The 56,296-nt window shown below is 67.5% G+C and carries 57 protein-coding genes and 1 pseudogene (2 of these 58 only partly in view); 21 read left to right on the top strand and 37 right to left on the bottom strand.

The genetic code is table 11. The features are described 5' to 3' along the window. Together NFL01S_RS05685 and NFL01S_RS05680 are read left to right on the top strand one after the other, a co-directional pair. Positions 1–368 carry the 3' end of an acyl-CoA dehydrogenase family protein gene (locus tag NFL01S_RS05685; RefSeq protein ID WP_062972093.1) on the top strand. 802 nt of this gene lie to the left of the window's left edge, so the window shows 368 of its 1,170 coding nt (coding positions 803–1,170); its start codon lies off the left edge, out of view; it ends in the stop codon at positions 366–368. Between the two features lie 49 nt (positions 369–417). Further along, positions 418–1,227 (top strand): enoyl-CoA hydratase/isomerase family protein, encoded by an 810-nt coding sequence (locus tag NFL01S_RS05680; protein ID WP_062972090.1) that lies wholly within the window; start codon positions 418–420, stop codon positions 1,225–1,227. A gap of 6 nt (positions 1,228–1,233) precedes the next feature. On the opposite strand, the gene NFL01S_RS05675 is transcribed toward NFL01S_RS05680, so the two are convergent. After that, a complete protein-coding gene (locus tag NFL01S_RS05675; protein WP_062972088.1) occupies positions 1,234–1,509 on the bottom strand; it encodes a DUF4190 domain-containing protein in 276 nt (91 codons plus the stop codon). Between the two features lie 232 nt (positions 1,510–1,741). Between NFL01S_RS05675 and NFL01S_RS37545 the strand changes: the two are divergent. Then, a pseudogene (locus tag NFL01S_RS37545) lies at positions 1,742–1,828 on the top strand (rhodanese-like domain-containing protein); the annotation flags it as partial. A 126-nt stretch (positions 1,829–1,954) separates the two neighbouring features. On the opposite strand, the gene rlmB reads toward NFL01S_RS37545, so the two are convergent. From rlmB to carD, 5 genes are all read right to left on the bottom strand, one after another. After that, complete coding sequence (rlmB, locus tag NFL01S_RS05670) at positions 1,955–2,926, bottom strand: 23S rRNA (guanosine(2251)-2'-O)-methyltransferase RlmB (protein WP_033244512.1); 972 nt, start codon at positions 2,924–2,926, stop codon at positions 1,955–1,957. Then, positions 2,926–4,332, bottom strand: a complete 1,407-nt coding sequence (cysS, locus tag NFL01S_RS05665) for a cysteine--tRNA ligase (protein ID WP_062972086.1) — start codon at positions 4,330–4,332, stop codon at positions 2,926–2,928. The genes rlmB and cysS overlap by 1 nt, the downstream gene beginning before the upstream one ends. 270 nt (positions 4,333–4,602) lie before the next feature. Next, a complete protein-coding gene (ispF, locus tag NFL01S_RS05660) occupies positions 4,603–5,106 on the bottom strand; it encodes a 2-C-methyl-D-erythritol 2,4-cyclodiphosphate synthase (RefSeq protein ID WP_062972084.1) in 504 nt (167 codons plus the stop codon). Further along, a complete protein-coding gene (gene ispD, locus NFL01S_RS05655) occupies positions 5,103–5,813 on the bottom strand; it encodes a 2-C-methyl-D-erythritol 4-phosphate cytidylyltransferase (protein ID WP_062972082.1) in 711 nt (236 codons plus the stop codon). Before ispD ends, ispF begins: the two co-directional genes overlap by 4 nt. A 2-nt stretch (positions 5,814–5,815) precedes the next feature. Next, entirely contained in the window at positions 5,816–6,304 is a 489-nt protein-coding gene (carD, locus tag NFL01S_RS05650; RefSeq protein ID WP_011206964.1) for an RNA polymerase-binding transcription factor CarD, read from the bottom strand. Between the two features lie 464 nt (positions 6,305–6,768). Between carD and NFL01S_RS05645 the strand changes: the two genes are divergently transcribed. Then, a complete protein-coding gene (locus NFL01S_RS05645; protein WP_307614738.1) occupies positions 6,769–7,428 on the top strand; it encodes a copper chaperone PCu(A)C domain-containing protein in 660 nt (219 codons plus the stop codon). Between the two features lie 203 nt (positions 7,429–7,631). After that, positions 7,632–9,008: a DNA repair protein RadA gene (gene radA / locus NFL01S_RS05640; protein WP_062972080.1), complete on the top strand. Its 1,377-nt coding sequence runs from the start codon at positions 7,632–7,634 to the stop codon at positions 9,006–9,008. A 32-nt stretch (positions 9,009–9,040) separates the two neighbouring features. Here the strand turns inward: radA and NFL01S_RS05635 are convergent, their stop codons facing one another. Together NFL01S_RS05635 and NFL01S_RS05630 are read right to left on the bottom strand one after the other, a co-directional pair. After that, a complete protein-coding gene (locus tag NFL01S_RS05635) occupies positions 9,041–9,715 on the bottom strand; it encodes a hypothetical protein (RefSeq protein WP_062972078.1) in 675 nt (224 codons plus the stop codon). Positions 9,716–9,836: 121 nt separating this feature from the next. Beyond that, complete coding sequence (locus NFL01S_RS05630) at positions 9,837–10,460, bottom strand: carbonic anhydrase (protein ID WP_062972481.1); 624 nt, start codon at positions 10,458–10,460, stop codon at positions 9,837–9,839. Positions 10,461–10,630: 170 nt separating this feature from the next. On the opposite strand from NFL01S_RS05630, the gene NFL01S_RS05625 reads away from it, so the two are divergent. After that, a complete protein-coding gene (locus NFL01S_RS05625) occupies positions 10,631–11,503 on the top strand; it encodes an HhH-GPD family protein (RefSeq protein ID WP_280507289.1) in 873 nt (290 codons plus the stop codon). 93 nt (positions 11,504–11,596) lie between these two features. Here the strand turns inward: NFL01S_RS05625 and NFL01S_RS05620 are convergent, their stop codons facing one another. After that, a complete protein-coding gene (locus NFL01S_RS05620; protein WP_062972075.1) occupies positions 11,597–12,361 on the bottom strand; it encodes an alpha/beta fold hydrolase in 765 nt (254 codons plus the stop codon). Between the two features lie 406 nt (positions 12,362–12,767). On the opposite strand from NFL01S_RS05620, the gene mhuD reads away from it, so the two are divergent. After that, positions 12,768–13,079 carry a mycobilin-forming heme oxygenase MhuD gene (gene mhuD, locus NFL01S_RS05615; RefSeq protein ID WP_062972073.1) on the top strand — a complete coding sequence of 104 codons (312 nt, stop codon included), beginning with the start codon at positions 12,768–12,770 and terminating at the stop codon, positions 13,077–13,079. Positions 13,080–13,233: 154 nt separating this feature from the next. Further along, complete coding sequence (locus NFL01S_RS05610) at positions 13,234–13,701, top strand: hypothetical protein (protein WP_062972071.1); 468 nt, start codon at positions 13,234–13,236, stop codon at positions 13,699–13,701. Positions 13,702–13,764: 63 nt separating this feature from the next. On the opposite strand, the gene NFL01S_RS05605 is transcribed toward NFL01S_RS05610, so the two are convergent. Together NFL01S_RS05605 and NFL01S_RS05600 are read right to left on the bottom strand one after the other, a co-directional pair. After that, entirely contained in the window at positions 13,765–14,208 is a 444-nt protein-coding gene (locus NFL01S_RS05605) for an OsmC family peroxiredoxin (RefSeq protein ID WP_062972069.1), read from the bottom strand. A gap of 55 nt (positions 14,209–14,263) precedes the next feature. After that, on the bottom strand, positions 14,264–14,719 hold the full coding sequence (locus NFL01S_RS05600; protein WP_062972067.1) for an SRPBCC family protein: 456 nt from the start codon (positions 14,717–14,719) through the stop codon (positions 14,264–14,266). Positions 14,720–14,905: 186 nt separating this feature from the next. Between NFL01S_RS05600 and NFL01S_RS05595 the strand changes: the two genes are divergently transcribed. Then, on the top strand, positions 14,906–16,027 hold the full coding sequence (locus NFL01S_RS05595; RefSeq protein WP_062972065.1) for a sensor histidine kinase: 1,122 nt from the start codon (positions 14,906–14,908) through the stop codon (positions 16,025–16,027). Between the two features lie 102 nt (positions 16,028–16,129). Here the strand turns inward: NFL01S_RS05595 and NFL01S_RS05590 are convergent, their stop codons facing one another. The 18 genes from NFL01S_RS05590 to ftsH form a co-directional block, all read right to left on the bottom strand. Beyond that, complete coding sequence (locus tag NFL01S_RS05590) at positions 16,130–16,798, bottom strand: vWA domain-containing protein (protein ID WP_245670531.1); 669 nt, start codon at positions 16,796–16,798, stop codon at positions 16,130–16,132. Between the two features lie 146 nt (positions 16,799–16,944). Beyond that, the gene (locus tag NFL01S_RS05585) at positions 16,945–19,500 is read right to left on the bottom strand and encodes an ATP-dependent Clp protease ATP-binding subunit (RefSeq protein WP_062972063.1); all 2,556 of its coding nucleotides are present in this window, start codon (positions 19,498–19,500) and stop codon (positions 16,945–16,947) included. Positions 19,501–19,779: 279 nt separating this feature from the next. After that, a complete protein-coding gene (locus NFL01S_RS05580) occupies positions 19,780–20,403 on the bottom strand; it encodes an FHA domain-containing protein (protein ID WP_371851774.1) in 624 nt (207 codons plus the stop codon). Between the two features lie 248 nt (positions 20,404–20,651). Next, the gene (locus NFL01S_RS05575; protein ID WP_033243970.1) at positions 20,652–21,014 is read right to left on the bottom strand and encodes a histone-like nucleoid-structuring protein Lsr2; all 363 of its coding nucleotides are present in this window, start codon (positions 21,012–21,014) and stop codon (positions 20,652–20,654) included. Positions 21,015–21,132: 118 nt separating this feature from the next. Beyond that, positions 21,133–22,599 carry a lysine--tRNA ligase gene (lysS, locus tag NFL01S_RS05570; RefSeq protein WP_062972475.1) on the bottom strand — a complete coding sequence of 489 codons (1,467 nt, stop codon included), beginning with the start codon at positions 22,597–22,599 and terminating at the stop codon, positions 21,133–21,135. A gap of 295 nt (positions 22,600–22,894) precedes the next feature. Next, on the bottom strand, positions 22,895–23,317 hold the full coding sequence (locus NFL01S_RS05565) for a rhodanese-like domain-containing protein (protein WP_062972473.1): 423 nt from the start codon (positions 23,315–23,317) through the stop codon (positions 22,895–22,897). An 8-nt stretch (positions 23,318–23,325) separates the two neighbouring features. Further along, positions 23,326–23,952, bottom strand: coding sequence for a cysteine dioxygenase (locus NFL01S_RS05560; protein WP_084492425.1), 627 nt, complete (start codon positions 23,950–23,952; stop codon positions 23,326–23,328). Between the two features lie 208 nt (positions 23,953–24,160). Then, positions 24,161–24,952, bottom strand: coding sequence for a type III pantothenate kinase (locus NFL01S_RS05555; RefSeq protein WP_062972059.1), 792 nt, complete (start codon positions 24,950–24,952; stop codon positions 24,161–24,163). A gap of 17 nt (positions 24,953–24,969) precedes the next feature. Beyond that, positions 24,970–25,389, bottom strand: coding sequence for an aspartate 1-decarboxylase (panD, locus tag NFL01S_RS05550; RefSeq protein ID WP_062972057.1), 420 nt, complete (start codon positions 25,387–25,389; stop codon positions 24,970–24,972). Between the two features lie 490 nt (positions 25,390–25,879). Further along, positions 25,880–26,836 (bottom strand): pantoate--beta-alanine ligase, encoded by a 957-nt coding sequence (gene panC / locus NFL01S_RS05545; RefSeq protein ID WP_062972055.1) that lies wholly within the window; start codon positions 26,834–26,836, stop codon positions 25,880–25,882. Positions 26,837–26,885: 49 nt separating this feature from the next. Further along, a complete protein-coding gene (locus NFL01S_RS05540; RefSeq protein WP_062972053.1) occupies positions 26,886–27,830 on the bottom strand; it encodes a Rossmann-like and DUF2520 domain-containing protein in 945 nt (314 codons plus the stop codon). A 116-nt stretch (positions 27,831–27,946) separates the two neighbouring features. Beyond that, the gene (locus NFL01S_RS05535) at positions 27,947–29,071 is read right to left on the bottom strand and encodes a DUF6779 domain-containing protein (protein WP_084492424.1); all 1,125 of its coding nucleotides are present in this window, start codon (positions 29,069–29,071) and stop codon (positions 27,947–27,949) included. 69 nt (positions 29,072–29,140) lie between these two features. Continuing rightward, positions 29,141–29,617 carry a DUF3180 domain-containing protein gene (locus NFL01S_RS05530; RefSeq protein ID WP_062972464.1) on the bottom strand — a complete coding sequence of 159 codons (477 nt, stop codon included), beginning with the start codon at positions 29,615–29,617 and terminating at the stop codon, positions 29,141–29,143. Between the two features lie 53 nt (positions 29,618–29,670). Next, positions 29,671–30,216 carry a 2-amino-4-hydroxy-6-hydroxymethyldihydropteridine diphosphokinase gene (gene folK / locus NFL01S_RS05525; RefSeq protein WP_062972048.1) on the bottom strand — a complete coding sequence of 182 codons (546 nt, stop codon included), beginning with the start codon at positions 30,214–30,216 and terminating at the stop codon, positions 29,671–29,673. Next, positions 30,213–30,599, bottom strand: a complete 387-nt coding sequence (gene folB, locus NFL01S_RS05520; protein WP_245670530.1) for a dihydroneopterin aldolase — start codon at positions 30,597–30,599, stop codon at positions 30,213–30,215. Before folB ends, folK begins: the two co-directional genes overlap by 4 nt. Continuing rightward, positions 30,596–31,456, bottom strand: coding sequence for a dihydropteroate synthase (gene folP / locus NFL01S_RS05515; RefSeq protein ID WP_062972463.1), 861 nt, complete (start codon positions 31,454–31,456; stop codon positions 30,596–30,598). Before folP ends, folB begins: the two co-directional genes overlap by 4 nt. Positions 31,457–31,497: 41 nt before the next feature. Beyond that, positions 31,498–32,169 carry a GTP cyclohydrolase I FolE gene (gene folE, locus NFL01S_RS05510; RefSeq protein WP_062972044.1) on the bottom strand — a complete coding sequence of 224 codons (672 nt, stop codon included), beginning with the start codon at positions 32,167–32,169 and terminating at the stop codon, positions 31,498–31,500. A 75-nt stretch (positions 32,170–32,244) separates the two neighbouring features. Beyond that, entirely contained in the window at positions 32,245–34,638 is a 2,394-nt protein-coding gene (gene ftsH, locus NFL01S_RS05505) for an ATP-dependent zinc metalloprotease FtsH (protein WP_062972041.1), read from the bottom strand. A gap of 439 nt (positions 34,639–35,077) precedes the next feature. Here ftsH and NFL01S_RS05500 point away from each other — a divergent pair, with 439 nt between their 5' ends. Beyond that, positions 35,078–35,932: a hypothetical protein gene (locus NFL01S_RS05500; protein WP_245670529.1), complete on the top strand. Its 855-nt coding sequence runs from the start codon at positions 35,078–35,080 to the stop codon at positions 35,930–35,932. A gap of 38 nt (positions 35,933–35,970) precedes the next feature. Next, complete coding sequence (locus tag NFL01S_RS34160; protein ID WP_245670528.1) at positions 35,971–36,138, top strand: hypothetical protein; 168 nt, start codon at positions 35,971–35,973, stop codon at positions 36,136–36,138. Positions 36,139–36,163: 25 nt separating this feature from the next. On the opposite strand, the gene NFL01S_RS05495 is transcribed toward NFL01S_RS34160, so the two are convergent. After that, positions 36,164–36,979 carry a DUF1266 domain-containing protein gene (locus NFL01S_RS05495; protein ID WP_062972037.1) on the bottom strand — a complete coding sequence of 272 codons (816 nt, stop codon included), beginning with the start codon at positions 36,977–36,979 and terminating at the stop codon, positions 36,164–36,166. Between the two features lie 102 nt (positions 36,980–37,081). Between NFL01S_RS05495 and NFL01S_RS05490 the strand changes: the two genes are divergently transcribed. The 4 genes from NFL01S_RS05490 (at position 37,082) to NFL01S_RS05475 (ending at position 41,229) form a co-directional block, all read left to right on the top strand. After that, complete coding sequence (locus NFL01S_RS05490) at positions 37,082–37,336, top strand: DUF2277 domain-containing protein (RefSeq protein ID WP_033243960.1); 255 nt, start codon at positions 37,082–37,084, stop codon at positions 37,334–37,336. Positions 37,337–37,545: 209 nt separating this feature from the next. Next, positions 37,546–39,096 carry an aldehyde dehydrogenase family protein gene (locus NFL01S_RS05485; RefSeq protein ID WP_062972461.1) on the top strand — a complete coding sequence of 517 codons (1,551 nt, stop codon included), beginning with the start codon at positions 37,546–37,548 and terminating at the stop codon, positions 39,094–39,096. After that, complete coding sequence (locus tag NFL01S_RS05480) at positions 39,093–39,926, top strand: SDR family oxidoreductase (RefSeq protein ID WP_062972033.1); 834 nt, start codon at positions 39,093–39,095, stop codon at positions 39,924–39,926. Before NFL01S_RS05485 ends, NFL01S_RS05480 begins: the two co-directional genes overlap by 4 nt. 418 nt (positions 39,927–40,344) lie before the next feature. Then, positions 40,345–41,229, top strand: coding sequence for a LysR family transcriptional regulator (locus NFL01S_RS05475; RefSeq protein WP_062972031.1), 885 nt, complete (start codon positions 40,345–40,347; stop codon positions 41,227–41,229). 239 nt (positions 41,230–41,468) lie between these two features. Here NFL01S_RS05475 and hpt read toward each other — a convergent pair whose 3' ends face one another. The 4 genes from hpt to NFL01S_RS05455 all read right to left on the bottom strand — a co-directional run bounded on the left by hpt (position 41,469) and on the right by NFL01S_RS05455 (position 46,127). Beyond that, positions 41,469–42,032, bottom strand: a complete 564-nt coding sequence (hpt, locus tag NFL01S_RS05470) for a hypoxanthine phosphoribosyltransferase (RefSeq protein WP_062972027.1) — start codon at positions 42,030–42,032, stop codon at positions 41,469–41,471. A gap of 27 nt (positions 42,033–42,059) precedes the next feature. Next, a complete protein-coding gene (gene tilS / locus NFL01S_RS05465) occupies positions 42,060–43,010 on the bottom strand; it encodes a tRNA lysidine(34) synthetase TilS (protein ID WP_062972021.1) in 951 nt (316 codons plus the stop codon). A 499-nt stretch (positions 43,011–43,509) separates the two neighbouring features. Beyond that, positions 43,510–44,628: an Rv3626c family coenzyme F420 biosynthesis-associated protein gene (locus NFL01S_RS05460; protein ID WP_084492421.1), complete on the bottom strand. Its 1,119-nt coding sequence runs from the start codon at positions 44,626–44,628 to the stop codon at positions 43,510–43,512. A 14-nt stretch (positions 44,629–44,642) separates the two neighbouring features. Beyond that, a complete protein-coding gene (locus NFL01S_RS05455) occupies positions 44,643–46,127 on the bottom strand; it encodes a D-alanyl-D-alanine carboxypeptidase/D-alanyl-D-alanine-endopeptidase (protein WP_062972459.1) in 1,485 nt (494 codons plus the stop codon). 187 nt (positions 46,128–46,314) lie between these two features. Here NFL01S_RS05455 and NFL01S_RS05450 point away from each other — a divergent pair, with 187 nt between their 5' ends. After that, positions 46,315–46,806, top strand: coding sequence for an inorganic diphosphatase (locus NFL01S_RS05450; protein WP_043739743.1), 492 nt, complete (start codon positions 46,315–46,317; stop codon positions 46,804–46,806). A 337-nt stretch (positions 46,807–47,143) separates the two neighbouring features. On the opposite strand, the gene NFL01S_RS05445 is transcribed toward NFL01S_RS05450, so the two are convergent. Beyond that, positions 47,144–47,965, bottom strand: a complete 822-nt coding sequence (locus NFL01S_RS05445) for a crotonase/enoyl-CoA hydratase family protein (protein WP_062972017.1) — start codon at positions 47,963–47,965, stop codon at positions 47,144–47,146. A 129-nt stretch (positions 47,966–48,094) separates the two neighbouring features. On the opposite strand from NFL01S_RS05445, the gene NFL01S_RS05440 reads away from it, so the two are divergent. The 4 genes from NFL01S_RS05440 to NFL01S_RS05425 all read left to right on the top strand — a co-directional run bounded on the left by NFL01S_RS05440 (position 48,095) and on the right by NFL01S_RS05425 (position 55,029). Further along, on the top strand, positions 48,095–48,568 hold the full coding sequence (locus tag NFL01S_RS05440; protein WP_062972015.1) for a YbaK/EbsC family protein: 474 nt from the start codon (positions 48,095–48,097) through the stop codon (positions 48,566–48,568). A 68-nt stretch (positions 48,569–48,636) separates the two neighbouring features. Further along, positions 48,637–49,197 (top strand): flavin reductase, encoded by a 561-nt coding sequence (locus tag NFL01S_RS05435; protein WP_062972013.1) that lies wholly within the window; start codon positions 48,637–48,639, stop codon positions 49,195–49,197. A 574-nt stretch (positions 49,198–49,771) separates the two neighbouring features. Then, the gene (locus NFL01S_RS05430; protein ID WP_062972011.1) at positions 49,772–53,686 is read left to right on the top strand and encodes a Pls/PosA family non-ribosomal peptide synthetase; all 3,915 of its coding nucleotides are present in this window, start codon (positions 49,772–49,774) and stop codon (positions 53,684–53,686) included. Then, positions 53,686–55,029 (top strand): M1 family metallopeptidase, encoded by a 1,344-nt coding sequence (locus tag NFL01S_RS05425; RefSeq protein WP_062972009.1) that lies wholly within the window; start codon positions 53,686–53,688, stop codon positions 55,027–55,029. Before NFL01S_RS05430 ends, NFL01S_RS05425 begins: the two co-directional genes overlap by 1 nt. On the opposite strand, the gene NFL01S_RS05420 is transcribed toward NFL01S_RS05425, so the two are convergent. Together NFL01S_RS05420 and NFL01S_RS05415 are read right to left on the bottom strand one after the other, a co-directional pair. Continuing rightward, entirely contained in the window at positions 55,014–55,202 is a 189-nt protein-coding gene (locus NFL01S_RS05420) for a hypothetical protein (RefSeq protein ID WP_033244495.1), read from the bottom strand. The two genes, NFL01S_RS05425 and NFL01S_RS05420, sit on opposite strands and share 16 nt — an antisense overlap. Positions 55,203–55,368: 166 nt before the next feature. Further along, entirely contained in the window at positions 55,369–55,851 is a 483-nt protein-coding gene (locus NFL01S_RS05415; protein ID WP_084492461.1) for a DUF2752 domain-containing protein, read from the bottom strand. Positions 55,852–56,094: 243 nt separating this feature from the next. Here NFL01S_RS05415 and NFL01S_RS05410 point away from each other — a divergent pair, with 243 nt between their 5' ends. Continuing rightward, on the top strand, positions 56,095–56,296 hold the start of the coding sequence (locus NFL01S_RS05410) for an alpha/beta fold hydrolase (protein WP_062972008.1). It continues 851 nt past the right edge of the window; only the first 202 of its 1,053 coding nucleotides appear in the window; the start codon lies at positions 56,095–56,097; its stop codon lies off the right edge, out of view.

Genomic DNA, 56,296 nt, shown 5'->3' with positions numbered 1-56,296 from the left:
AGAGCATCGCCATCGACCACGCCAAAACCCGCACTGCATTCGGCAAAACACTCGGCGAGCACCAGGGCGTATCTTTCATGATCGCCGATAACGAGATCGCACTACACCAGTGCCGGCTCACCATCTGGCATGCCTGCTGGCTCATGGACCAGGGCGAAAAGGCCCGCCACGAGAGTTCGATGGCGAAATCCTTCGTTTCCGAGGAACTGTTCAAGGTCGCCGACCGCTGTGTCCAGATCCTCGGCGGTATCGGCGTCAGCGATGAAACGGTCGTCGAAATGATCTTCCGCGATATGCGCCCGTTCCGGCTCTACGACGGCCCCACCGAAGTCCACAAATACGCCATCGGCCGTAAAGTGCTGCGCTGATTACGGCCCGAAACCCCGGGCGCGGCCGTTCACCAATACACTCCCCACCATGAGTTCGGAATTGCTCGTCGATGTCTCAGCGGGCATCGCCGTCCTCACCTTGAATCGGCCGGCCAAACAGAACGCGTTCAATCCCGCGATGACCGAAGCCCTCGGGGCGGCGTTGAAGCGGTGCGACGCCGAGGACGCGATCCGGGTCGTGGTCATCACCGGGACTCCCCCGGCATTCTGCGCGGGGGCAGATCTGTCCGACCGGGTGGGCGAGGTGAGCGCAAGTATCGACCCGCCCCCGTTCCGGATCCGCAAACCGGTGATAGCGGCGGTCAACGGGCATGCCGTGGGCGTCGGCCTGGCGCTGGCCCTGCAATGCGATCTGCGATACCTGGCCGACGACGCGGTGTACGCGCTGAGCCAGGTGCGGCGCGGCGTGCTCGCCGACGGCTACGCACATTGGACACTGCCACGGCTGGCCGGTCTCGCCAACGCCGCCGATATCCTGCTCACCGGCCGCACCTTCGACGGCACCGAAGCCAAAGCGATGGGCCTGGCCAATGCCAGCCTGCCCGCAGTGGAGGTGCTGCCGACCGCGATGGCGGTCGCGCACGATATCGCGGCCGGTTCGGCGCCCCTGAGCGCGGCCCTGTCGAAGCGCCTCCTCTGGGAAGGGGTCGGCCTGGAGCCGGCGACGGTCCGGCAATTGGAGGCCGACCTGAACGATCACATCGCCGGCAGCCGGGACGCGGGAGAGGCGATGACGGCTTTCCGGGAACGCCGCCAGCCCACCTGGTCGGGTTCGATCAGCGAGGAATGGCCGACCTGGGAGCCCGGGAAATGGACCGGGCAGCAGAGCTTGGACTGATCGCCGTCAGCCGCCGGTGATGAACACCAGGACGAACAGCAGCGCCATCAGCACCGCCAGAATCGTGCCGATAACCCCCAGCGTGAACCCGACCACGACCTGTGTGCGGCCGCCGTATGCGCCACCCGATTCGTCGATCTGATCCAGTGCGCGTTTACCCATCGCCCAGGCCACCGGCCCGGTCAGCCCGAAACACAGCAGGCTGACAGCACCCAGGAGCAGCACCGCCGTCGCATACGGGTGCTCGACCGGCTTACCGATGGGCGTGTTGGGTATCACCACACATCGAATTCTACGGTGCCGTGGCGGTTTTGCGGTCCGGGCGCGACCGATCGGCGTGGAACCGCCCGCTGACCGGGACCGCGAGCCGCCCCGGCACCACTGTCCAGACCGAGACCGCGGGGGCCGGGCGGCGGAGTTGCGGGCCGGGCGGTGCAGCACCGCGGGGCCCGGAGCGGCACGAACCGTTACCCGGGGCTCGCTGCCGGTACCCTGGCCCAATCGTGCGGAACCGCCCGTCGGCAAACCGAGTGCCGTGCACTGCGTGGGCGGATGGCGATCGAGTGCGGCCGCGTCACTTCTGCGCACGCTCGGAGTCGAGACCCCGCGCGGGCACGGAATCCGTTCCGGCGGTCCCAAGGCAGCGGCGCGGCCGAATCACCAGGGCGCCACCGACCGCCGCCGACCGGCAGAGTCCAGGGCGTGGTCCCGCCACAGCACCGCGGGGTCAGGCGCGGCGCTGCCGCGCTGTCTCGGCCAGCACGACGCCCGCCGCCACGGAGGCGTTGAGCGATTCCACCGGACCCGCCATGGGGATGCTCAGGATCGCGTCGCAATTCTCCCGGACCAGCCGGGACAACCCCTTGCCCTCGGACCCCACCACGATCACCGTGGGCCCGGTGGCGTCGAAATCGTCGAGCGAGGTGTCACCACCGGCGTCCAGGCCGACGATCTGAACGCCTTTGGCCGCCCAATCCTTGAGCGTGCGAGTGAGATTGGTGGCGCGAGCGACCGGCAGCCGGGCAGCCGCGCCGGCGCTGGTCCGCCAGGCCACCGCGGTCACGCTCGCGCTGCGCCGCTGCGGGATCACCACGCCGTGCCCGCCGAACGCCGCGACCGAACGCACCACGGCACCCAGGTTGCGCGGGTCGGAGATATTGTCCAGCGCCACCAGCAGCGCCGGTTCCACCGACTGCTGGGCCCGGGACAGCAGATCGTCCGGATGTGCGTACCGGTAGGGCGGCACCTGCAGTGCCATCCCCTGGTGTAAACCGTTGGAGCTCATCCGGTCCAGATCGGTGCGCGGCACCTCGAGGATGGATATTCCGGTATCGGCGGCGATACGCACGCTTTCGGTGAGCCGCTCGTCGTTCTCGGTACCGACCGCCACGTACAGCGCGGTCGCCGGTACCCCGGCCCGCAGGCATTCCACCACCGGATTGCGGCCCAGGACCAGCTCCGGCCCGTCGTCACCGTGCCGGCCGGCCGGGCGGGCACCACGGCCGGTCGAACTCTTCTGAGCGGCACGCGCTTTCGCGGCGGCTTTGCGGGCCGCGGGATGTTTGGTGCGCGCTTCCGCGGGAGGTGTCGGCCCGCGACCTTCCAGTCCACGGCGGCGCTGCCCGCCGGAGCCGACCACCTGCCCCTTCTTGCTGCCGCCTTTGCGGATCGCACCACGACGTTGTGAATTGCCGGCCATCAGCCCGCCTTTCCAGGGGTAGGTGTGCCCAGCGACCATTCGGCACCGTTCGGGGTATCGGTCACTTCGATGCCGGCCGCCTGCAAGCGGTCGCGGACGGCGTCCGCGGTGGCCCAGTCCTTCGCCGCCCGGGCCTGCTGGCGGCGTTCCAGTTCGGCACCGACCAGTACGTCGAGGGCGGCGTCAGCGGCCGAATGATCGGCGGCGGTATGCCAGTGCGGATCGAGCGGATCGACCCCCAGCACATCGAGCATGGCGCGGACCTGGCCCGCATGTTCGCGGGCGGTCTCGAGCACACCGGCATCCAGTGCGCGATTGCCCTCGTGGACACCGTGATGGATTTCGGCGAGTGCCTTCGGGACACCGAGGTCGTCGTCGAGGGCAGCCGCGAAACCGTCGGTCCATTTACCCATCGGGATATCACCGCCGCGTTCGGCGACCCGCTGCACAAAAGCTTCGATCCGCTGATACGACTGAGCGGCGTCGGCGAGCGCTTTATCGGAATACTCCAGCATGGACCGGTAGTGCGCACTGCCCAGGTAGAAGCGCAATTCCACCGGACGCACGGATTTCAGCACGTTCGGAATGGACAGCACATTGCCGAGCGATTTCGACATCTTCTCGCCGCCCATGGTCACCCAGCCGTTGTGCAACCAGTACTGCGCGAAACCGTGGCCGGCCGCCTTGGACTGGGCGATTTCGTTCTCATGGTGCGGAAACACCAGATCCATTCCACCGCAGTGGATATCGAATTCGGAACCGAGGTAGAACTCGGCCATCGCCGAGCATTCCAGATGCCAGCCGGGACGGCCGGAACCCCACGGTGAGGGCCATGTCGGTTCGCCCGGTTTCGCGGCTTTCCAGAGCGTGAAATCGCGCGGGTCGCGTTTACCCGTCCCAGCGCTCTCGCCCTGGTGTACGTCCTCGAGCCGGTGGCCGGACAAATCGCCGTAATCCGGGTAGCTGCGGACATCGAAATACACATTGCCCTCGGAGGCGTAGGCGTGCCCGCGGTCGATGAGCCGTTGCATCAAGTCGACCATCTGGGTGATATGGCCGGTCGCCCGCGGCTCCGCCGACGGCGGAAGTACCCCGAGCTGCCGGTAGGCCCGGTCGAAAGCGCGCTCGTGTGTCGCAGCCCATTCCCACCACGGCCGGCCGGCCGCGGCCGCCTTACTGAGGATCTTGTCCTCGATATCGGTGACATTGCGGATGAATGCCACATCCAGGCCGCCTGCGGCCAGCCAGCGGCGCAGGATATCGAACGCCACACCGCTGCGCACATGGCCGATATGCGGCAGCCCCTGCACGGTCGCCCCACACAGGTACACCGAGGCGTGTCCGGGTACCAGCGGCGTGAAATCACGCAGGGTCCGTTTCTCGGTGTCGAACAGGCGCAGCGTCACGGCAGTCGATCCTAGTTTCGTTTGTGGATTGCACTCGGAAGCGGTGCAGCGGGGATATGGGCAGGGTAACGGCAACGACCGGTATTACGGCATTCGGCCGCACCGTCGCGGCAGGGATGGTTGGCCGGAGCGTGGCAACGATCCTGCCGGCGCGGCGGTGATCCTTGCCACCGCGATGGTCCGGCAGTGCCGTGCGCACACCGCATCGTCGGTCCCCGGGCGCGTCGGCTCTTGCTGGTGAAGCGGCTTCGCTGTCCCGATCGTCTCCGGTTACCGGGCCTCAGGGACGTCGCTCGGCCGCTCCGGACAGTGCAGCAGTGCGGTAGCGACCGCGGCGATCCCCTCACCGCGGCCGGTGAGCCCCAGCCCGTCACTGGTGGTACCGGATACCGAAACGGGTGCGTCGAGCAGTTCACCGAGCACCTGCTGTGCCTCCGCTCGCCGGGGTCCGATCCGCGGGTGGTTACCGATGACCTGGACCGCGGCGTTGCCGACCGCGTATCCGGACTCTTCGAGTAGCCGCCGCACTTCCTTCAGCATGGCCGCGCCGGACACCCCCGCCCACTCCGGCCGGCCGGTCCCGAAGACCGAGCCGACATCACCCAGCCCGGCCGCCGACAGCAGGGCATCGCACAGCGCATGGGCAGCCACATCGCCGTCGGAATGCCCCGCGCAACCGTCTTCACCGTCGAACAGCAGCCCGGCCATCCAGCAGGGCCGGCCCGGTTCGATCGGGTGCACATCGGTGCCGATACCGACGCGGAAATCCCTCATTGCCCGGCCACCTGTTTTCCGTCGAGCACGGCTTCGGCCAGGCGCAGGTCGAGCGGCGTTGTGATCTTGAACGCGAGCGGGTCGCCGGGAATCGTGTGGACGTCGATGCCCAGCCGTTCGACCAGTCCGGCATCGTCGGTGGCACTCTCCGGATGCTCGTAGGCGCGGCGCAGCACATCGGCGGCAAAGCCTTGCGGGGTCTGCACCGCCCGCAGGGCGGAACGGTCCGGGGTACCCGTCACTCTGCCGGCGGTATCGACCGATTTCACGGTATCGACCACCGGTAGCGCCGGTACGACGGCGGGCCGGCCGGCCCGGAGTTCGGCCACCACCCGGGCGATCAGATCGGGTGGGGTCAGCGCCCGCGCAGCGTCGTGTACCAGGACGTGGGCGGCCGCGCCGGCATATGCCAGCCCGGCGCGCACGGAATCGGTGCGTTCGGCACCACCGGCCACGATCCGGGCCGGTGCTGCGGGTGGAAGCAGAGCTGCCGTTGCCTCGACGAGTTGGGCGGGCACCATCACTATGATCTCGTCGACAACCCCGGCAGCCATCAATCCACGAACAGTCAACCCGAGCATGGGTGTGCCGCCGACCGGGACGAACGCCTTGGGAGCATCTGCTCCCAGACGTTCACCACGACCGGCGGCAGGAACCAGCGCGATGACAGATCCGGCATTACGGCCGGACCCGTCCGGTTCGTACACGGTCAGGACGCCGCGGCGAGAACCTCGTCGAGGAGCGTCTCGGCCTTGCCGTCATCGGTCCCCTCGGCGAGCGCCAGCTCACCGACGAGGATCTGCCGTGCCTTGGCCAGCATCCGCTTCTCGCCCGCGGACAGACCACGATCCTGTTCCCGGCGCCACAGGTCACGAACGACCTCGGCCACCTTGTTCACATCGCCGGAGGCGAGCTTCTCGAGGTTGGCCTTGTAACGGCGGGACCAGTTGGTGGGTTCTTCCGTATGTGGCGCTCGCAGCACCTGGAAGACCCGATCCAAGCCTTCCTGGCCCACGACATCGCGAACGCCGACGTATTCCGCGTTTTCCGCGGGAACCCGAACAGTGAGGTCACCCTGTGCGACCTTCAGGACCAGATACTCTTTCTGCTCACCCTTGATGGTGCGGGTCTCGATAGCTTCGATCAAAGCCGCCCCATGATGGGGATAAACGACGGTATCTCCGACCTTAAAAATCATGTGTCCCGTGCCCCTTTCGATGTTCACAGTTTAACACGCGACTCGATAACGGCGCGATCAACTGCGCAGGTCAGGGCCACAACGACCAGGTACTGGGGCTTGACAGGGCGTGTTTGGTGTGCATCACGTTGGGGCCGAACGAGTGTCGGCCCCACACTCCACCGCACCGGCGGGCACCGCGGCACACCGGGGCCGGGAACCGAGGCACGGAGGCCGGATCGTTACCGGTCAGCGGGGGCCAGGGGCGACACCCGAAGACCCCGCCGCACGACCCACCGGACACCCCGCTGGGAAGCATTACCCGCTCAGCCGCCCGGAAGCGATACCCGCGAGCCATAGGTGCGACAAATCACACAGTCCCGATCCCGCAATACCCCCTGACACCGCCCGGTGCATCCGGGCCCGTGCGGCCACTACTACAGTGCCTAGTTGGAGTGCGCCCACTCGGACATGGAGGACAACCCGTGACTGCCCTGACTGCTGTGACTGCCGCGAGCCCGGTCGCCTCGACTCGGCGGCGCCGGCGCCTGGTGCCGGTCGCCGCGCTCGCCGCCGGAGCGGCCATCATCCTGTCCGGCTGCAGCGCCGGCCAGGTCTCGCAGACCGCCGATCAGGTCGCGGCGATCAACGGCAACACCGCCGAAGCCGGCAGCATCGCGCTGCGCAATGTGCATATCGTCTTCCCGGGATCGGGAACGCACACCAACACCGCGGGTGGCCAGGCGGCGCTGGCGCTGTCGATCATCAACACCGGCGAAACCGTCACCGACGAGCTCACCGGCGTCACCACCGACCTCGGCACGGTGAAGATCACCCCTGCCGACGGTGACAAGATCGAAATCGCCCCCTCCGAAACGATCGTCGTCTCGACCCCCTCGGCAGGCGCGGAAACCCATACGACCGGCGAAACCGTCGACACCGAAGCCGGGACGACGGAAGCCGCCGCCATCGAAATCACCGGGCTGACCCAGGACATCACCCCGGGCCTCACCTACAACGTGTCGTTCAACTTCAAGGAGAACGGCACCGTCCAGGTCGAGGTCCCGGTCGACGCAGGCATCGAATCTCCCCGCCACGAATCCGAGCTCTCCAAGAGCACCACCGGTTCGGCCGGCGGGCACTGAATTCTCGGCGCCGACTTCGCCGGCGCGGGTTCGGCCTCCTCGGCGTAGTCGTTGAGCGGGCCGGAACCTCTCAGGGCTCTCGCTGAACTCGACTGCGCCGCTGGTTGCGTCGGGTTCGGCGTGAAGTAGGAGCCGATGTTTCGCGAGAGACCGCTGGGAGGTCTTGCTGTCGGTCGGTGTGCGTAAGGTGCGTGGCTGTGGCAATGACCAAGACCAAAGCCGTCTATCGGTGCTCGGAATGCGCGCACGAAGTTGCCAAATGGGTCGGTAAATGCCCGGCGTGCGGATCGTGGGGCACCGTCGACGAGGCATTGCCCGCGGCGGGCGCCGCCGGTGCACCGGCGGCGCGTAAAGCGATGCTGCCGAGTACCGCGGCCGCGCCGATCTCACGGATCGACTCGCAGACCACGACCGCCCGGTCGACGGGGGTTTCCGAACTCGACCGGGTACTCGGCGGGGGTATCGTCGCGGGGTCGGTGATACTGCTCTCCGGCGAGCCCGGGGTGGGGAAATCGACGCTACTGCTCGAGGTCGCCCATCGATGGGCGCGACAGCGCGACGAGCGGGCTCTGTACGTCACCGCGGAGGAATCCGCGGGGCAGGTGCGCTTGCGGGCGGACCGGACGGGGGCGGTGCACGAGCGGGTGTACCTGGCGGCCGAATCGGACCTGTCGGTTCTGCTCGGACATGTCGATCAGGTGAAACCCACGCTGCTGGTGGTGGATTCGGTGCAGACCATGCTGGCCACCGATAGCGACGGCGTAATCGGCGGGGTCACGCAGGTCCGGGCGGTTACCGCGGCACTGACCTCACTCGCCAAGACGAGCGGTATCGCGGTCCTGCTGGTCGGCCATGTCACCAAGGACGGGGCGGTTGCGGGCCCACGCACACTGGAACATCTGGTCGATGTGGTGCTGCAGTTCGAGGGGGACAAGAACTCGACACTGCGGATGGTGCGCGGTATCAAGAACCGGTTCGGCAGCGCCGACGAAGTGGGCTGCTTCGAACTGCACGATGACGGAATCGCCTGTGTAACAGATCCTTCCGGCCTATTCCTACATCACCGGACCGATTCGGTACCCGGTACGGCGGTCACCGTGGCGATGGACGGGAAGCGGCCGCTGGTCGGCGAGGTCCAGGGGCTCACGGTGGACACCCAGGTGCCGGCGCCACGCCGGGCGGTCAGCGGACTGGACTACAACCGGGTCGCCATGGTGCTGGCCGTCCTGCAGAGCCGCTGTGGGCTCTATGTCGGCAAACAGGACGTCTACGCGGCGACGGTGGGCGGTATGCGGCTCACCGAACCCGCTGCCGATCTGGCCATCGCACTGGCCATCGCCGGCGCCGCCCGCGATACCGCGCTCCCCCCGGGCTGGGTGATCCTCGGCGAGGTGGGGCTGGCCGGCGAGGTCCGCCGGATCACCGCCACCGGACGCCGGTTGGCCGAAGCCGAACGACTCGGTTTCACGAACGCGGTGGTGCCCCCCGGCGTCACCGCGAAGGACACGGGTATGACTCTGCACGAGGCGTCCGGTCTACGGGCCGCGCTCCGGCTGGCGGGCCTGTCGAAGAAGAAATAGTCCGCGCCACGGTACCGGCTACGGGCGCACCGCTATTCCGCAATGTTGAAGGGTTCGGGCGCGCTACGGACGGCCCCGAGCTGCGCCACCACGTGGTAGGCCCCGCTGGGAACCTGCACCCGCTCGCCGGCACATTCCGGCTGTGAGGTGGTACCGGTCCAGGTCACCGTGAACGCGGCCTGTTCACCCCGATCGAGGGTGCGCAGATCCGGTTCACCGTCGGGGTAGCAATCCGTACTGGCCCACAATTGCCGTCCACCGTCGAGCGTCTGCACCGAGACCCGCTGTAGCCCCGACCCCATATCGCGGCTACAGGGCTCACCGGAGATATTCGTGATCACGATCCCGAACACCGGTTCCTCCCCGACCCGATAGGTCGGCTGGGCCACCGAAACCTTGATGGCCAGCGATTGGTCGGCGCATTCTCCGGACGCCGCGGGCGCGGGCTGCGACGATTCGGCGGCCGGGGTCGTGGCAGACGACTTCGCTGTGGTGGTCGTGGTGGCCGACGGCGCCGAACTCTTCGCGGCTTCCGAGCTCGGCGTGGACGAGGCCGCGACGCCGGTCGCCTCGGGCGAACCGCCACCCCGGGTTACGGTCACGGCCAGCCAGATCACCACCGCTAGTGCGACCACCAGCGCTCCGATGGCAAAAGCGCGACGCCGCCAGTAGATCTCCGGCGGTAACGGTCCTGTCGGTTCCAACACGTGTCAACGGTAAGCGCATTCGGCGGTGGTGACGGTCAACGGCACACCACAAGCTGCTCCGGTGACCGCTACCGCGGTGGTCCGACCGGTTTTTGCGGCCGGACGACACCTACCGCGACCGTCAGACGGTCTCCCCGATCTGACCGACCACGCGCTGCAGTTGAGCACGGCCCTCGGCCAGCTTGTAGGTCACGCACGCGATGGCGCATTCGCCGGCTTCCACCCGCTCGGACACGATTTTCGACCGTTCCATGAGCAAGCTGCTCGTTTCCACCACATGGCGGGCTTCGAGCTCATCGACTGTTTCCAGCCCCTCGCGGCGGCCGATCAGCATCGACGGAGTGACCTTCTCGACAACGCTGCGAATGAACCCGCCCGGCACCTCGCCGCCGTCCAGCGCGTCCAGTGTGGCTTTGACCGCACCACAGCTGTCGTGGCCGAGGACCACGATCAGCGGTACGTTCAGCACCGCCACGCCGTACTCGATGGAACCCAGTACCGAGGCGTCGATGACGTGGCCGGCCGTGCGCACCACGAACATATCGCCGAGGCCCTGATCGAAGATCAACTCCGCGGCCACCCGGGAGTCACCGCAGCCGAACAGCAGAGCGGTCGGACTCTGGCCACCGACGAGCTTGGCTCGGTCGGCGATTCCCTGACTAGGATGCTGCAATGTGCCGTTCATGAAGCGCTCGTTACCTTCGCGCAGCGACTTCCAGGCACTCACCGGGTTGGACTGAGGCATGGTGTCCATTCTGCACGATTCGACATTGCCCCCGGCTTCGGTCTTGTTACGGCACGGCGTCGGTAGCCGCGTCGCCGGTGGCACTGCACAGTGAGAACGGAGCGATTCGGGTGAACAGCGGAGCAGTCGGCGGACCGGTGACGAAAACGGGCCGCGGCACTGCGGGCGAGATACCCCTGCTCGATTCCGATGTGCTGATCGACTGGTATGCCCGCACCGCCCGCGACCTGCCATGGCGCCGGCCCGGGGTGACCGCATGGCAGATCCTGATGAGCGAGATCATGCTGCAGCAGACCCCGGTAGCGCGGGTGGAACCGATCTGGCGGGAATGGGTGGCGCGCTGGCCGGTGCCCTCGGCGATGGCGGCGGCGAGCGCGGGCGAGGTGTTACGTGCCTGGGGCAAACTCGGTTACCCGCGGCGCGCCCTGCGGCTACACGAATGCGCACAGGTTTTGGCGGCCGAGCACGGTGACGAGGTCCCCGGTGACGTCGAGGTGCTGCTCGGACTGCCCGGTATCGGCGACTACACCGCGCGGGCGGTCGCCTGTTTCGCCTACGGACAACGAGTTCCGGTGGTGGACACCAATGTTCGCCGCGTGGTGGCCCGGGCCGTACACGGACGCGGCGAGGCCGGTAACCCGGCCGCCAGAGACCTGCGCGACACCGAGGCACTGCTACCCATCCAGGTGGACCGGGCGGCGGTCTTCTCCGCGGCGCTGATGGAACTCGGGGCGACGGTATGCACCGCCCGCACCCCCGACTGCACCCGCTGCCCACTGCCCCGCTGCGCCTGGGTGACAGCGGGCCGGCCGCGCCAGGAATCGACCCGGCGAACCCAGAAGTACGAGGGCACCGACCGGCAGGCGCGTGGCCGGCTACTCGACGTACTGCGTGCGGCAGCCGAACCCGTCGACCGCATCCGCCTCGATCTGGCCTGGACCCGCGACCCCGGGCAGCGCGACCGTGCGCTGGATTCGCTGCTGGTGGACGGCCTGATCGAGCAGACCCGGGACGGCCGGTTCGCGTTGGCGGGCGAGGGCTGACACCGGCAGGGCTACCTATCCGGACTCACCGCTCGAGGTTCGGCTCGCCCGCCCGGGCAGACAGCGAGCCCAGGGCATCCGCAGACGGAACAGTCAGCCGCGCGGTGCGGTTTGCGCGGTGAGCACCCGGGTGAGAAACCGCTGGACCGCGGCACGGTATCGGCCGGGCTGGTCGTCGTGCACCAGATGACCCGCTTCGGGGATCACGATATGTTCGGCGTCCGGATGGAGATCGGCCATCCGGCGCATCTGCCCCGGCGGGGTGATGGTGTGCTCGCCCTCGATGAGCAGGGTGGGCACCCGAATCCGCCGCCACTGTGGCCAGAACGCACGGGTGCCCCATTCCTCGGAGATATCGCGGAAGGTGGCGATCTCTCCGTGCAGTCGATAGCCGTCCGGGGTCCGGTCGAAAGAGCGCTGGAAATAACGTCCGGCGACCGGGCCGAAGAACTCGAGCAAGGAGGCCTCGTCGGCAAACGGCTGCGGCCAGGCCTCGATCATGGCCGCCCAGTGCGCGGCAGTACGGCCGGTGAAGTCGGCCGCCATATCCTCGACCACCAGTGCCCGCACCCGCTCCGGATACTCGGCCGCGAAAACCCACCCGTGCAGGGCGCCCATGGAGTGACCGATGACGACCATCGGCTCACCGATCCCGCTGGTGGCCGCGGCCAGATCCGCGACGAACGCATCGGTCGTCAATTCGGCCGGAGCCGGCCGCCCGTGCCCCGCCGCGTCGAAGGTGTACACATGACCGTAGCCGCGCAGCCATGCGAGCTGGTCCACCCAGGTCCGAGCGCGCCCCATCAACCCGTGCAGCAGCAGTATCGGAACCCCGGACCCACCTTCGTCGTGCAACACCGGCCCGAGTGTAATTCGGCTCCACAGCATCCACGCCGGGTATCCGAACCTGCCCGGACAGCCCGTCCCCTGCCAAAGCCTGCCCAGACCGAGGTCACCGACCCTCTATGCGGTCCACCTTCCCCTGGGTAGGGCACGCCCGGTTCTGGAGCGACGGAGCGGGCCCCGCCGCAGAAGGCAGCGCACACATCAGCACAGCCACTGGATCCCGGCGAACTGCCCAGCCAGTTCACAGCGCCGGACGAGCGAAGTCCTGAGCTCGACAATCGGAAGCCCCCGCGGTACCGCGGGCTTCCGAAATCACAGCTCACCCCACCACTACCCCGACAGCAGCAGTCGACAGCCCCGAACCCGCGTCCTGGAGCACCTCGAGAACTCTCGAGAACTACAGCACTAAGCTCGGGGTATGGCTGTTGTGAAGATCAATGCGATCGAGATCCCCGAGGGCGCGGGTCCCGAACTGGAGAAGCGGTTCGCCCACCGCGCGCACGCCGTCGAGAACTCCCCCGGGTTCCTGGGCTTCCAGCTGCTGCGGCCGACTGCCGGTGAGAACCGGTATTTCGTCGTCACCCAGTGGGATTCCGAGGAGTCCTTCGCGGCTTGGCGGGACGGTCCGGCCAAGGAAGCGCATGCCGGGCAGCAGAACAAACCGGTGGCCACCGGCGCTTCGCTGCTGGAGTTCGAGGTGGTTCTCGACGTCTCGGGTAAGAACGCCTGACCGAACCACCGAAGCCGGCCACGCCATCAACGTTCGGTTGCGTGGCCTGCGCTTTTCCGGGGCGCCGAGGTCTCCCGCCCTACCCCGGTAGCGGAAAACCACTGCTACCGCAGGGTGATGACGATTTCGCTTCGTCCGCGGCAGTGTCGGGAGTATGAACGAGATCACCTTTCGCGCCGCGAGTAGCGTCTCCGCCACCGTGCCGCGCCCCCGGTCGGTCACCCTCGCGTTTCGCGCGCTGGTCGCCGCCGTGGGATTCGGTGTCGCGGAAACAGCGGTCCACAGCGTGGGGCAGTTCGGGCAATCGACCGAGCTCGGCTCCCTTATCGCCGGATGGCTGATACGCACCGGTATCTACGTCGTGGTGCTGGTGGCGGCGTGGCGGATGCTGCGCGGCGACCGCTGGGCGCGTCTCATGCTGGCACTCGGGATCGGCGTGCTCGGTACGGCCTCACTGCTGGTGGAGCCGCTCACCGCGCTTCTCGCGGCCGACGGCGATCTGCTGCCCGATACGACGGTCGAGAACGCACTCGTCGCGATCACCCGCGTCGGGCATATCTGCGCTGTCTTGATCGCTATCCCGGCGATGTACACGCCGGAGGCACGCGCATGGTTCACCTGAATGCCCCGCTAGCGGCCGAGGTGCCCGGGCTCCCCGCGTTCGCGGGAGAGCCCGGGCAACTGCTCAGGACTCGAGTGCGGCGTCCAGGGTGATCTCGTCGACTCCGGCCAGAGCTTTGCTCACCGGGCATCCCGACTTGGCCGCGGCAGCCGCCGTGGTGAAACCCGCATTGTCCAGTCCGGACACCCGGCCGCGCACAGTCAACGCGATCCGGCTGATCCGGAAGCCACCGGCCGGATCCGGGCCGAGCGTGACCGCGGCCGAGACATCGAGGCTCTCCGGAGTACCGCCCGCCTGGGCGATCTCGTTCGACAAGGCCATCGCGTAGCAGGACGCGTGCGCTCCCGCGATCAGCTCCTCCGGACTGGTGGTACCACCGGCTTCCTCGGCGGAACGTTTGGGGAAGGACACCTCGTACTTACCGACTCCGGAACTGACCAGCTCGACCTGGCCGGAGCCGTCCTGCAGACCACCGGTCCATGCGGTGCGCGCCGTACGTGTGGGCATCACAATCCTTTCGAAGACGATATGTTCGGGTCCGTTCCGAAACTACCCGCACTCGTCAACCGATCGCAGCGGTTCGTTCGTCGAGGCGGGCCAGCGCCTTGGGCCAGGTCGCGCGGTAGCGGTCGCGGGCGGCCTCACCGGCAAACCCGCTGTGCCGCAGGCGTAACCGGATACCGCGGGGTTGTTTGACGAGTTCCACCCGGACCACGGTCTCCGCGCCTTCGGTACCCGCTGCTCCGGTCACCCAGGTCATTTCGACCAGCCGTCCGGGTTCGAGCCGCAGGAAGCGCCCGTAATGCGGGTGCATACTTCCCTCGTGCGCGGTTTCGAAATAGAACGGCTCGTTCACCTCGGGCCGCATCCGCACCGTGGCGGGCTCGGCGAACCAGATATCGAATCCCTGGGTCCAGGCCAGGTACAACAGTTCGGGCGATGCTTTCATCACCCGCTCCACCGTCAGCTCGTACGGTCGCGCTGACAGGTCCGGTACACGCACTTGCTGGTCGACCATCTCTGGACCATACCCGCGTCGGGCAGGCGCCGCCGCAGATGCGCCGATCGTCGCGAGGCCGGTCGTCGTCGGCGTACCCGATCGGCGAATACGGACCCGCAAACGCCTTGTCACACCGGGAATCCGGGTGTGCACCGCCGCCTTTGCACGAAGTGCGAATAGGGTGGTGCAGGTGGAGAGTCCGCGATGACGAGTTGGCAGATGGCCGGGCTACTGGGTTGGCTTGCGCTGACCGTCGCCCTGGTGGTGCTGTTGCGGCAGCGCCGCGCACTGCTTCGGGTGTACCGGGAGCGTGACGCCGCAACCGCAACCGCCGCGCAGCGGCTACGTGAGCTCGAGGTGAGTACCGAACGCCTGGTGATCGCACGGGAACTACACGACGTGGTGGCACACAATCTTTCGCTGATCAATGTGCAGTCGGGGATGGCGCTGCAACAGGTGGAGAACAAATCGGCGAAGGCCGCGGGCACGGTGGCCGAAATCAAGACCACCAGCCGTAATGCCCTCGAAGACGTACAGGCGCTACGCCACGCCATCCAGTCGGTGGAACCGGCCGAGCCGGCGCGGCCCGACCGCGAACGACCCCGCGATCCGGCCCTCGGGGCGCGCGGTGAGCGGGAGAAGCGCGCCCGGCGTAACGGTTTCGGGCGCCGCGACCGCACAGGTGCCGCAGGCCCGGCCGGGACTCCCGAACAGGCAGGCCGGAGTGCCACCCCGCCCGCGGCGCCTACCCCACCACCGCGGGAACCCGACCCGACGATGTCGGATCTGGAGGAACTACTCCGTAAACCCCGGCTGGCCGGCCTGACCGTGCACACCAAGGTGATCGGTACCGCCGGTTCCCTACCGGGGGCCATCGACGAGGCGGCAACCCAGATCATCACGGAGTCGCTGGCGAATGTCATCCGGCATGCGCCCAGCGCCGAAGCCACGGTCACCGTGCGGTTCACCGCCGATTCCGTGGACCTCACCGTCGACAACACCCGACCCACCGGCAAACCCGAACACACGGGCCCGACGCGCGGTATGGGCATCATCGCCATGCGGGAACGCACCCACGCACTCGGTGGCGCGCTGACGGCCGGCCCGAAACCCAGCGGCGGTTTCCGGGTGGCGGCACGGTTGCCGAGCAGGCCGCTGCGTATCGCGTTCGACCCGGACAAGGCACCGCGATCCCGGCCCGGGCCGGGTTCGGGGTCCGGGCCGGGATCGGACGAGAGCAAGCGGTCGACACCGTCGTCGGATCGGCCGGTCGTCCGTGCCGAATCGCCGGGCCGGGTCGAAACAGGACCCGCTACAACGGATTAGCCGGTAGCCGGGCGACCGGCGGCGCGGGCCACCGGAAGCCCGCAAACGGGACGACCAGGCGCGCCCGCAGCCCGGACAACTCCCGCACACCAGCCGGGGCGATCACTGTCCGGGATTGGCCCCTTGCCGCTCCTCGTCAGTGAAACCGGCACGGCGGGCGAAACCCGGCGTGTCTGTGCCCGCAGCTTGCAACCGGCCGGAATACGCGGCAGCTGCACGGAACACCCCTTGTACCCCGGCGGGGGCGGCGCCGTAGGTAATCGACTGCTGGGGTGCGAACCCCAGTTCGGTGCCGATCTGTACTGCGTCCATATTGGCGCCGAGGAACAGGAAATCCCAGTGGTACTGGTTCTGCTGTTGTTCGATCAGGGAGCGTACGGCTGCGTGAGTCCATTCACGGCTGGAGTTTTCGTGGCCATCGGTGAGGATGACAACGATCACCGTGCCCGGGCGTTCGGACTCGGGACGTGCCGCCAGCTCGGCACCGATATCGGTGACCAGTTTTCCGATCGCGTCGTAGAGCGCCGTACCGCCCCGGGGAGACAGGACCGGCGGCGGGACCTGCTCGAGCGGGGTATTCGAGTACAGGCATTCATACTCGGTATCGAACTGGGCGAAAGTTACCCGTACGGTTTTCTCGACCTTGCGCTGCTCTTCGAAGAAGGCGGCCAATCCGCCTTCGGTATCGGATTTGATCGACTGCATGGAGCCGGAGCGGTCCAGCAGGACGGCGATCAGGCTCTGCGCGGGATCGGTCATCGTTGCCCCCATTCGAGTAGTTCCCTTGCCGCCAGCCTACGCGCGCGCCCGCCTACCGCCTACGAGTTCCACGACGGAACCCATCCGGACGCAAGACATACAAAAGGGCCTGCCCGGCTGTGCAATACAGCCGGGCAGGCCCTTCGCGTACTTGTTTCCTACTCGCCCGAGGCGGCCTCGGTGGTGCCTTCACCGGCACCGGTCAGCACGACCTCCGGCTTCTTCTCACCCTCGTCCTTGGTGAGCTTGGTCTTCGGAGTGAAGGTGAAGCGGGCGTCCTCGCCGGACCCTTCGCCGTCCCAGCCCTCGACATCGACCACCACGTTCTGGCCGGCGCCGATCTCGCCGAACAGGATCTTCTCCGAGAGCTGATCCTCGATCTCGCGCTGGATGGTGCGACGCAGCGGCCGCGCCCCCAGCACCGGATCGAACCCGCGCTTGGCCAGCAGGCTCTTGGCCTTGTCGGAGAGTTCCATCGACATATCCTTGTTCTTCAACTGGACGCCGACGCGGTTGATCATCAGATCCACCATCTCCACGATCTGCTCGGTGGTGAGCTGGTGGAAGACGATCACATCGTCGATACGGTTGAGGAACTCGGGCCGGAAATGCTTCTTCAGCTCGTCGTTGACCTTGAGCTTCATCCGCTCGTAGTTCGAGCCCTCGTTGTTCGACTGGGTGAAGCCCAGGCCGACCGCCTTCGAGATATCCGAGGTGCCGAGGTTCGAGGTGAAGATCAGCACCGTGTTCTTGAAGTCGACGGTACGGCCCTGGCCGTCGGTGAGACGCCCGTCCTCGAGGACCTGCAACAGGGTGTTGTAGATCTCCTGGTGGGCCTTCTCGATCTCGTCGAACAGCACGACCGAGAACGGCTTGCGGCGCACCTTCTCGGTGAGCTGGCCGCCCTCCTCGTAGCCGACGTACCCCGGAGGGGCACCGAACAGCCGCGAGGCGGTGAAGCGGTCGTGGAACTCGCCCATATCGATCTGGATGAGCGCATCGTCGTCGCCGAACAGGAAGTTCGCCAGCGCCTTGGACAGCTCGGTCTTACCGACACCGGACGGACCGGCGAAGATGAACGAGCCGGAGGGGCGCTTGGGATCCTTCAGGCCGGCACGGGTGCGGCGGATGGCCTTGGAGACCGCCCGGACGGCGTCCTCCTGGCCGATGATCCGCTTGTGCAGCTCGTCCTCCATACGGAGCAGACGGGTGGTCTCCTCCTCGGTGAGCTTGAAGACGGGGATACCGGTCCAGTTGGCCAGCACCTCGGCGATCTGCTCGTCGTCGACCTCGGCCACGACATCCAGATCACCGGAGCGCCACTGCTTCTCGCGCTCCGCGCGCTTGGCGACGAGCTGCTTTTCCTTATCGCGCAGCCGCGCGGCCTTCTCGAAGTCCTGGGCGTCGATCGCCGATTCCTTCTCCCGGCGGGCATCGGCGATCTTGTCGTCGAATTCGCGCAGGTCCGGCGGGGCGGTCATCCGGCGGATACGCATCCGCGCGCCGGCCTCGTCGATCAGGTCGATCGCCTTGTCCGGCAGGAACCGGTCGTTGATGTAGCGGTCGGCCAGGGTGGCGGCGGCCACCAGGGCACCGTCGGTGATGGAGACGCGGTGATGCGCCTCGTAGCGGTCACGCAGGCCCTTGAGGATGTTGATGGTGTGCTCGACGGTCGGCTCGCCGACCTGGACCGGCTGGAAGCGGCGTTCCAGGGCGGCGTCCTTCTCGATGTACTTGCGGTACTCGTCGAGGGTGGTGGCGCCGATGGTCTGCAGCTCACCGCGGGCCAGCTTCGGCTTCAGGATCGAGGCCGCGTCGATCGCGCCCTCGGCGGCACCCGCACCGACCAGCGTATGCAGCTCGTCGATGAACAGGATGATGTCGCCACGCGTGTTGATCTCCTTGAGCACCTTCTTCAGGCGTTCTTCGAAATCACCGCGGTAGCGGCTGCCCGCGACCAGGGAACCCAGGTCGAGGGTGTAGAGCTGCTTGTCCTTCAGTGTTTCGGGGACCTCGCCGTTGACGATGGCCTGGGCCAGGCCCTCCACCACAGCGGTCTTACCGACACCGGGCTCACCGATCAGCACCGGGTTGTTCTTGGTGCGGCGGCTCAGCACCTGCATGACCCGCTCGATCTCCTTCGAGCGGCCGATCACGGGGTCGAGCTTGCCCTCCAGCGCGGCCTGGGTCAGGTTACGGCCGAACTGATCGAGGACCAGCGAAGTGGACGGCGTACCGGTTTCCCCGCGGGCACCGGATTCCACCGGCTCCTTGCCCTGGTAACCGGACAGCAGCTGGATGACCTGCTGGCGGACCCGGTTGAGGTCGGCGCCGAGCTTGACCAGGACCTGGGCCGCAACTCCCTCGCCCTCACGGATGAGGCCCAGCAGGATGTGCTCGGTGCCGATGTAGTTGTGGCCGAGCTGCAGCGCCTCGCGCAGGCTCAGTTCCAGCACCTTCTTGGCACGCGGGGTGAACGGGATATGGCCGGACGGAGCCTGCTGGCCCTGGCCGATGATCTCTTCGACCTGGCTGCGCACGCCCTCCAGCGAGATACCGAGCGACTCCAGCGACTTGGCCGCGACACCCTCACCCTCGTGGATCAGACCCAGCAGGATGTGCTCGGTGCCGATGTAGTTGTGGTTGAGCATCCGGGCCTCTTCCTGGGCCAGGACGACGACACGCCTTGCGCGGTCGGTGAACCTCTCGAACATCGCTCCCTCACTCTCCTGCTCCGGACTCTATGGCCGGCTGACGCCGTGGTGTGTCGTGGACAACCGTCGGACTCAGCCTGCCATGAAGGCCAGGGGTTGCGGCCCCCGCCTCCCACTCTAGTTGGCGGGTGGTCTCACTGCCGCCGGTCCACCCTAATGATCTGTGGGCCGGTCGCAGCGCTATTCATTCATAACGCCCATACCCACGTATTCGTTTCCCACTCCGGTTTTGCCCAGAGCGAACACAGGCGGTTCGGGCCCGTCAAGATATCCCCAGGTCTACAGGTCGCGATCGCTGATGAGCCCGCTGCGCATGGCGAGCGCCGCCAGCCGGACGCGCTTCTGATTCTGGGGCAGATCCTCTACGCCGAACTTGGCGAACAGCGCACGCAGATGTGTTTTGACGGCGTCGACGCTGAGGAACAGTTCGTCGGCGATCTGCTGATTGGTCGCGGGGGCGGCGAAACCGGCGTCGCCCTTGTACGGGCGGCACAGGGCGATAAGCACACCGCGTTGCGCCTCGGTAAGCGACCGGACAGTCGGGACGGTGCCACTGGAGGCTCGGGTCGCATCGTCGGCAACCCCGTTGAAATCGTGGAACGACACCATGGAGGTGCCCATCCGGATCCGGTCGCCCGGCATGAGCCGGCGGCGGCCGTGCAGTCTTTCGCCGTTGATGAACGTGCCGTTGCGGGACAGCCCGTCGTCCACGATCGTCCATTGCGCGGCGAGGTATTCCACGGCGGCATGTAATCGCGATACCTCGGCATCCCAGCGCAGCGAGAGGTCCGCGCCGGCCGAACGGCCTATCGTGATGCGCTGCCGGTCGGGGGTCAGCATCACCTCACGCCGCCGACCCTCGTCATCGGTGAAACGTAGAAACGATCCGACGGATCCGGACACTGCGCCGCTACCTGACCTCTCCATACCGGCAGAAACTGCCGGACACCACCCCGACCGCACGGGCCCGGAAAACCAAACACCCCTATGGTGCCGGGCGGACGGGCGGTGGAGCAAGACTGAACACCGCTGAGCGCAGCGGCCCCGGCACACGGCGCCGGGGCCAGCGGTAATTCCTATTCGCTATCGAGAAAGACCGACCGCCGTCCGCCTCGTAGAAAATATCGAGCGGACGACGGTTGAAAGAAGAACTACCCCTTCGAGGCCTTGTTGTACGCGTCGGTGATATCGGCGGAGATACGCCCGCGTGCGGAAACCTTGTGACCATTCCGCCGTGCCCACTCACGAATTGCGGCGCTTTGTTCGCGATCCATCGTGGCACGTCCCTTGCTGTTGCCCGCACCGGCAGCAACCGCGGACTTCACCCGGCGCCGGCCGCTCACGCGCCGGGCACTGGAAACCCACTGCTCCAACTCGTCCCGAAGCTTCTCCGCATTCGATGACGACAGGTCGATCTCGTACGACACTCCATCGATTGCAAACTCGATGGTCTCGTCCGCGATGGACTCACCGTCGACATCGTCGATCAGGCTAACGGTGACCTTCTTTGCCATGAGATGAACGTCCTCTCGAAATCGTGCGGCCCGGCAAAATCAGGCCGATTACCCGAGGCAAGAATACCTCGAATTCGGAAAATTCCAAGACGAGCGATCGGCTATGCAAACCGATCGCTCAACGGCCGACCGGCCGCACTATTGGGAACAGTATCGTTTCCCGGATTCCCAATCCGGTGAGCGCCATCAACAACCTATCGATTCCCATACCGGTTCCGGTTGTCGGCGGCATCCCGTGTTCCATCGCGGCGAGGAAGTCTTCGTCCAGAACCATTGCTTCGTCATCGCCGGCAGCAGCTAGCCGTGCCTGATCAACGAACCGTTCGCGCTGGATGACCGGATCGACCAACTCCGAATAGCCGGTGGCCAACTCGAAGCCGCGGACATACAGATCCCACTTCTCGGCAACCCCGGCCCGCGACCGATGCTGCCTGGTCAGCGGTGATGTCTCGACCGGAAAATCACGAACGAAAGTCGGCTTGTCCAGCTTGTCTCCGTAGCAGTGCTCCCAGAGTTCCTCGACCAGTTTGCCGTGGCCGTAGCCCTTGCCTTCGGGAATTTCCAGACCTTCCCGTTCGGCGAGCGCCAGCAATTCCGGGACAGTTGTTTCAGGGGTGACCTCGACGCCCAGCGACTCCGATAGCGACGGATACATCTCCACGGTTGTCCACTCGCCACCGAGATCGTATTCCGACCCGTCGGCAAGCGTGACGACCTCGGTTCCCAGAGCTTCTCGAGCGACTTCCTGGATCAATTCCCGGATCATCCGCGCGGAGTCGTCGTAGGTTCCGTACGCTTGATAAGTTTCCAGCATCGCGAACTCGGGCGAATGGGTGGAATCCGCACCCTCGTTACGGAAGTTGCGATTGATCTCGAAGACCCGCTCGAGCCCGCCGACAACACAGCGCTTGAGAAACAACTCAGGAGCAATACGCAGGTAGAGATCCATATCGAGCGCATTCGAATGCGTCCGGAAGGGCCGTGCCGCGGCACCCCCGTGCAGAGTCTGCAGCATCGGTGTCTCGACCTCGAGGAAACCCCGGCGTTCGAGCGCGTTACGCAGCGCCCGCACCACCGCGACCCGGGTACGAGCCATCTCCCGGGCCTCCGGGCGCAGGATCAGGTCCACATAACGCTGGCGGACCCGTGATTCCTCGCTCATCTCCTTGTGGGCGACGGGTAGGGGCCGCAGCGCCTTGGACGCCATCGACCAAGAATCGGCCATAATGCTCAATTCGCCCGTACGCGACGAGATGACTTCGCCGTGGACGAAAACCATATCGCCGAGATCCACATCGGCTTTCCACGCCGCCAGGGCGTCGGCACCGACCCCGTTCAGGCTGATCATCGCCTGCAGCGTGGTGCCGTCACCCTCCTGCAACTTCGCGAAACACAATTTCCCGGTATTGCGCATGAAGATGACGCGCCCGGCCACACCGGCCTGCTGACCGGTTGCGGTATCGGCCTCGAGATCCGGATGGGCGGCGCGGATTTCGGCCAGCGTATGGGTCCGGGGCACCACCACCGGGTAGGCCTCACCGCCCGCAGCGAGCAGCCGTTCCCGCTTCTCCCGCCGGATCCGCATCTGCTCGGGGATGTCGTCGACTTCCACGGAGCGGCTGGATCGCGCCGCGGGAACAGTGCCCGCGGAGCCGCCGGATGACGAGGAGTTCGGGTTGCTCACAGCGAACCACCCTAGCGTGCACGGCAAATCGATTCGTCAGCCGCCCGCCCCTGGACCGCGCCATATGGAATCGGCGTGGGCGCGCGCACCGACAACGAAAATAGACCATTTGGTTGCTTAGGAAATACCGCCGGTGCGGAGACAGCACGGAAATGTATTGCGCTCCGGATCTATTCGCCGCCGGAAACCGAACAATTCAGAGAACCGCGAGCGAACGAACTTCCCTGGTGAAGTGCTCGGCGCCGGTCGCCACCGTGCGCATACCCGCAGCAACCAGCGCTTGGTAGCCGCCGACCAGATCGGTCGCGCGATGCAACCCCAATTGACGCAACGAGGCCGCGGCCAGGCTCGACGTGTAGCCCTGCGAGCACACCACGACCCACTCGACCTCGTGGTCGGTGGCCAGCGCCAGCCGGGCCGAACTGCTCGGATCCAGCCGCCACTCCAGCACATTCCGTTCGATCACCAGCGCACCGGGCAGCGTCCCCTCCTGATTCCGCTGTGCCGCCGGCCGGATATCCACCAGGATGGCGCCCCGCGCGAGCGCGGCGGGCACTTCGATCGGCTGGATCCGCCGCAGCTGCGAGCGCGCGTTGTCGAGCATTTGGTCGATGGTCATCGACGGCATCAGAGATCACCTTCGGGCTGGTCGGTGAGGACGGTGTGGGTACGTCGGAGGTTGCCGTGACCGGTCACCTCGTAATAGGACATGGCGGTCAGCGGGGGTGAGTAGGCGTGCACGCTCAGCGTCGGATCCAGCGGACCGGGGTCGGACCGGCCCGCGACCGCGACCCGGTCCGAAGCACGGACGACATCGTGAACCCAGCCGATCGGGAAAGCCGCCTGATCACCCGCCGCCAGGATCCGATGCCGCAGTTCGGATCCGTTCCAGCGGTATTCCGCGAGCGCGCCGCTGAGCACGGTCAGCGCACCGAGGGAACCGGCGTGATCGTGCAGTTTCGTGGATTTCTCCGGCGTCCAGCTGATCAGCCAGATATCGACCTCGTCATCGGCGGCCAACCGGGCAGCCCAGCGGTCCACCAGCGGCCAGCGGCCGTCGTCGGGAAGCAGATGGTCGTAACGGCCGGCGAGCACATCTTCGCCGGTCTCGTCGGTCAGCCGTAACAGATCCGCGGGCCGCAACCGGGTGGGCAACGCCGGGGCAATCGGGCGATCGGGAATCGGATTCGCCGCCGCGGCGGCGTTATCACGAGCCGAGGCCGGAACCAGCGAAGTAAGAACAGGGGAACGCATGTGCGCATCTCCAACAGGAATGAGAACGAACGAGGAATTCGGGATGCCTCGAACGGTCGAGGCGAATCAGCCTCGACAACACTCCTGGGTACGCATGCGGAACAGCACACGGCGAGCTTAGCAATCCGGATCCGCGGCGGCCACACCCAGCCCAGCGGAATACATCACATATCTGTGCACTTGCCCGCGACCACGTCCCGCGCACTCATCAGCGACTACGCCGCTGGTTCCGTTCGTAGACGAGTTGCAGGCCGGTGAGCGTCAGGTGCGGCAGATGATGTTCGATGGTCTCGGATTCGTCCAGGATCAACGGCGCCGCCGGACCCGTCGCCACCACGGCGATATCGTCGCCGGAGAAACCATCGATATCGTCGCGGACCCGGTCGACGAGCCCGTCCACCAGCCCCGCGAAACCGAACACGGCCCCGGCTTGGATACATTCGACAGTGGTTTTGCCGACCACCGACCTCGGCCTGGTCAGCTCGACCCGTCGCAGCGCGGCCCGCTCGATCAGCGCCTCGGTCGCGATCTCCACCCCCGGCGCGATAACGCCGCCGAGGAACTCCCCCTTCGCCGACACCAGATCTACACAGATCGACACACCGAAATCCACCACGATCGAAGCGGTGCCGTATCCGTGATAGGCCGCGAGGCTGTTGACGATCCGGTCCGCACCGACCTCTTTCGGGTTGTCCACCAGCAGCGGGATACCGGTCCGCACTCCGGGCTCCACCAGCACATGCGGGACGTGCTGCCAGTAGCGATCCAGCATCAGCCGCATTTCCCGCAGCATGGGCGGCATGGTGGACAGGCCGGCGATACCGGTCACCGTGTCGAGATCGGCCCCCAGCAGACCGCGCAGATTCATTGCGAACTCATCGGCGGTGTGCAGAGGGTTGGTGTGAATCCGCCAGTGCCGCACCAGTTCCGCCCCGGGATCGGTGCCGTTCATCAACCCGATGACAGTGCTGGTAGTGCGGACGTCGAGAGTCAGCAGCATACGTTTGCCGTCGGCGCTCAGACCAGCGACAGATTACGCGGGCTGATGAGATCCGAGCCCGCCGGCGCATGCGCCGGATCCGAGCCCAGTTCGACCGCCCGGTTACGCGAATCCACGAACACCACCTTCGGGTCGTAATCGCGCAGCTCGGCCTCGTCCATCATCCCGTACGCGATGAGAATCACCAGATCACCCGGGTTGACCAGATGGGCGGCGGCGCCGTTGATACCGATCACCCCGGAACCGCGCTCACCGGCGATCACATAGGTTTCGAGCCGGGCCCCGTTGTCGATATCGACAATGCAGACCTGTTCACCCTCGAGCAGATCGGCAGCATCCAGCAGATCCTGGTCCACGGTCACCGATCCGACATAATGCAGATCGGCATGGGTCACGGTGGCCCGGTGGATCTTCGACTTCATCATGGTCCGCAACATCACGGTCGCCCTTCTGTGCTTATTTGCGCCGCCTTCGGTGGCGTGGGTCGGGGGGCTGTTGTCCCTGCTCCCGGAGTAAATTTTCCGCGAAGGGGCGGGCTGTAACTCTGGACGCGCTCCGCCACACCAGGCCGGAGACCCGATGAACCCGCAATCGGGGCGGGCCATCCGCGAAGGGGCGGGCTGTAATTTCGGAGCCGCTCCGCGGCTCGAGGGCGTGGCCCTGTTAACCCCTGGTCTTCACTCCTCCGCTCCTCCGCTTCGCTCTCCCGCGCCGTCGCTCCAGACCAGGGGCGGGCCCCGCCCAGGGAAGCCGGCCGTCCGATAGAGCGAAGGCCGGGCAGGAACTCGAGGCCGATGTCGGCTGCAACCGCGGGTGACCGGCTCGGGTAGGTGGCCGAGGGGGCCGTGGAGTGGTTCAGGTCGGCGCCTTCGCGAAGCGCCGTGGGCCGGGGCAGGCCGGCGGTGGGCGCTTCGGCTGCACGTGTACTCATCGGTCAACACCTGTGGAAGTGGCAGATCGTTCCGCCGGGCGGGACGAGATGTCCGCGTCCGGGTGGCCGTCCAACTGCACACCGAGCTGGACGGCGGCATTGTCGATCAAGCGGGTACTGCCGACGCGGGCCGCGATCAGGAGGCGGGCGTTGCCTGCTTCCGGTGCGGGGCCCAGATCCGCGGCACGGAGTTCCAGGTAGTCCAGTTCGATACCGGGGGCTGCGGCCAGGACCGAACGGGCCGCGTCGAGCACGGCCTGTCCGCCTGCGGCGCCGGAACGGGCGCCGGCCAGTAGAGCGGCCGACAAGGTTGTCGCGAGTTCGCGCTGGGCCGAGTCGAGATAGCGGTTACGCGAGGACAGCGCCAGGCCATCGGATTCGCGGACCGTCGGGACGGCGACGATTTTCACGTCGAAGTTCAGATCGCGGACCATCTGCCGGATCAGCGCCAGCTGCTGATAGTCCTTCTCGCCGAAGAAGGCCTCGTTGGGGCTCGCTATCTGCAGTAGTTTCGCCACCACGGTGAGCATCCCGGCGAAATGGGTCGGCCGGGAACCGCCCTCCAGTTCGGCGCCCAGCGGGCCCGGCTGCACCGTGGTCCGCGGACCGTCGGGATACATATCCGCCGCGCTCGGGGCGAATACCAGGTCCACGCCCTCCGCGCGGAGCAAATCGACATCCGCCTCGAGGGTGCGCGGATAGCTGTCGAGATCCTCGTTCGCCCCGAACTGCAGCGGGTTGACGAAAATCGAGACGATCACGACCTGGTTGGTGCGCTTGGCGCGGCGGACCAGCTCCAGATGACCTTCGTGCAGGGCACCCATAGTGGGGACGAGTCCGACGGTGCGGCCGGAGCGGCGCAGGGCGCGGACAACCTTGCCGAGAACGGCCGGGTCGTGCTGCACGGTCAGCTCGCCGGCGCGGTAGGCATCGCGCAGGGTCTGATCCGTCATGCTGCCTCCTTCGATTCCGATGCATGCCCTCCGCGGCGCAGGTGTCGCCTCATCGGTGTTCCTCCAGCAGTGCACGAAGTTCGTCGGGCGCCTGCGCCCGTTCGGCGGTGCGGCGCGACATTGCCCGATAACCGGCGGCAATCTGTGGGTCGGCAACGGCCAAGGCCTCGAGATGCGCGGCAACCGCGGCAGTATCGCCCCGGGCGACCGGGCCGGTGAGCGCGGCCTGGCCGCGGCGCAGGGCATTGTCGAGCGCCGCCGAGACCAGTGGCGCGAGCAGCCGTTCGGGCAGGCCGTTCGGTTGATCGTCGATGGTCTGCTGGCCGAGCAGTCCCGGCCCGGCGAGCGCTTTGCGCAGCGCCTGCACGGCGTCGAGTACCAGGGTGACCAGGTGATTGCTGCCGTGGGCGAGCGCGGCATGATAGAGGGTTCGGTGCTCCTCGGCCACCCGGACCGGTTCCCCGCCCATTTCGATCACCAGCGACTGCGCGATGGCGTAGCCGATCTCGTCCGCCGCGGTGATCCCGAAACACGCATTGGACAGGCGGGACAGATCCTCGTCGTGGCCGGTGAAGGTCATCGCCGGATGAATGGCCAGTGGTCGCGCACCGGCCTCCGCCAGCGGCGCCAGGATCGCGATACCGTTCGCGCCCGACGTATGCGCCACGATCGTGCCGGGCCGCACCGTCCGCGCGCTCGCCAGCCCGCGCACCAACCCGGCCAGTTCGGCGTCCGGAACCGCCAGGATGAGCAGTTCGCAGCGCGCGGCTACCTCCTCGACCGGGAGGATCCGGGATTCGGGCAACCGGGTACGTGCCCGCTGTACCGAGGCATCGGAGATGGCAGCGACGCCGAACACCACATGTCCGGCGCGTTCGAGCGCGGCGCCGAGAGCGGATCCCACGCGTCCCGCCGAAACGATTCCTACCGTCAGGCGTGCAGGCGCCGGATCACCACTCGCGGGATTGCCAGGAGTCACGCGTGGCGAGGTCAACAGTGTCCTCTCGAAAAGTCGTTCCAGTCCCGCGCTGCGGGTACCGGACGTTACGCATCGAGGATATGACTCACGACCGCCGATGCGCCACGGGGACACCGGGTGATATGCCGCACTCAGGAGCTGCGCTGCTCTTCTTCCCGGCGCAGGTTCGCCATGATCTCGGCCACCGACAGCCGCCGCGAACCCGCCGGGTCGGATTGGGTGCGGCGGCGCCGGGAATTGACCGCGCCGCGCGGGGACAACTTGCCCGGGGCGCGGCTGTTGTCCCTGGCCTTCACCGAAACCGGTGTCTTGGACGGTTCGGCCTCGACGGCGGCCGGGCGGCGCGGTGCGGGCGGACCGTGAACCGGCTCGGGCGGCCGCGGCGGCCCCTGGACGAATTCGGCGGGGTGCGGCGGACCGTGCCGCTCGGCGCCACCCGGCACATCCGCGGCATCGTCGACCTCGGTGAAGGCATCGGCCCAGCTCGGACCCGCGAGCCCCGCTCCCGGCCGAGCCTGACCCGGTTCGTCGTCGAGGCGCACGATCGCCGTTTCGGCGGTGATGGGATCGTCGTCGGGGCCGGCGAACCGCGGGCGGCCGGGGTGATCGCTTTCGTAGACGGGGGTGCCGGAACTGCGGTCCCCGGTATCGGCGCCCGATTCCGCCACATCGTCTTCGGGATCGACCCAGCCGTCCGCAGCATGCGACCAGCTCGCCGCGGCGTTGGCCCAGGCGTCGACCGCGTGCCGCTCACCGTCCTCGGCCGGCGGCCAGGCCGCCGCGAAACCGGCCCGGTCCTGCGCGCTGGGCAGCTCCTGAACACGGAAGGACGCGGCCCGCAACGCGGGACGCTCGGGCGCGAGCTCACCGTCGAAGAGCCGTTCGAGTTGCCGGCGCAGCACGGCGAGCTCGGCCCGCAACGCGGCCATCTCGGTCGCGTCGGCGCCGACCTCCGAACGCACCCGGGCCTCGATTCCGAGCTCGTGTTCACGGCGCGCACTGATCTCGCGCTCCAGTTCCCGTTCATAGGCGCCACGCAGATCCCGGACCTTGGCCTGGTACCGGCTCACCGCCCACGCCCCCAGTACCGCCGCCCACAATGCCGCCACCAGCCCCACGCGGATGAGCTGCACGCTCTCGCTGAGCACCAGCAGGACACTGGCCACCACCCCGAGCAGCACCAGGCCGCCGAGGAACACTTTGCCCACATCTTCCCGGCTGCGCGCGGAAGAACTACTGCGGGACGGTGACACCATGCCCGCAAGAGTAATCGGGAAAGTCGGACGCGCCCAGGTCAGAATGGGCGTGATCCGTCACGAAGAGGTCTAGGATGGCGCGGGTTCGTCGGTCGGGTCGTCCGGAGCCCGGCAGCAGTGTTCGAGCCACAACGCCGCGACGGCCAGCGCAATACCCGCGCCGCAGCCGATGAGAACGCCCGGATAGTCCGCGTCGGCGGCCCGCAGCTCCCCCCGCTGCGGGAAGATCCACAGCAGGAATCCCAGCCAGACCCCGGCCACCAGCGAACCCACCTGCGCGGACGCCTTCGCCAGCGCCAACGCCCGGGCCACTGTGATCGGATGCAGCTGACGCCGGTCGGCACCGATCTGTCTATTGGTCACCCGGGCGCGGATATAGAACCCGAGCGCCGCCTCGAGCGCGGCCACCGGGTACAGAGAGGCCCCCGCGATCGTGGAGATCGGCGGGAAACTCCCGTAGGCGAGCCGGGTGGCCACCCAGGCGATAACGGCCGCGATCGCGATATTGGCCAGCAACTCCCGGATACGGGTGGGTTTCAGCCTCATATCGCCGTCGCCCCCACCGTTACCGGGGGTGTTCTCATCGCTGCCCCCGAAGGTCATGGTGCGGCTCCCGCGGCGGGTATCAGGCTGAGGTCGGTGCGGCGAACCCCCGCTACCTCGCTCGCGTCCAGCTTCGACAACAGATCTCGCACCGGATATCCGATACCCGCGACGTCCAGCACGGCCCCGGGTTCCACGTCCAGCCACGGGATCATGACGAAGGCGCGTTCGTGGGCGCGTGGATGCGGCAGGGTGAGGTTCGGGTCGGTACTGCTACAGGATCGGAACTCCCCGGCGACGGCTTCGGCGCAGGTGACGATATCCACGTCCAGAGTGCGAGCGCCCCAGCGCACCGTGCGCTCGCGGCCGGCGGCCTGTTCGAGCCGCTGACCGTGCACCAGCCAGGCGCGGCAGTCGTACGCCGGATCGTCGACGACCAGTACGGCGTTGAGGAAATCGTCCTGGTCCACACCGCCCCATGGGGCGGTGCTGTATACCGGTGAAACCGCACGTACGCGCGCACCGAATCCGGCGATTACACCGCGCAACAGCGCGAGCCGATCCCCCATATTCGAGCCGATGGACAAGACCGCGCGCGTCATTCGGGCCCCGGTTCCCGGCGACCCGCGGTGACCACCCGGACGTCGGCGAAACTGTGCGGGATGGGCGCGCTCGGTTTGTGCAGCACGACCTCGACATCGGCGACACCGGGAACAGCGCGCACCCGCCCGGCGATTTCGGTGGCCACGGTCTCGATGAGATTGCGCGGTGGGCCCTGCACGATCGTCACGGCGAGTTCTGCGAGCGCGCCGTAGTCCACGGTGCGGTCGAGATCGTCGGTGGCCGCCGCCGCGGAGATATCGGTCCAGACGGTGAGATCGACGACGAATTCCTGGCCGTCCCGGCGTTCGTGCTCGAAAACTCCGTGGTAGCCGAAGACCCGCAGGCCACGCAGTTCGATCCGGTCTCCCGCCCCGGCGCTCACCACGTGTCTCCCATCGCACGGCGCCAGGCGTCGGTTACCGCTAGTGCGTCCTGCGACCCGCGTACATCGTGCACCCGCACCCCCCATGCGCCGTGCCATGCCGCCAGCGCCGAAATCGTGGCCGTGGCGGTTTCCCGCCCGGCGGGCGGGCGTGGATCGTCGTTCTCGGCCAGCAGCGCACCCAGGAAACGTTTCCGCGAGGCCCCGATCAGTATCGGGAAGCCATCTGCGACGAAAGTGTCCAACGCGGCCAGCAGTGCCCAGTTGTGTTCGGCATTCTTGGCGAACCCCAGCCCGGGGTCGAGAATGATCCGGGCCGGATCCACCCCCGCGGCAACCGCGTGCCGCACCTGAACCCCGAGTTCCGCCCGCACTTCGGCCACGACATCGTCGTAGTGGTCTGCGGGGCCGGTGTGCCGGTAGTCGGCCGCCGCCCGCCAGTGCATGAGAATCCACGGAATATCGGCCGCGGCAACCGCCTCGGCCATCGCCGGGTCGGCACGTCCGCCCGAGACATCGTTGATCACCGATACTCCCGCCGCGATGGCCGCTTCCGCGACCGCAGCGCGCATGGTGTCGACGCTGGTGGGGACGCCGGCCGCAACCAGTCCGGCGATCACCGGCACCACTCGTTCGACCTCGGTTTCCGCCTTGACCCGCACCGCGCCCGGCCGGGTCGATTCCCCGCCCACATCGATGATGTCGGCGCCGGACTCATAGAGCCGGACCCCGTGTTCGATGGCCCGGTCCGGATCCAGATAGCGCCCGCCGTCGGAGAACGAATCGCTGGTGACGTTCACGATGCCCATCACCACACACGACCGGCCCGGCCGCGGTTGCACACCCGGCCGGGGCATCACCCCGGTCAGGGTGGGACCGGCGTCGGAACGCTGATCGTTCACTTGCGCAGAATCAAGTCGAGGGCCTCGGAGCGCGAGGCCGAATTGGTCTGCAACAACCCGCGGACCGCGGAGGTCGTGGTGCTGGCGCCGGGCTTACGGATACCGCGCATGGCCATGCAGAGATGTTCGGCCTCGATCACCACGATCGCGCCGCGCGGATCCAGTTTGCGCATCACCGCGTCCGCGATCTGACTGGTCAGCCGTTCCTGCACCTGGGGGCGTTTGGCGTACAGGTCGACCAGCCGGGCCAGTTTCGACAATCCGGTCACCCTGCCGTGCGGACCCGGGATGTAGCCGACGTGCGCGACACCGTGGAAAGACACCAAATGGTGCTCGCAGGTCGAGTACATCGGGATATCGCGAACCAGCACGAGTTCCTGATGCTCCTCGTCGAAGGTGGTGTTCAGCACCGCGTCGGGTTCCACGTACAGCCCGGCGAACATTTCCCGGTAGGCCCGCGCGACCCGCGCGGGCGTATCCAGCAGCCCGGGCCGGTCGGGGTTCTCCCCCACCGCGAGCAGCAACTCCCGTACCGCGGCCTCGGCGCGCTGCTGGTCGAACGGCTTTCCGGTGTGCCGGGCGATCAGCTCCGGCGCCGGGCCGCCGGTCTCGCCCAGTTCGGCGGGGATACCGGTCGTATGGCCGTTGGTCTGCTGATTGGCCGACATTCGAGGACACCTCCACAATCCGGGCGCGGCAGTAATGACCGGGCGCCGTCGGGTCCGAGCGTAATCGGCGCCTGACTACTGCCGACCGTTCGGGCTGTCCCAGGAGTGCGGGCCGCCACGACCGGGCTCCTCGCCGGCACCGTAACCGGGATCGCCCTGGCCACGGTCGTACGGCGGGGCGGCGCCTTCGCCGCGGTATCCGCCCGAGTTCGGGTCCGGCTGCGTATGGCGCGGCTGCTCGGGAGGAGGGCCGCCGTAACCGCGTTCGGCGGGCGGTGCCTGCTGTTCCCGCGGTGGCCAGCCCGGAGCCGACCAACCCGCGGGAGCACCGTAATCCGGACGCGACCCCTGCGTGGCCCCACGCGGATACGCGGGAGCGGGCTGCTGCGGAGCGGGGTAGCCGGCCGGCGGCTGCCCGTATCCGGGCTGCGCGACGGGTGCGCCCGGGTATCCGGCGGGCTGCGGGACGCTGCCGGCGGCCGAGGGGTCGCCGGGGGTGATACCGGCGGGCACCTTGGGCTCCGGCGGCCAGGGCTCACCGCGTTCGGCCGCGAGTTCGCCGGGTGTCTTCACCGGCGGTTTGTCCGACGGCACCCGATCACCGAAATCGTTGAACGCGGTGATACGCGGCCGCTTCTGTACCGCACTCAGGATGACTTCCAGATCCTTGCGGTGCAGGGTTTCGCGTTCCAGCAGCGCGGTGGCCAGCTCGTCGAGCACATCGCGGTATTCGCTGAGGATCGACCAGGCCTCGGTATGCGCGGCCTCGATGAGGTTACGGACCTCCACGTCGATCGCGCCCGCGACCTCGTGCGAATAGTCCGAGGCGGTTCCCATGGACCGGCCGAGGAACGGGTCGCCCTGCTCTTGGCCGTAGCGGACGGCGCCCAGGCGGGCACTCATCCCGTATTCGGTGACCATTGCCCGCGAGATCTTGGTGGCCTGGTCGATATCGGAGGACGCGCCCGTGGTGGGCTCGTGGAACACCAGTTCCTCGGCCGCCCGACCACCCATGGCCATGACCAGCCGGGCGATCATCTCGGAGCGGGTCATCAAGCCCTTGTCGTCCTCGGGCACGGTCATCGCGTGACCACCGGTGCGGCCACGGGCCAGGATCGTCACCTTGTAGACGGGTTCGATATCGGGCATCGCCCATGCCGCCAGGGCGTGACCGCCCTCGTGGTAGGCGGTGATCTTCTTCTCGTGTTCGCTGATGATCCGGCTCTTGCGGCGTGGCCCGCCGATCACCCGGTCCACCGATTCCTCGAGCGCGTCGCCGGTGATCGTGGCGCCGTTCTCCCGGGCGGTGAGCAGCGCGGCCTCGTTGATGACATTCGCGAGATCGGCACCGGACATACCGACGGTGCGTTTGGCCAAGCCGTCGAGATCGGCTTCCGGCGCGATCGGTTTACCCTGCGAATGCACCCGCAGAATCGACCGGCGACCGGCGAGATCGGGGTTGCTGACCGGAATCTGCCGGTCGAACCGGCCCGGGCGCAGCAGCGCGGGATCGAGGATATCGGGGCGGTTGGTGGCCGCGATCAGGATGACGCCGGTGCGGTCGCCGAAACCGTCCATCTCGACCAGCAGCTGGTTGAGCGTCTGTTCACGTTCGTCGTGCCCGCCGCCGAGGCCGGCGCCGCGCTGGCGGCCGACCGCGTCGATCTCGTCGACGAAAATAATGCACGGGCTGTTCTGTTTGGCCTGTTCGAACAGGTCGCGCACGCGGGACGCGCCGACACCGACGAACATCTCCACGAAATCCGAACCGGAGATGGTGAAGAAGGGCACCCCGGCCTCGCCCGCGACGGCCCGCGCGAGCAGGGTCTTACCGGTACCGGGGGGACCGTAGAGCAGCACGCCCTTCGGGATCTTCGCGCCCAGCGCCTGGTAGCGCACGGGGTTCTGCAGGAAGTCCTTGATCTCGTAGAGCTCCTCGACCGCTTCGTCGGCGCCGGCGACATCGGCGAAGGTGGTCTTGGGCATATCCTTCGACAGCTGTTTGGCCTTGGACTTACCGAAGCCCATCATGCCGCCGCGGCCGCCGCCCTGCATCCGCGACATCACGAAGATGAACAGGCCGAGCAGGATGACCATCGGCAGGACGAACAGCAGAATCTGGGTGAGCCAGCTCTCCTGTTTGACGACCGTGTTGTACGGCGCGCCGGATTCCTGGACGGCCTGGAAGATCTGTGACGAGGTGTCACTACCGCCGGGATATTTGGCGATGATCTGGTTCTGGCCCTCGGTGGCGTCGTTGCCGGTCCTCAGCTCGATCCGCAGCTGCTGCTCGCGATCATCGATCTGGACGTTGGCAACGTTGTCCTTGTCCTTCAGCTGCTCGAGCGCCACCGACGTATCGACGCTCTGCCAGCCGCGGGTGTCGTTGCCGAAGTAACTGAACAGATAGATCACGAGCAGAATACCCGCGATTATCGCCAGGGTGCGAAACACTGTCTTGCGGTTCATAGAGCGTCGGCCGGGCGGCCAGTCCTTTCAGGCGTCTCCGCGTTTTGCCTAGCGATGCGTCGGTCTCGAGCGGCGCAACCCGCTTCCGCGGCCGCCCGGTGGGCGGATTCGGATGCGGACATGCCACGTTACCGCGTACGGTCTACTCGATACATCGCGCTTCCTGACTTATCGCAAGCGAGGAGTTCGGCTGGTGATGCAGTTCAACAGGTAAACGGCCGGAAAACCACGGTGGTTCCCGGCGTCGTGGTCTGTGATATCTCGTAGTGATCACAATCATGGCACGCCCGACCGATGATGATCGACGTACGACCCGAGCGCAGGGGGTATGGACATAGTCGAGTTACGGACACCCACAGCAATAGTTCGGCACGGAGAGGGACGCCTGGTAGTCCTTCGCCCCGAAGCCGACGGCGATACCGAGTCCGACGGCGAGCGCGTGCTCGACGTGGCAGTCACCGATCTGCTGGAGGTGCGGCTCAGCCGGCGCGCCGACGATGCGGTCGTCATCGAGATCTACCTGCGTTATCCCACTCCGGTCCTGGTCGGAGTGCCCGCCGACCGGACACCGCTTCCGGTGCTGATCGCCGAGCACGACGTCCCCGCCGCCGCCGGTATCGTCTCGCGGATCAACGACCAGATCCTGGCCGCGCAACGGATCGATATCTCCGCACCGGCACTGAACCCGCCGGCCCCCGAGGTCACCGAACGGGGCACCGTCCGCGCGGACGTCGACCGGGCCGTGGGCCGGATGTCGGTCACCGGCCGCGGCGAAGCGGCCCTGCACGATCTGCACGGCCTCGTCGACGATGACGAGTACGTGCTGGAGACCGCGTATGTCATCGCCCATCCACCGATCGGGGACGATGACACCTGCCTGCTCACCGTCACCACGAAACGCCTACTCCTGGCGTCGCTGAGCACGGACGAACCCTATGCCCACGATCTACCGATCCCGATGATCATGATGGCGCGGGCCACCGAGGAACCCGGTTCTATGGCAGGCGGGCTGCGCGATGCCGACCGCCGCCCCATCATCGAGGTGCGCGACGGCAACACCACGATGTGCTTCACGGGGCTGGATCGCGCCGATACCGAGCGGATGACCTACGCCATCAACTTCGCAGTGCGGCTGGTCGCCCTGGACGGTTCGGCAGGCCCGGCCGATCCGAGCGTCGCGCAGTTGTACTCCGAATGGGAACTACTGGTCGAACGGCATTCGCTGGGAATGGTCGACGACACCCAGTTCCAGCGCTACGGCCGCGGCATCCTGCGCTCCCTGCCGGGTATCTGACGGTCTCGGTGTAAAGGCGTGCGGACCGAGAGGCCCTGATGTCCTCTACACCGGGCCGCGCCAGGGCCCGGGGCCATGCTGTCGATCTGGTCCCGACATGGTCCTCGATCTTCGGCCCCGAGATGGCCGGGAATGTACTACTGCCCGGCGAGAACGCGCGCCTGGCACCGACCACCTTCGAGGAATGGCTGGCCGACCAGGACTGAAGCGTCCCGGACCGGGCCTATCGGACTACACCAGATCTATACGACGCCAGGGACTGGTCGGGCGTAGCCATAGTCGTAACAATTCGAGCCGTCGGTCCACCCCGCCGTCCTTGAGTTCGGCCAGGTCCTCACAGGCCTGCCAGTAGGTCCAGCCGGTGAGGTAGGCGTCACCGAACTGGCGCCAGTTGCGGTACTTGCGCTGAGCCAGTGGTAGCGCGCGGGCCAGATAGTCCCACGCGACGTCCGCTTCGATATAGCCGGCGGTGTAGGCCATCCGGGCCACCGCGACCACGCGCGCGAGATCCCAGGCGTGGATATCGGCGGGCAGGGGGCGGGACAAGTGATCGGTGAAACCGATTTTGATCGCTTGCGACCAGATGTCGTAGTCACGGACCAGGGCTTCGGAATTGTCGATACCGCGGAACGAGGCGACCTGCCGGAGGAAGGCGCGATGCCGGTCGGCGCGCTCACCGAACCGGTCCCGTTCGCTGGCGTTCAGCGATGCGGTCACCAGCGGGTGGACCAGGGCGTAGAGCGGGGCGTGCATCCCTTCGAGGAGTTGTTCCATCGAGGCGCGGGCCTCGGTACCGTCGGTGATACCCCAGGCTCCGGTGAGTGTGTCGATGGCGAGTTCGCGCCGGTCGCCGAGCGGATGGTCGCGTTCGGGGCCGAGCAGCAATTCGTCGTGGAAGGCATCCCAGCGCGCCGAGTAGAAGGCGCCCAGCGACAATGCCCGCAAGCGGCCATCGTCGATCTGCGCGCCGGACCAATGGTCTTCCTCGCGCTTGTCGAGCTCCGGATAGGGGAAGGGGGTCGGCGTGGGCAATCCGGCAGCAGCCATACCGTGAGTGTAGGACCCCCGTCCGGCACTGGTCGGCTCAATGTGTTTTCACATTTTCGGCTTGTCCTGTCACGGCACTGGTTCCGGCGCTAATGTGCATTCATGTGTAGAAATATCACCGTCTTGCGAGGTCTGGAACCCGCCGCCACCGAGGAGGAGATCTACGCCGCCGCACTGCAGTATGTGCGCAAGGTCGGTGGCCTGTCCGGCCTGAGTTCGGCCACCAAACCCGCGGTGGACAAGGCAGTGGCCGCGGTCGCCGAGGCGACCACCGCCCTGTTGACCGAGTTGCCCGACCGGCGAGTTCCGCCCACCTCCGAACCGCCGCTGCGCCGGTTGGCTCGGGAAAACCTGTAAACACTCGCTACCGGGACGCCGCGACCGGGCGCGGTGGCCCCAGATAGGCTGCCCTGTATCCATGAGATGCTGAGGCAGTTACCGATGAATTGTGTCACGATCGGTGCTGTGCGCTGATCCACTGTGATCGGCCGCCGGCAGTTCCAGCACGATGCAGTGGGAGAACAGCAGTGACCGATACCGAATCGGAACGACCCGATACCGAGCCCGTGACGGGCCGGCCCCCGGACGCGGATATCCGGGTCCTCAACCCCGCGACCGGCGAAATCGTCGGCAGCGTTGCCGACACACCGGCCGAGCAGGTCGCGGCGCGCATCGCCGAACTACGCGAGCACCAGCGCGAATGGGCAGCCATCGGCGCGAACGGGCGCAAGGAATGGCTGCTGAAGCTGCAGGACTGGATTATCGACAACACCGAGTCCCTCGCCGATGTCCTCCAGTCCGAAACCGGTAAACCCCGAGTGGACTCCCTTATCGATCCGATCTTCGGCAGCGATCTGATCGGCTACTACGCGCGCCGCGCACCCAAATTCCTGGCCGACGAGCATCCCGCCCCGCACAGCCCGCTGTCCCGGGTAAAACGCTTGACCACGGTATTCGAACCGTATCCGGTGGTCGGCGTGATCACGCCGTGGAACTTCCCGCTGGCCATGCCGATCCTCGATGTGATCCCGGCGCTGGCCGCCGGGGCGGCCGTGATCTTGAAGCCGTCCGAGGTCACCCCGCTGTCGGCCCTCGAACTGGCCCGCGGCTGGTCCGAGATCGGCGCACCGCCGGTGTTCTCCGTCGTCACCGGAGCCGGGGCGACCGGCGCGGCCGTGGTGGACAACGCCGATTACATCCAGTTCACCGGCTCCACCGCCACCGGCCGCCGAATCGCCGCTGCCTGCGCCGCCCGCATGATTCCCTACAGCCTGGAGCTGGGCGGTAAGGATCCGGCGATCGTGCTCGCCGACGCCGATCTCGATCGCGCCGCGCACGGTATCGCGTTCGGCGGCATGTTCAACTCCGGCCAGGTCTGCATCTCGGTGGAGCGGGTCTATGTCGAGGCCCCGGTCTACGACGAATTCGTCGCCAAACTGACCGCGAACGTCAAATCCCTGCGGCAGGGTCGCGACGATCGCACTCCTCGCTACGATGTCGGCGCCATGGCGAACGAGAGCCAGGTCGCGATCGTGTCCCGGCATGTCGAGGAAGCGGTGGCCGCGGGCGCGAAAGTACTGACCGGCGGCAAACGGACCGGCGAGGGCACGTTCTTCGAACCGACGGTCCTCGTCGACGTCGACCACAGCATGTCCTGTATCAGCGAGGAAACCTTCGGACCGACACTGCCGGTGATGAAGGTCGCCGACGAGGCCGAGGCAGTCCGCCTGGCCAACGACTCGGTGTACGGCCTGTCCGCCTCGGTGTGGACCGGCGACAAGGCCCGAGGCGAACGGGTCGCGCGGGCGTTGAACGCCGGGGCGGTGAACATCAACGATATTTTCGCCAACCTGTTCAATTTCGCGTTGCCGATGGGCGGCTGGGGAGATTCCGGCGTCGGCGCCCGCTGGGGCGGCGCCCAGGGCGTGCGCAAGTACTGCAAGGCCAAGGCGATCACGACGCCGCTGCTGCCGACCCAGGAACGCGAGCTGACCTGGATGCCCTACGACCTGAACAAGATCCTGATCGGACTGGGCGCCATGCGCGCGGCCGGTGCGCGTGGTATGCGCCGGATCGACCTGCCCGCCCTACTCCGGCTCAAGGGAGACAAACGATGACCGGCACCGATTCCATCCGCAGCAAGGTTGTCGTGATCACGGGCGGCGCACGCGGGATAGGCCTGGCCACCGCAGTGGCGCTGGCGAAACTGGGCGCGAAGATCGCGATCGGCGATATCGACGAGAAAACGGTCAAGGAATCGGGCACCGATTACGATTTCGACCACTACGGCCGGCTCGATGTGACCGATCAGCAGTCGTTCACCACTTTCCTCGACGATGTCGAGCGCGAACTCGGGCCGATCGACGTACTGATCAACAACGCGGGCATCATGCCGACCGGGCGGCTGGTCGACGAGTCCGACCAGATCACCCGCCGGATCCTGGACATCAATATCTACGGCGTGATCCTCGGGTCGAAGATCGCGCTGACCCGGATGCTCGAGCGCAGGCACGGGCACATCATCAATATCGCCTCGCTGGCCGGTGAAACCCATATTCCGGGCCTGGCCACCTACAACGCCTCCAAGCATGCGGTACTGGGTTTCACCGATACCTTGCGCGAGGAGTACCGCGGGACCGGTGTCGAATTCTCCTCGGTACTGCCGACGCTGACCCGGACCGAACTCGGGTCGGGGGTCGCTGCCCCCAAGGGCCTGCCGGCCGCGGAACCGGAGGATATCGCCGCCGCGGTGGTCCGGCTCATCGCCAAGCCGAAGGCCAAGACCCGGGTGACGCGGGCCGCGGGCGCCATGTCGGTCTTCGTGAACCTGCTACCGCAGTCGGTGGGCGATGCGCTGGGCCGCTCGATGGGGTCGGCACAGACCTTCCTCGACGATGTGGACAGCGAACAGCGCAAGGCCTACGAGGAACGCATCCGCAACGACTGAACTTCGATCTGCCGATACGCGCCGCGGTCCGCTACCGGTGGGCCGCGGCGCTGTCGTCCGCACCATCGAACACCCATCGAAACACTATTGTGATCAATATCACTTGACGTGCACAGTCGGATAGAGCCGCGCGAAATCCGTTGCCGCGGCCGCGGCATCGACAGTCCCGTGGCTTCATCACCCGAGGTCGGCACCGCATATTCCACGAAGAGCTCTACCACCGCAAACGTCCGGCGGTTTACGTCACAACGCCCGCGATCGCCACACAGACCGCCCGGCACGAAACCGATGATGCACATCACGCTGACACCGAATAAGCTGTCACTAACAAACCTGCCGACTGTTTCTGGGCCGCTATGCGGACCTTACGAACACATTAGGGCTGGAAATTCAGCAACGATTCTGATAGCAAGGTGCTATGGACCCGCATTTGCGCGATCTGCGGTATTTCGTCGCCGTCGCCGAGGAACTGCACTTCACCAACGCCGCTCAGCGGCTGCACATCGCTCAACCGACACTGTCGCGTCAGATCCGGCAGTTGGAACGTCAGCTCGATGTGGTCCTGTTCGACCGCAACCAGCGCAGCGTCGCACTCACGGTGGCCGGTAAGGAACTACTGGGTGGCGCACGCAAGATCCTGGAACTCTGGGAGACCACCAACGGCTCACTGCAGGAAGCGGGCGAAGTACTGCGCGTCGGCCTGCAATCGAACCTCGGTCGCGGCCTGCTCAGCGACCTGGAAAGCGCCAGCGGTCACCGGCTCGCGTTGCACCAGGCCTCCTGGACCGATCCGTCCAGCGGTCTGTCCGGTCGCCAAGCCGATCTCGCTCTGGTCTGGCTTCCCCTACCCGATCCCAACCGTTACCGCTGGCAGGTGCTGCGCACCGAACGGCGTTGGGTCCTGCTCCCGGAGAACCACCCCCGGGCAGGTCAGGAAATGATCGACTTCGCCGACCTGATCGACGAACCGTTCATCGCGCTACCCGCCGAAGCCGGCGCTGTCCGCGATTTCTGGCTGGGTAACGATGCCCGCAACGGCCGGGCAGCGAAGATCGGCGCGGAGGCCGCCACCCCGGAAGATCGGCTGGAAGCCGTCGGACTGGGACTGGGTCTGTGCATGCTGGCCGAGAACAACGTGCCGATGTACCGGTGGCCCGGGCTGACCGCGCGACCCCTTACCGGAATCGCGCCGTGCGAACTCGCGGTCGCCTGGCGCGCCGACGACACCCGGCCGACCATTCTGGAATTCGGCCAGCGGGCCGTCGCCGGGGGTTTCGCGGAACCGCCCGCCATCCCGGCCTGAGTTTTCGCGGTGCCTGCGGCGCCGCGGGGTTCGGCCCCTCGGGCGTTGTGTTTCAGCACCCGGCCCTCGCGCTTACGGCGCATCGCATCGGGCCTTGAAACACGACGCGGGCCGAACCTTCGAGGGCCTCGCTGAACTCTGCGCCACCGGTGGCCGCATTCGGTGACCGCCCCACCAGCGGGCGTTTTGTTCATCAGTGGCGGGCATGCTGGATTCAGAGCATCCCCGCCGGCACGACTTCAGTCGGTTTCGCCGCCGTAGACCCGCGGATGAAGGGTGCCGATATAGGGCAGGTCACGGTAGCGCTCGGCGTAGTCGAGGCCGTATCCCACCACGAATTCGCTGGGGATATCGAAACCCACATTCGCCACCTCGACCTGGGTGCGCAGCGCATCGGGCTTACGCAGCAGGGTCACCACCTCGAGCGAGGCCGGGTTGCGGGTGGAGAGGTTACGCATCAGCCACGACAGCGTCAGGCCCGAATCGATGATGTCCTCGACGATCAGCACATTGCGACCGGCGATGTCCTTGTCCAGATCCTTCATGATGCGCACGACGCCGGAGGACGAGGTGGACGACCCGTAGGACGAGACGGCCATGAACTCGAGCTGGGTCGGGATGGGCAGTGCCTTGGCGAGGTCGGTCATGAAGAAGATCGCACCCTTGAGTACTCCGACCAGCAACAGATCGCCCTCCGGGGCATCGGCCGGGTACCGCTTGGAGATCAGTTCGGCCAGCTCGCTGACCTTGGCCTCGATTTCTTCCTCGGTGATCAGGACCGAAGCGATATCGTCCCCGTACACGTCAGCTGGTTTCCCTTCGGTTTCGGCTCACCCGGTCGCGCGGGCAAGTGTCAGCCTGCCATGCTCGCGGACGACGACCAACCTGGTCCCCCGCTCGCCCCCACTCACCGCGACCCCGCCCTGGCCGCGCCAGGCCACCACAAGATCGTCCACCGCGCGTAGGTGTGCACCTGTCACCACCCGCACCCCGCGGGCCAGCAGCCAGGCCCGCACGGTCCGGCGGCGCACCGCCGGGGCAGCGCCGGCGAGTACCGCGCAGGACAGGCCCGCGCCGCCGAATTCGGCCCGGACCAGCAGTTCGGCAGCGAATTCGTCGAGGGCGGCGTTGTCCTCGCGTAACAATTCCGCGGTGCGGGACAGCGCGACCGCCGCGCTACCGCCGAGCACATCCTCCAGGAGCGGCAGGACTTCGGTGCGCAGGCGGACGCGGGTGAATTCCGGGGAAAGATTGTGTGGATCCTCATAAGGCACCAGCCCCAGGTCCGCGCAGAACTGCCGGGTGGTCTGCCGCCGGACATTGAGCAGTGGCCGGCCCCATGGTTCGTCGAACGGCGCCATCCCCTGGATCGAGCGTGCTCCGGAGCCGCGGCCGAGTCCGAGCAGCACAGTTTCGGCCTGATCGTCGAGCGTATGCCCGAGCAGCACCGGGAGTTCACCGCGCGCACGGCCCAGCGCGTCGTAGCGGGCGGTGCGCGCGGCCGCCTCCATACCCCCGGGGCCGTTCACTTCGACCGGCAGAACGCGCACGGATCGGCAGCCCAGTGCCCGCGCGGTGGCCGCCGCCGTCGCCGCGACCTCCTCCGATCCGGCCTGCAACCGATGGTCCACGACCAGCGCGTCCACCGTCGCCGCCTCGGCGACCGCCGCGGCTGTCAAGGCCAGCGAATCGGCCCCACCCGACAGAGCGACGGCTACCGTCGATCCGGCGGGACGGAATCGCACCAGCCAATCCCGGACGGCATGCCGCAGGGCCAGCACAGCGGGTGTCTCGGGTAGCCGGACCGGCCGCGCCGTAGCGCTACGCCCGTGCGCCGCTGCCGGGGCCGCAGGGTCCGGGCCGCCCTGGGTCTCGTTGTCCACTTCGCCGCTCCATGTCGTGGCGCAGCCTCTCGGCGGCGCAGATTCGGGCCTCCCGACCTCGATTCTTCACTCTGCCGGTAGCTCACTCCGACCGGCGCCCTACGCTTGCCTCCAGCGTCGCGGGGCCGGACCAGCGTGCCGCGTGCCGTTCGCGACGGTGTCGCCGGACGGGAGGGCTGTTTCCGTCCTCGGGGTGGACGATCCGTGAAGGCGGGCTGCATTTCGGCGGCGCTCCGCGCCGCGAGGGCGAGCCCGATAAAACCTTGATCTTCGCTCTCCGCTCCGTCGCTCCAGACCAAGGGCGGGGCCCACCCGAGAAGGTGAGCCGTACCGGGTTGTGCGAGGCCGCAGCGTATGGGGTTCGGAGACCTTCGTGCCGAACTGCCGGCGGGGGCGATCAGCCCAGGACCCGGGTGATCCAGCGCCGCGGATCGTCGATTTCCGCGGCGCGCGGCAGGGTATCCCCATCGGTCCATATCGCGTTGAACTGCTGCATACCGACCGTTGTGACCACCTCGTCGACGAAGGCCTTACCGCGCACATACTGTGCGACCTTCGCGTCGATTCCCAGCAATGCGCGCAGCAGCCGCTGGACCGGATTGGCCGGGCGGGTACGCCGTTTGTCGAAGGCGGACCGGATGTGCTCGACCGTGGGCACCACACTCGGGCCGACGGCGTCCATCACGTGGTCGGCGTGCCCCTCGAGCAGGGTGCCCAGCATGAGCAGCCGGTCCAGCGCCTCCCGCTGTGCGGGGGGCTGGGTGGCGCGCAGCAAACCGACCACACCGCGCGAATTGGGATCGTCGCCGGCCTGACCGCTGCGTCGCAGTTTGAGCTCGGTGATGAGCCGCGCCAGCATCTCCGACGTCGCCTCGTCCTCGATATCGCCGAGCACCTCGACGTTCTCGCGCATATAGCCGGACAGCCACGGGGAGGCCGAGAACTGCACCCGATGGGTCACCTCGTGCAGGCAGACCCAGAAACGGAAATCCGCCGGATCCACACCCAGCGCCCGCTCGACACCGACGATATTCGGCGCCACCAGCAGCAGAGTTCCGTCGGGACCGGTGAACGGGTCGTACTGGCCGAGGATCGCAGTGGACAGGAAGGCGAGCATGGCGCCCACCTGCACGCCCGCCGGTTTACCGGCAAGCGCGCCGCCCCGGTCCGCCGTTCCGGTTCCGGTGAGCAGCGACATGGAATCGGCCGCGGCGCCGATCCAGCCGGGACGGTCGACGATCCGCGCGGCGGGCACCGGTTGATCGTCGAGCAGACCGGTCACCGCGCGAACCGGTTCCTCGGCTCGCACCGATGCGGCGGCGAGCTCGGCCACGGCCTGCTCGGCGGCGAGCCGGGAGGTCCGTGGGCCGGCGGGCACCAGCGCAGCACCGGTACGGGCGGCCCAACGCCAATCCACCGCGCCCGAAAAGGTGCGACGCTCGCTACGGGTATCGGATCGGCCGTTCGCGGCCGACTGGGGCGCGCCGGGCCCGCCCGGATCTTGTCGAATCGTCATGCGCCCTCCAGCCGTCAGGAACATCCACAGTTGCGCAGCGTGGTCGCGACGGCGTCCAATGCGGGCCGGCTGACCTCCGGCGGGCGATCGCTCGACATCAAGGTGAAGGTCAGGACCCGGCCGTCACGATCCAGCACATACCCGGCCAACGTACTGGCCACCGACAGAGTTCCGGTCTTGGCGCGCACCCATCCCGCGCCGCCCTGGTTCTGGGTGACATAACGACCGGCCAGCGAACCGGTACCGCCGGCGACCGGGAGATAGTCGAGCAGCGGGACCAGCGCGGCGGTCAGTGACTGCTCGGGGTCGGCGGGTTCGGATTTCGATCCGGCTCCGGCGCCGAGCGGCGGTAGTACCGGATTCGGTGCGGTGCTCGCCGGCTCCTCCTCCGGCCCGGGGCCGGCGGCGGTGGACAGGATCCGGTCCAGCACCCGCGCCGGGATCCGGTCGTCGGTCGACAGGCCACTGCAATCGTGCATCGTGACGCCGTTCAGATCGAAGCCGTGCTCGGTGAGCACCGCGGCGACCGCGGCGGCGGCGCCGTCGAACGACGCCGGATGACCGGTGGCCTGCGCGACCTCCCGGCCGATCGTCTCGGCCAGCACGTTGTCCGAGTGCACCATCATGTCGCGCAACCGGTCACGCAGCGGCGCCGACGCCACCTCGGCCAGCCGCTTGGTGCCCTGCGGTGCGTTCCCGATCCGCACCTTCGCCGGATCGAGACCGAGTTCGGTCGCCAACCGGCGGCCGACATCCAGCGCCGGGGTCCCCGAACGTGGCGAATACTCGACCAGCGGATCCAACCGCCCACCGTCGAGCATGATCGGTTCGAGCGGCGCGATGGAACCACCGCCGATATCGATCGGATCCCAGCCGCGGGCCATCGCCGGGCCGGAGTAGCGCGAGATATCGACCACAATGGTGTCGGCCCGCACATCGGCGTTACGCACCTGATTCGCCAGGTCGGCCAGACTGGCGGCCCCCGGGTAGTAGCCCTTCCCGCCGGGCTGCGCGGTCAGTGTGGGATCGCCGCCGCCCACCAGCACGATCTCGTTCGGCGCCGCGCCCGCCACCACCCGGGTCTGCACGCGCTGATCGGCGGGCAAGGTGAGCAGCGCGGCGGCGGTGGTCATGATCTTGGCCGTCGACGACGGCACCCGCGGTTCGTCGGCGCGGGAATTCCACAGCACGGTGCCGGTCTCGGCGTCGGTGACCGACCCGGCGAAACCACCGAGGTCGGGGTTGGCTGCCACCGGGCCGAGGGCCGCCGCAACCCCGGCAGGGCTGGGCATCGGACCGGTATCCGGCGCGGGCCGGACATCGGGAAGCACCCGGGCGGGGGCCGGCGGCGCCGCGACTGTGAGCCCACCGTGCCGGAACTCCGGGGTCCACGGTTGTAATACGACCGCCAGCACCACGGCCGCACCCACCAACCCCACCAGGACGGTGATCGACCACGCCCGCAACCCACGGCGCCGGCGCCCCGCCGACCCGTCCATCCCGCTGCCACCCTGCCAAACCACGCTGCCGCCGTCTCCCTCGTACTGTCCATGACACCGGACCCCGCCGAACCCATGTGCCGCCGACAACCCTATCGGTGTTCCGCTACCGTTCTCGGCGAACAACCGGGTGGCCGGCCGGCGCCGGCCACCACGGTGCATAGTGAGAGCAGCGGAAGGAGTTGGCGTGGAGTTCGACGTCACCATCGAGATCCCCAAGGGGTCGCGCAACAAGTACGAGGTCGACCACGAAACGGGACGGGTCCGGCTCGACCGGTTCCTGTACACGTCGATGGCCTACCCGGCCGACTACGGCTTCATCGAGGACACTCTCGGCGAAGACGGCGATCCGCTGGACGCCCTCGTACTGCTGCCGGACTCGGTGTTCCCCGGCGTCATCGTCGAGGCCCGGCCGGTGGCCATGTACCGGATGACCGACGAAGCGGGCGGCGACGACAAGATCCTGTGCGTTCCCGCCGGGGACCCGCGCTGGGACCATATCCAGGACCTCGCCGACGTTCCGGAGTTCGAACTGGCCGCGATCAAGCATTTCTTCGAGCGGTACAAGGATCTCGAGCCCGGCAAATACGTCAAGGGCTCGGAATGGGTCGGGCGCGCCGAGGCCGAGACCGAGATCGAGGCTTCCTTCCAGCGTCTGAAGGACAAAGGCGGGCACTGAGTCTTTGGCGCCGACTCTGTCGGCGCAGGGTTCCGGCCCCCTTGGTCCATGCTTTCCGCCCGATACTCACGGCTGCGCCGCATTGTCTCGCGGGCGGAAAGCATGGACGGGCCGAACCCTCCAAGGGCCTCGCTGAACTCGGCACCACCGTGGTTGCGTCGGGAATTCCGGGGTCGAAACTGCCCGCCGGTCGTCTCCCCTGTCGCCGTCGACGCCGACTGCCGCGACCCCGGCGTACTGCTCGGTTCGCCTGCTCGGCGTTCGATTCTGCGTGCGTGACCACCGTCGGTCCCGCATGCGTGACGCCCGGAACCGCGCTTGCCAGGGGAAGTCCTCGCTAACGGCCCTTGTAGTCGGGAGTGCGCTTCTCGAAAACCGCCTGAATGGCTTCGGTGAGGTCCTCGGAGGGTAGGAAGGCAGCGTTCCAGGCGGACACGTAGCGCAGGCCCTCGGTGACCGCGGCGGCGTTGCGCTGACCGAGGACATCCTTCACACCCTGGACCACGAGTGGCGGATTGGCGGCAATCTCTCGGGCGGTTGCGTGGGCGGCCTCCAGCGCCGCGTCCTGATCCGGGTAGACGTCGTTGACCAGGCCGATCTTCTCCGCGCGCGCGGCATCGATGTCCTTGGCCGTGTAGGCGAGCTCCCGCAGGTGACCTTCGCCGATGATGCCGGGCAGCCGCTGCAGCGAACCCACGTCGGCCACGATCGCGACCTTGGCCTCGCGCAGGCTGAATTTCGCCTCGGCGCTGGCGTAGCGGATATCCGCGGCGGAGATCAGATCGAGGCCGCCACCGATGCACCAGCCCGAGACGGCGGCGATCACCGGTTTACGGCATTCGGCCACCGCGGTGATCGCGTCCTGCAGACGCCGGATCTCGCCGAGGAAATCGGTACGGGGCGCGGCCAGGGCGCGGTCGGCCATCAGCGGGCCGAAGGTGCCGCTCATCGCGGGCAGGTCGAGGCCGTAGGAGAAATGCTTACCCGAGCCGGTGAGTACCACCGCCCGGACCTCCGGGTCGGCGTCGAGGCCGCGGAAGATTTCCGGCAGTTCCCGCCAGAAATCCGGGCCCATGGCGTTTCCCTTGCCCGGGCCGGTGAGCGTCACCCGGGCGACGCGATCGTGGGTTTCGACGGTGAAAGCCTGCCAATCTGTCATCGGTCCAGACTAATGCCCATTCCATATCGCTCCGGACTGCTGGGCAGACCCGTCCACTCGCCGGGACCGCCGGGCGGTCATCGGGACAAACGGCGGCGCCGGAGGCCCGGTTCGCCTTACTCTGTGGCCATGCGCAGGTCGCTTCCACCGATAACCTGCCGGGTCTCGGATACTTTGATAGCGCGCGGACACCACGGTCTGATCGTCACCGTCCCGGAATCCGCGGCCGGTCCCACGGAGACCGCGCACGCGATGGAGGTGGCACCGGGGGCGCTGGTGCAGGCACAGGTCTTCCTACTGGGTGACGATCCGATACTGCTACTCGTATCCGCAGCGCATCGGGTGGACGCCGCGCGTACCGGTGCACGACTCGACGGCGAGCTCGTTGCGGCGCCCCCGCATCTCGCCGTCAAGTACACCGGACAGCTGCCGGGCAGTATCGCACCGGTAGGGCATCCCGCGAACCTGCCCACGTGGGTGGACAGCACACTGTCCGGATTCGGGGAGCTGGTCGCGGCCGGCGGCTATCCGGGCGCCGTTTTCCGCACCTCCTACTCCGAACTCCTCCGGATCACCGCCGGTTTGTCCCTCGACGTGGAGTGATCCGAAGGACCTCCCACCCAGCGGGCCGCCCGGCGCGATCGGGACGATCCGGGCGTAGCGTCGGCTGGGTGACCGAAGCACCACGGCCCGAGACCGGAATCCGGATCCCTGACGACCTCAGCGGGATCACCGCCGAGCAATACCGCGCCTCGATGCGGCACTACCCGTCCGGCGTCACCATCGTGACGTTGAACTCGGCCACCGGGCCGGTCGGTTTCACCGCGACATCGTTCGCCTCGCTGTCCCTGGATCCGCCGCTCATCTCGTTCAATATCGCCGATACCTCCTCCAGCCTCGCCGCACTCACCGCCGCGCAATCGGTGGTGATCCATTTCCTGGGCGAACACCAGCGCCATCTCGCCCAGCGGTTCGCCCGCACCGCGGCGCACCGCTTCAGCGACCCTGCCTTGTGGTCGGCCCTGGACACGGGAGAACCGGTGCTACACGGCACCCCGCTGTGGTTGCGTACGACCGTCGAGCAGCTCATTCCGATCGGTGACCACACTCTCGTGGTCGGCCGGGTGGTGAAGGTCCACGACGACACCGAAGAAGAGCCCCCGACGGCCCCGCTGCTGTATTACAAGGGCCGCTACTACCGCCCCACCCCGCTCACCGACGACGTCGACTGATCCGGGACGGAACCGCCCACTTCAGCAGGCCCGGCTCCGGCGCCTCAGCGTGTTCGAAGAATTTCGACCTCCCGTAGGCCGGCGACGACAGCCGAGCCGCCTCTGGACGGGCGCAGCACCGATCCTGTCCAGAAGTGTCGGGTCCGACGCGGTATGCGGCGGAACTCCGGGCGATCACGCCAGGCGCTCACGGCCGCGAGTGGAGCCGCTCGCGGCGTACCCGACGGCGCGGACGAGGGCAACGACAGTATCCGCCTCACGGGACCGGCAGTGGCGGGCGACGCGGAGCAAAGGGGCCTGAGACCGTAGGCCGGCTCCATACCGGCTCTGCCTCACTGCTGCGCCCAGATTGTCCGTGCGGTATCCGGCCGAATCCGGTCCGGCGGCAGGAAGGGAGTGGGTGTGGTCCGGCCGCACCAGGCTGCGCGGAGTCGTCGACACCGCCGGACGCGGGGGCCGGAACCCCGCGCGCACCTGCCCGCCAATAAACTCGTTCGACCGCTGTTTGCCGGGCGGTAACCCTCGTGTGGGAAAACGAGTCCGTCGGCTGGGCGATGGAAGGTGGGCCGGGTAAATGCAGGCGCAGCTGCAAACGGTGAGCGGGCTCCGGCGTGCCGAGGCGGCCCCGCCGGCGCGCACTCTGGTCGATGTGCTCGCCGAGACGGCCGCTCTTCACCCCGATGTTCCTGCCGTCGCGACCGCCGACCGCACGCTGTCCTACGCCGAACTGCTGGTCGAGATCGACCGTTCGGTTCGGGATCTGCGGGCGGCCGGGGTCCGGCGGGGTGATCGGGTGGGTGTCCGGATGCCGTCGGGCACCTGGGAGCTGTACTTGACGATTCTGGCGGTACTGCACGCCGGGGCCGCCTACGTTCCGGTCGATGCCGACGACCCCGAAGAGCGGGCCCGGCTCGTTTTCGGTGAGGCGCAGGTCACCGCCATCGCCACCGCCGCCGGGATCGACCCCGTCGGCGACCGCGAACCCGAACCGGCAATCGGCGGGCAACCCGCCGCTCCTTCGGTGGACGACGACGCCTGGATCATCTTCACTTCCGGTTCCACCGGCACACCGAAGGGTGTCGCCGTCACCCATCGCAACGCTGCCGCTTTCGTCGATGCGGAGGCGCGCCTGTTCCTGCGTGGCAACCCGCTCGGTCCCGGTGACCGCGTCCTGGCGGGACTCTCGGTTGCCTTCGATGCCTCCTGTGAGGAGATGTGGCTGGCCTGGCGGCACGGCGGCTGCCTGGTCCCGGCGCCGCGCGCGCTGGTGCGGACCGGTGCCGATCTGGGTCCGTGGCTGGTCCGGCAGGGCATCACCGTGGTCTCCACCGTCCCCACCCTCGCCGCGACCTGGCCGGCCGAAGCGCTGGAATCGGTGCGGCTGTTGATCTTCGGCGGGGAGGCTGTACCGCCGGACCTGGCCGAACGACTGGCCGACGACGACCGCGAGGTATGGAACACCTACGGCCCCACCGAGGCCACCGTGGTCGCCTGCGCCGCGCTGCTGGACGGCACCGGGCCGGTGCGGATCGGGCTGCCGCTGGACGGCTGGGATCTGGCGGTGGTCGATGCGGACGGTCTCCCGGTGGGCGAGAGCGAATCCGGCGAGTTGGTGATCGGCGGCGTGGGTCTGGCCCGCTACCTCGATCCCGTCAAAGATGCCGAGAAATACGCACCGCTGGCGACCTTGGGCTGGGATCGCGCCTACCGCAGTGGCGATCTGGTCCGCAACGACAGCGCCGGTCTGATCTTCCTGGGCCGCGCGGACGATCAGGTGAAGATCGGCGGTCGCCGGATCGAACTCGGTGAGATAGACAATGCGCTCCAGCATCTCCCCGGCGTGAGTGGTGCCGCCGCCGCTGTACGCACCACCGCCACAGGCTCTCCGGTGCTGATCGGCTACCTCACCGGCGTCCCCGCCGACTACGACCTGGCCGCGGCGCGGACGTTACTGTCCGACCAGCTTCCGGCTCCGATGATCCCGCGGCTGGTCGTCGTCTCCGAGCTACCCACCCGGACCTCGGGCAAGGTGGATCGCGAGGCGCTGCCGTGGCCGCTGGCCGGTGCCGATTCCGGGGCCGAACACGGACTCACCGGTACACCCGCCTGGGTGGCGCAGATCTGGACCGACGTACTCGGTGCCGAGATCACCGGTGCCGAAGCCGATTTCTTCGAACTGGGCGGCGGATCGCTTTCGGCGGCGCAGCTGGTATCTGCGCTGCGCACACGTTATCCGCAGGTCACCGTCGCCGATATCTACGACCATCCGCGGCTCGGCGCGCTGGCCGAACTGCTCGACGACACCGGTCCGGGCGCCACTGCCGAAACCCGCCGGGTCGAGCCGACACCGCGCTCCGCGCAACTGATCCAGATCCTCGCAACGGTCGCCCTCACCACCCTCACCGGACTGCAATGGGTGACCTGGCTCGCGGTGGCCGCTGGTATCGCGGGCTGGTTCGAAGTGTTGCCGTGGCTGCCGCGCCTGTCGTGGTGGTGGACCGCGCTGCTGTTCGCGGTGTTCATCACCCCGCTCGGCCGAATGGGAATCTGTGTCGCCGGGGCCCGCATCCTGCTCGCGGGCGTGGAACCCGGTAGTTATCCACGCGGCGGCCCGGTACATGTGCGGTTGTGGGCCGCGGTCCGGCTGGCCGAGGCCAGTGGGGCGGAAAACCTTTCCGGCGCACCGTGGATGGTGCCGTTCGCCCGCGCGCTGGGAGCCACCGTCGGCAAGGGCGTTGACCTGCACACCCTGCCCCCGGTAACCGGCATGCTCGAGCTGCGCGACGGGTGCAGTGTGGAACCCGAGGTCGATCTATCCGGTTACTGGATCGACGGCGATACCGTGCATATCGGTGCGATCCAGGTGGGCAAGGGCGCGGTCGTCGGGGCCCGCTCGGTGCTGCTGCCCGGAACGAAGATCGGCCGGGATGCCGAGGTCGCGGCCGGTTCGGCGGTCTCGGGGAAGGTGAAGGCCGGCCAGGAATGGGCGGGCTCACCGGCAGTGAAGGTCGGCCGGGCACGGCACCGCTGGCCCGCGCAGACACCCGAGCGTGCCGTGCATTGGGTGGTGGCCTACGGAATCGCTTCACTGGCGCTGGGCGCGTTACCGCTGGCCGGGCTGGCGGCCGGTCTCGCGGTGATCGCGTGGGGTACCCGGGATTCGGTGAGTCTCGCCGGCGCCATGGTGCCGGCCTTCCTCTGGCTGCCCGTGGCGACACTGTTCAGCCTGGTGGTGTACGCGGTGACGACCGTAGTCGCGGTCCGGCTGCTCAGTATCGGCCTGACCGAGGGCTACCATCCGGTGCGCAGCCGGGTCGGCTGGCAGGTGTGGGCGACCGAACGCCTGCTGGATTCGGCCCGCACATTCCTGTTCCCGCTCTACGCCTCCCTGCTGACCCCGATCTGGTTGCGGCTGCTCGGCGCGAAGGTCGGTAAACGGGTCGAGGCCTCCACGGTGCTGTTGCTACCGAAGTTCACCACCGTCGCCGACGGCGCGTTCCTGGCCGACGACACCATGATCGCCGGTTACGAACTCGGCGGCGGCTGGCTGCACATCGGTGAGGCGAAGGTCGGCAAACGCGCCTTCCTCGGCAATTCCGGAATGACCGCACCCGGACGGCGGGTGCCGAAGAACGGTCTGGTGGCCGTGCTGTCCGCGGCACCGAGCAAGGCCAAGGCCGGGTCGTCGTGGCTGGGCAGTCCACCGGTCCGGTTGCGGCGGGCAGCCGGTAGTGCCGATACCGACCGCACCTTCGATCCGCCGCTGCGGTTGCGGATCTTCCGCAGCGCCTTCGAAACCTGCCGCCTGGCCGCGGTGGTCGTGTCCTTCGCCATCGGACTCGGGGTGCTGTTCGCTCTGGCGCGAGTGGCCGGCAGTTTCGGTTTCCTGGCGGCCGGGTTGCTGTCGGGGGTGGTGCTCATGGCCGCGGGCGCGGTGGCCTGCGCGAGTGCAGTGACGGCGAAATGGGTGCTGGTGGGCCGTATCCGGGCCGAGGAACATCCGCTGTGGAGTTCCTTCGTCTGGCGTAACGAAGTCTCGGACGCCTTCGTGGAAACCGTTGCGGCACCGTGGTTTGCCCGCGCGGCAACCGGCACTCCGGTACTGAATCTCTGGTTGCGCGCCCTCGGCGCGGAGATCGGCCGCGGGGTATGGTGCGAGTCCTACTGGCTTCCGGAGGCAGACCTGGTGACACTCGGCGACGGGGCAACCGTGGAACGCGGCTGTGTGGTGCAAACGCATCTGTTCCACGACCGCATCATGGCCATGGACACCGTCACCCTGGAACCGGGCGCCACCCTCGGACCGCATTGCGTCGCCCTACCGGCCGCGACCGTCGGTGCGGGTGCGACAGTGGGCCCGGCATCGCTGGTGATGCGCGGCGATACGGTGCCGCCCTCCACGAGGTGGTGGGGTAACCCCATCGCGCCCTGGACCGGTCCCGTCCGCAGCCCGGACCACGATTCGGCAGACGAGGAGACGGACCACTGATGGGGAGCAGGTTCTACGACGCCCCCATCGACGACTATCTTCCGCAGAACGGCAACCGGGGCTATCGCGTTTCGCGGTACGAACTCGAGCTGAACTACAAGGTCGCCAGTAATCGGCTCGCGGGCCGCGCCGTGATCACCGCGGTGGCCACAGCCGAACGCCCCCGCTATTCGCTCGACCTGTCCCAGACCCTTGCGGTGTCGAAGGTGCTGGTCAACGGTAACAAGGCCGCCAAGTACAACCATCAGCGCGGCAAACTCACCGTCACCCCCCGCCAGCGGATCCCGGCCGGCGGGATGCTGCAACTCGTCGTCCAGTACGCCGGCGCGCCGAAACCCGTGCGGGGTCCGTGGGGGGAGGTCGGCTGGGAAGAACTCACCGAAGGCGCGCTGGTGGCCAGTCAACCCAACGGCGCCGCCTCCTGGTTCCCCTGCGACGACCATCCGAGTTCGAAGGCCAGCTACCGCATCTCGATCACCACCGACACCCCGTACTACACCCTCGCCAACGGCGATCTCATCGGTAAACAGACCAAGGCCGGGCAGACGACCTGGGTCTACGAGCAGGCCGAACCCATGGCCAGCTATCTGGCGACCGTGCAGATCGGACGCTACCGCAAGCACCGGCTCAGCGATCCCGGCGCCCCCGTACCGATGTACGCGGCCGTCCCGACCACGCTGCGCGCCGCGTTCGACCACGATTTCGCCCGCCAGCCGGAGATGATGTCGGTGTTCAGCGATCGCTTCGGGCCGTACCCGTTCCAGAGCTACTCGGTGGTGGTCACCGAAGACGAGCTGGAGATCCCGATCGAAGCCCAGGGCATCTCGATTTTCGGCGCCAATCACTGCGACGGCCGCCGCGGTGCGGAGCGCCTGGTGGCGCATGAACTGGCACACCAGTGGTTCGGTAACAGCCTGACCATCCAGCACTGGTGCGATATCTGGCTGCACGAGGGGTTTGCCTGCTACGCGGAATGGATCTGGTCGGAAGCGGCCGGCGGCGCGAGCGCGGACCAGCTGGCCCGGGCGGCCTGGCATACGCTGCGCCGGGAGCCGCAGAACATCGTGGTCGGCGATCCCGGCCCCGGCCTGATGTTCGACGACCGCATCTACAAGCGAGGCGCGCTCACCCTGCACGCACTGCGGCTGGAACTCGGCGATACCGCGTTCTTCCGGTTGATCCGCGATTGGACCGCCCGGCACCGCCATGCCTCGGTCTCCACCGAGGAGTTCACCGATCTCGTCGGCCATTACAGTGTGGTGCCGCTACATCCGCTGTGGCAGGACTGGCTGTATTCCGAACCGTTACCGCAGCTGCCGCCCGCGGGTCAGAAAACCAGGTAGCGCCCCGCCAGCTGTTCGACCAGCGGATCGTCCTCGCCGACGCTGTCCAGGGCATCGAGATCGGTGGCCAGCGAGATGAGACGCGGATCCTCCGACTCGGGGCCGGCCGGGCCGTCTTCGGCGAGTTGCCGCAGCATTTTGTCCCGCACCCGGTCCTTCAGTGAGTCACGCATATCCACCTCTCAGGTCAGAGTCGTTTCCGACATGATCGAGAACGCTGCGTGGTGACACCGCGCCACGTCCGTCGCGCCCGACCCGATCGAGTCAGGTCCATTTCGACATGATCGGGAGCGCTGCGTGGTCACGCTGCGCCGCCTCCTCCGCGCTCGGCCGATCATGTCAGACCGGCGTCAACCAGGTGCCCCATGGCGTATTGCGCAGCACGGTGTACGCGGCGATCGAACCGAGCAGCACCCACATCGTGGCGGTACCGATTCCGGGCAGCCGCGGTCCTTCGCCACGCCAGGCACGGACGGCCCAATCACCCACCCACAGCGCGAAAAGCACCAGCACCGGCAACGCCAGCAGGTTGCTGTGCAGGGAATCGATGATGTTCCCGTCGGTGAGGTTGTGCACTGCCCGCATACCCCCGCATCCGGGGCAGTACACCCCGAACAGCGCATAAGAAGGACAGAGGCCGTACGAACCCGGAACGTGCGGGTCCCGGAAGTGCAGCAGCAACACGGCCGCGGCTCCCGCGCTCGCGACCGCGGCCGGCAGCGCTACGGCGCTCAGCCGCGCGAACCCGCTGCGCGCGGGTTCGGTTCCCACGGCCGGAACCCCGGATGGCACCGAGGGCGGGGCGGCGTCGGAATCGTTCACGGTTCTCACCGTAGCCCCGGCGGCGGGGTTGATGCCACAACCATCGGAGGTGCTAGCTCCGGTTTCCGGCTGCGATGCATAGAAACGGCGTCGAATGGGAATTCTGGGTTAACGGCACCGCCCGCAGAACCGACATCCGGGGTGAGAATCACATTCCGGACAGAGAATCTCGGTGCGGCGCTTGCTCTTGTAAGCACCCAGCTTGCAGGTTACCGTGTCAGGCAGGCACAAAGGAGTGTTCTGATGCTGGTGAAATCGTTGACGGCGCTATCGCAGGCGCACCACGGCGCGCTGACCGCCCCGTACCGGGCCGCTTTACGCGCTCGCCGATTCCGGAACGCCGCCTTCAATGCCCCCGCCGACGCACCCGAGGTCTCCACCGTCACCACTGTCGACGGCGCCCGCCTGCGCGTGCACTCCTACGGTCCTGCCGACGCCGAGCCCA

The organism is Nocardia flavorosea NBRC 108225 (assembly GCF_001613385.1).
Classification (GTDB): Bacteria; Actinomycetota; Actinomycetes; order Mycobacteriales; family Mycobacteriaceae; genus Nocardia; species Nocardia flavorosea.
The sequence above is the reverse complement of the archived record's forward strand: the minus strand, read 5'-3'. Positions and strand labels throughout refer to the sequence as shown.

What these genes read in the sequence shown, in the direction of transcription:
- NFL01S_RS05680 (WP_062972090.1), top strand. Translation starts at nt 418, where the DNA reads ATGAGTTCGGAATTGCTCGTCGATGTCTCAGCGGGCATCGCCGTCCTC.
- rlmB (WP_033244512.1), bottom strand. Translation starts at nt 2,926, where the DNA reads ATGGCCGGCAATTCACAACGTCGTGGTGCGATCCGCAAAGGCGGCAGC.
- ispF (WP_062972084.1), bottom strand. Translation starts at nt 5,106, where the DNA reads ATGAGGGATTTCCGCGTCGGTATCGGCACCGATGTGCACCCGATCGAA.
- carD (WP_011206964.1), bottom strand. Translation starts at nt 6,304, where the DNA reads ATGATTTTTAAGGTCGGAGATACCGTCGTTTATCCCCATCATGGGGCG.
- radA (WP_062972080.1), top strand. Translation starts at nt 7,632, where the DNA reads ATGACCAAGACCAAAGCCGTCTATCGGTGCTCGGAATGCGCGCACGAA.
- NFL01S_RS05630 (WP_062972481.1), bottom strand. Translation starts at nt 10,460, where the DNA reads ATGCCTCAGTCCAACCCGGTGAGTGCCTGGAAGTCGCTGCGCGAAGGT.
- mhuD (WP_062972073.1), top strand. Translation starts at nt 12,768, where the DNA reads ATGGCTGTTGTGAAGATCAATGCGATCGAGATCCCCGAGGGCGCGGGT.
- NFL01S_RS05610 (WP_062972071.1), top strand. Translation starts at nt 13,234, where the DNA reads ATGAACGAGATCACCTTTCGCGCCGCGAGTAGCGTCTCCGCCACCGTG.
- NFL01S_RS05605 (WP_062972069.1), bottom strand. Translation starts at nt 14,208, where the DNA reads ATGCCCACACGTACGGCGCGCACCGCATGGACCGGTGGTCTGCAGGAC.
- NFL01S_RS05600 (WP_062972067.1), bottom strand. Translation starts at nt 14,719, where the DNA reads ATGGTCGACCAGCAAGTGCGTGTACCGGACCTGTCAGCGCGACCGTAC.
- NFL01S_RS05595 (WP_062972065.1), top strand. Translation starts at nt 14,906, where the DNA reads ATGACGAGTTGGCAGATGGCCGGGCTACTGGGTTGGCTTGCGCTGACC.
- NFL01S_RS05590 (WP_245670531.1), bottom strand. Translation starts at nt 16,798, where the DNA reads ATGGGGGCAACGATGACCGATCCCGCGCAGAGCCTGATCGCCGTCCTG.
- NFL01S_RS05585 (WP_062972063.1), bottom strand. Translation starts at nt 19,500, where the DNA reads ATGTTCGAGAGGTTCACCGACCGCGCAAGGCGTGTCGTCGTCCTGGCC.
- NFL01S_RS05575 (WP_033243970.1), bottom strand. Translation starts at nt 21,014, where the DNA reads ATGGCAAAGAAGGTCACCGTTAGCCTGATCGACGATGTCGACGGTGAG.
- lysS (WP_062972475.1), bottom strand. Translation starts at nt 22,599, where the DNA reads ATGCGGATCCGGCGGGAGAAGCGGGAACGGCTGCTCGCTGCGGGCGGT.
- NFL01S_RS05565 (WP_062972473.1), bottom strand. Translation starts at nt 23,317, where the DNA reads ATGACCATCGACCAAATGCTCGACAACGCGCGCTCGCAGCTGCGGCGG.
- NFL01S_RS05560 (WP_084492425.1), bottom strand. Translation starts at nt 23,952, where the DNA reads ATGCGTTCCCCTGTTCTTACTTCGCTGGTTCCGGCCTCGGCTCGTGAT.
- NFL01S_RS05555 (WP_062972059.1), bottom strand. Translation starts at nt 24,952, where the DNA reads ATGCTGCTGACTCTCGACGTCCGCACTACCAGCACTGTCATCGGGTTG.
- panD (WP_062972057.1), bottom strand. Translation starts at nt 25,389, where the DNA reads ATGTTGCGGACCATGATGAAGTCGAAGATCCACCGGGCCACCGTGACC.
- panC (WP_062972055.1), bottom strand. Translation starts at nt 26,836, where the DNA reads ATGACGGATCAGACCCTGCGCGATGCCTACCGCGCCGGCGAGCTGACC.
- NFL01S_RS05535 (WP_084492424.1), bottom strand. Translation starts at nt 29,071, where the DNA reads ATGGTGTCACCGTCCCGCAGTAGTTCTTCCGCGCGCAGCCGGGAAGAT.
- NFL01S_RS05530 (WP_062972464.1), bottom strand. Translation starts at nt 29,617, where the DNA reads ATGAGGCTGAAACCCACCCGTATCCGGGAGTTGCTGGCCAATATCGCG.
- folK (WP_062972048.1), bottom strand. Translation starts at nt 30,216, where the DNA reads ATGACGCGCGCGGTCTTGTCCATCGGCTCGAATATGGGGGATCGGCTC.
- folP (WP_062972463.1), bottom strand. Translation starts at nt 31,456, where the DNA reads ATGCCCCGGCCGGGTGTGCAACCGCGGCCGGGCCGGTCGTGTGTGGTG.
- folE (WP_062972044.1), bottom strand. Translation starts at nt 32,169, where the DNA reads ATGTCGGCCAATCAGCAGACCAACGGCCATACGACCGGTATCCCCGCC.
- ftsH (WP_062972041.1), bottom strand. Translation starts at nt 34,638, where the DNA reads ATGAACCGCAAGACAGTGTTTCGCACCCTGGCGATAATCGCGGGTATT.
- NFL01S_RS34160 (WP_245670528.1), top strand. Translation starts at nt 35,971, where the DNA reads ATGTCCTCTACACCGGGCCGCGCCAGGGCCCGGGGCCATGCTGTCGAT.
- NFL01S_RS05495 (WP_062972037.1), bottom strand. Translation starts at nt 36,979, where the DNA reads ATGGCTGCTGCCGGATTGCCCACGCCGACCCCCTTCCCCTATCCGGAG.
- NFL01S_RS05490 (WP_033243960.1), top strand. Translation starts at nt 37,082, where the DNA reads ATGTGTAGAAATATCACCGTCTTGCGAGGTCTGGAACCCGCCGCCACC.
- NFL01S_RS05480 (WP_062972033.1), top strand. Translation starts at nt 39,093, where the DNA reads ATGACCGGCACCGATTCCATCCGCAGCAAGGTTGTCGTGATCACGGGC.
- NFL01S_RS05475 (WP_062972031.1), top strand. Translation starts at nt 40,345, where the DNA reads ATGGACCCGCATTTGCGCGATCTGCGGTATTTCGTCGCCGTCGCCGAG.
- NFL01S_RS05460 (WP_084492421.1), bottom strand. Translation starts at nt 44,628, where the DNA reads ATGACGATTCGACAAGATCCGGGCGGGCCCGGCGCGCCCCAGTCGGCC.
- NFL01S_RS05455 (WP_062972459.1), bottom strand. Translation starts at nt 46,127, where the DNA reads ATGGACGGGTCGGCGGGGCGCCGGCGCCGTGGGTTGCGGGCGTGGTCG.
- NFL01S_RS05445 (WP_062972017.1), bottom strand. Translation starts at nt 47,965, where the DNA reads ATGACAGATTGGCAGGCTTTCACCGTCGAAACCCACGATCGCGTCGCC.
- NFL01S_RS05440 (WP_062972015.1), top strand. Translation starts at nt 48,095, where the DNA reads ATGCGCAGGTCGCTTCCACCGATAACCTGCCGGGTCTCGGATACTTTG.
- NFL01S_RS05430 (WP_062972011.1), top strand. Translation starts at nt 49,772, where the DNA reads ATGCAGGCGCAGCTGCAAACGGTGAGCGGGCTCCGGCGTGCCGAGGCG.
- NFL01S_RS05425 (WP_062972009.1), top strand. Translation starts at nt 53,686, where the DNA reads ATGGGGAGCAGGTTCTACGACGCCCCCATCGACGACTATCTTCCGCAG.
- NFL01S_RS05420 (WP_033244495.1), bottom strand. Translation starts at nt 55,202, where the DNA reads ATGCGTGACTCACTGAAGGACCGGGTGCGGGACAAAATGCTGCGGCAA.